Origin of the sequence: Rhizobium rosettiformans W3 (assembly GCF_004912135.1) — a bacterium.
GTDB classification, from domain to species: domain Bacteria; phylum Pseudomonadota; class Alphaproteobacteria; order Rhizobiales; family Rhizobiaceae; genus Allorhizobium; species Allorhizobium rosettiformans.
In genome coordinates this window covers 1-53,032 of sequence record NZ_STGU01000011.1, presented here as the reverse complement: position 1 = coordinate 53,032, position 53,032 = coordinate 1, and the positions used below count along the sequence as shown (strand labels likewise).

The 53,032-nt window shown below is 61.5% G+C and carries 63 protein-coding genes, 4 tRNA genes and 1 pseudogene (1 of these 68 cut by a window edge); 37 read left to right on the top strand and 31 right to left on the bottom strand.

Going from position 1 to position 53,032, the window contains the following annotated elements:
* Nucleotides 1–425 carry the 5' portion of a hypothetical protein gene (locus FAA86_RS18155; RefSeq protein WP_136542545.1) on the bottom strand. Its footprint begins 10 nt before the window's first position, so 425 of the gene's 435 nt are visible here — the first part of the coding sequence; the start codon lies at nt 423–425; its stop codon lies beyond the left edge, outside the window.
* A 57-nt stretch (nt 426–482) separates the two neighbouring features.
* Here FAA86_RS18155 and FAA86_RS18150 point away from each other — a divergent pair, with 57 nt between their 5' ends.
* From FAA86_RS18150 to FAA86_RS18135, 4 genes and pseudogenes are all read left to right on the top strand, one after another.
* Nucleotides 483–950: a GNAT family N-acetyltransferase gene (locus tag FAA86_RS18150; RefSeq protein ID WP_136542544.1), complete on the top strand. Its 468-nt coding sequence runs from the start codon at nt 483–485 to the stop codon at nt 948–950.
* A 108-nt stretch (nt 951–1,058) separates the two neighbouring features.
* Nucleotides 1,059–1,457 (top strand): NADH:ubiquinone oxidoreductase subunit NDUFA12, encoded by a 399-nt coding sequence (locus tag FAA86_RS18145; RefSeq protein ID WP_113459445.1) that lies wholly within the window; start codon nt 1,059–1,061, stop codon nt 1,455–1,457.
* Nucleotides 1,458–1,550: 93 nt separating this feature from the next.
* Nucleotides 1,551–1,985: pseudogene (locus FAA86_RS24975) on the top strand (DUF2155 domain-containing protein); the annotation flags it as partial.
* Nucleotides 1,986–2,442: 457 nt separating this feature from the next.
* Nucleotides 2,443–2,916, top strand: a complete 474-nt coding sequence (locus FAA86_RS18135; RefSeq protein WP_136542622.1) for a VOC family protein — start codon at nt 2,443–2,445, stop codon at nt 2,914–2,916.
* 9 nt (nt 2,917–2,925) lie between these two features.
* Here FAA86_RS18135 and FAA86_RS18130 read toward each other — a convergent pair whose 3' ends face one another.
* The 3 genes from FAA86_RS18130 to coxB are packed head-to-tail and all read right to left on the bottom strand — an operon-like array spanning nt 2,926 to nt 6,483.
* Nucleotides 2,926–3,261, bottom strand: coding sequence for a hypothetical protein (locus tag FAA86_RS18130; RefSeq protein WP_136542542.1), 336 nt, complete (start codon nt 3,259–3,261; stop codon nt 2,926–2,928).
* Between the two features lies 1 nt (nt 3,262).
* Nucleotides 3,263–5,788, bottom strand: a complete 2,526-nt coding sequence (gene ctaD, locus FAA86_RS18125; RefSeq protein WP_136542541.1) for a cytochrome c oxidase subunit I — start codon at nt 5,786–5,788, stop codon at nt 3,263–3,265.
* Nucleotides 5,785–6,483, bottom strand: coding sequence for a cytochrome c oxidase subunit II (gene coxB, locus FAA86_RS18120; RefSeq protein ID WP_136542540.1), 699 nt, complete (start codon nt 6,481–6,483; stop codon nt 5,785–5,787). The genes ctaD and coxB overlap by 4 nt, the downstream gene beginning before the upstream one ends.
* Nucleotides 6,484–6,525: 42 nt before the next feature.
* Between coxB and FAA86_RS18115 the strand changes: the two genes are divergently transcribed.
* Complete coding sequence (locus FAA86_RS18115) at nt 6,526–7,032, top strand: DUF2231 domain-containing protein (protein ID WP_136542539.1); 507 nt, start codon at nt 6,526–6,528, stop codon at nt 7,030–7,032.
* On the opposite strand, the gene FAA86_RS18110 is transcribed toward FAA86_RS18115, so the two are convergent.
* The 3 genes from FAA86_RS18110 to FAA86_RS18100 form a co-directional block, all read right to left on the bottom strand.
* Nucleotides 7,010–7,510, bottom strand: coding sequence for a CopD family protein (locus FAA86_RS18110; RefSeq protein WP_136542538.1), 501 nt, complete (start codon nt 7,508–7,510; stop codon nt 7,010–7,012). The two genes, FAA86_RS18115 and FAA86_RS18110, sit on opposite strands and share 23 nt — an antisense overlap.
* On the bottom strand, nt 7,510–8,253 hold the full coding sequence (locus FAA86_RS18105) for a cytochrome c oxidase assembly protein (protein ID WP_136542537.1): 744 nt from the start codon (nt 8,251–8,253) through the stop codon (nt 7,510–7,512). The genes FAA86_RS18110 and FAA86_RS18105 overlap by 1 nt, the downstream gene beginning before the upstream one ends.
* Nucleotides 8,254–8,395: 142 nt before the next feature.
* On the bottom strand, nt 8,396–10,675 hold the full coding sequence (locus FAA86_RS18100; protein WP_136542536.1) for an FdhF/YdeP family oxidoreductase: 2,280 nt from the start codon (nt 10,673–10,675) through the stop codon (nt 8,396–8,398).
* A 269-nt stretch (nt 10,676–10,944) separates the two neighbouring features.
* Here FAA86_RS18100 and FAA86_RS18095 point away from each other — a divergent pair, with 269 nt between their 5' ends.
* A complete protein-coding gene (locus FAA86_RS18095; protein ID WP_136542535.1) occupies nt 10,945–12,429 on the top strand; it encodes a phospholipase D-like domain-containing protein in 1,485 nt (494 codons plus the stop codon).
* A 9-nt stretch (nt 12,430–12,438) separates the two neighbouring features.
* On the opposite strand, the gene FAA86_RS18090 is transcribed toward FAA86_RS18095, so the two are convergent.
* The 8 genes from FAA86_RS18090 to FAA86_RS18055 form a co-directional block, all read right to left on the bottom strand.
* Nucleotides 12,439–13,521 (bottom strand): MerR family transcriptional regulator, encoded by a 1,083-nt coding sequence (locus tag FAA86_RS18090; RefSeq protein ID WP_136542534.1) that lies wholly within the window; start codon nt 13,519–13,521, stop codon nt 12,439–12,441.
* Between the two features lie 200 nt (nt 13,522–13,721).
* A complete protein-coding gene (locus tag FAA86_RS18085; protein WP_136542533.1) occupies nt 13,722–14,057 on the bottom strand; it encodes a helix-turn-helix domain-containing protein in 336 nt (111 codons plus the stop codon).
* Entirely contained in the window at nt 14,054–14,422 is a 369-nt protein-coding gene (locus tag FAA86_RS18080) for a type II toxin-antitoxin system RelE/ParE family toxin (protein WP_113459457.1), read from the bottom strand. Before FAA86_RS18080 ends, FAA86_RS18085 begins: the two co-directional genes overlap by 4 nt.
* 102 nt (nt 14,423–14,524) lie before the next feature.
* Nucleotides 14,525–15,139: a leucyl/phenylalanyl-tRNA--protein transferase gene (aat, locus tag FAA86_RS18075; RefSeq protein ID WP_136542532.1), complete on the bottom strand. Its 615-nt coding sequence runs from the start codon at nt 15,137–15,139 to the stop codon at nt 14,525–14,527.
* A gap of 5 nt (nt 15,140–15,144) precedes the next feature.
* A complete protein-coding gene (gene accC, locus FAA86_RS18070) occupies nt 15,145–16,497 on the bottom strand; it encodes an acetyl-CoA carboxylase biotin carboxylase subunit (protein WP_113459459.1) in 1,353 nt (450 codons plus the stop codon).
* 4 nt (nt 16,498–16,501) lie between these two features.
* The gene (gene accB, locus FAA86_RS18065; protein ID WP_136542531.1) at nt 16,502–16,978 is read right to left on the bottom strand and encodes an acetyl-CoA carboxylase biotin carboxyl carrier protein; all 477 of its coding nucleotides are present in this window, start codon (nt 16,976–16,978) and stop codon (nt 16,502–16,504) included.
* 22 nt (nt 16,979–17,000) lie between these two features.
* Nucleotides 17,001–17,441: a type II 3-dehydroquinate dehydratase gene (gene aroQ / locus FAA86_RS18060; protein WP_136542530.1), complete on the bottom strand. Its 441-nt coding sequence runs from the start codon at nt 17,439–17,441 to the stop codon at nt 17,001–17,003.
* A 141-nt stretch (nt 17,442–17,582) separates the two neighbouring features.
* Nucleotides 17,583–18,344 carry a DsbA family protein gene (locus FAA86_RS18055; RefSeq protein WP_136542529.1) on the bottom strand — a complete coding sequence of 254 codons (762 nt, stop codon included), beginning with the start codon at nt 18,342–18,344 and terminating at the stop codon, nt 17,583–17,585.
* A gap of 190 nt (nt 18,345–18,534) precedes the next feature.
* Here FAA86_RS18055 and FAA86_RS18050 point away from each other — a divergent pair, with 190 nt between their 5' ends.
* Complete coding sequence (locus FAA86_RS18050) at nt 18,535–19,701, top strand: aminotransferase class I/II-fold pyridoxal phosphate-dependent enzyme (protein WP_136542528.1); 1,167 nt, start codon at nt 18,535–18,537, stop codon at nt 19,699–19,701.
* A gap of 110 nt (nt 19,702–19,811) precedes the next feature.
* A complete protein-coding gene (locus FAA86_RS18045; RefSeq protein ID WP_246035123.1) occupies nt 19,812–20,372 on the top strand; it encodes a GNAT family N-acetyltransferase in 561 nt (186 codons plus the stop codon).
* A 103-nt stretch (nt 20,373–20,475) separates the two neighbouring features.
* On the opposite strand, the gene FAA86_RS18040 is transcribed toward FAA86_RS18045, so the two are convergent.
* A complete protein-coding gene (locus FAA86_RS18040) occupies nt 20,476–23,412 on the bottom strand; it encodes an Rne/Rng family ribonuclease (RefSeq protein ID WP_136542527.1) in 2,937 nt (978 codons plus the stop codon).
* A gap of 675 nt (nt 23,413–24,087) precedes the next feature.
* Between FAA86_RS18040 and FAA86_RS18035 the strand changes: the two genes are divergently transcribed.
* From FAA86_RS18035 to prfB, 3 genes are all read left to right on the top strand, one after another.
* Nucleotides 24,088–25,356, top strand: coding sequence for an N-acetylmuramoyl-L-alanine amidase (locus FAA86_RS18035; RefSeq protein WP_377343037.1), 1,269 nt, complete (start codon nt 24,088–24,090; stop codon nt 25,354–25,356).
* Between the two features lie 240 nt (nt 25,357–25,596).
* Nucleotides 25,597–28,050 (top strand): penicillin-binding protein 1A, encoded by a 2,454-nt coding sequence (locus FAA86_RS18030; protein ID WP_136542525.1) that lies wholly within the window; start codon nt 25,597–25,599, stop codon nt 28,048–28,050.
* A 105-nt stretch (nt 28,051–28,155) separates the two neighbouring features.
* A protein-coding gene (gene prfB / locus FAA86_RS18025; RefSeq protein WP_162759997.1) for a peptide chain release factor 2 occupies nt 28,156–29,284 on the top strand; the annotation gives its coding sequence in 2 pieces (ribosomal slippage) (nt 28,156–28,224 and nt 28,226–29,284; 1,128 coding nt in all).
* Nucleotides 29,285–29,365: 81 nt separating this feature from the next.
* Here prfB and FAA86_RS18020 read toward each other — a convergent pair.
* Both FAA86_RS18020 and FAA86_RS18015 read right to left on the bottom strand, forming a co-directional pair.
* Nucleotides 29,366–29,842 carry a hypothetical protein gene (locus FAA86_RS18020; RefSeq protein WP_136542524.1) on the bottom strand — a complete coding sequence of 159 codons (477 nt, stop codon included), beginning with the start codon at nt 29,840–29,842 and terminating at the stop codon, nt 29,366–29,368.
* Between the two features lie 7 nt (nt 29,843–29,849).
* Complete coding sequence (locus FAA86_RS18015; RefSeq protein ID WP_136542523.1) at nt 29,850–30,623, bottom strand: NAD kinase; 774 nt, start codon at nt 30,621–30,623, stop codon at nt 29,850–29,852.
* A 194-nt stretch (nt 30,624–30,817) separates the two neighbouring features.
* On the opposite strand from FAA86_RS18015, the gene FAA86_RS18010 reads away from it, so the two are divergent.
* Nucleotides 30,818–30,893 (top strand) — tRNA-Thr (locus FAA86_RS18010).
* 112 nt (nt 30,894–31,005) lie between these two features.
* Here FAA86_RS18010 and FAA86_RS18005 read toward each other — a convergent pair.
* From FAA86_RS18005 to FAA86_RS17975, 7 genes are all read right to left on the bottom strand, one after another.
* Complete coding sequence (locus FAA86_RS18005) at nt 31,006–31,350, bottom strand: hypothetical protein (protein WP_136542522.1); 345 nt, start codon at nt 31,348–31,350, stop codon at nt 31,006–31,008.
* A complete protein-coding gene (locus FAA86_RS18000) occupies nt 31,347–31,631 on the bottom strand; it encodes a hypothetical protein (RefSeq protein WP_136542521.1) in 285 nt (94 codons plus the stop codon). The genes FAA86_RS18005 and FAA86_RS18000 overlap by 4 nt, the downstream gene beginning before the upstream one ends.
* An 8-nt stretch (nt 31,632–31,639) precedes the next feature.
* Nucleotides 31,640–32,227 carry a hypothetical protein gene (locus FAA86_RS17995; protein ID WP_136542520.1) on the bottom strand — a complete coding sequence of 196 codons (588 nt, stop codon included), beginning with the start codon at nt 32,225–32,227 and terminating at the stop codon, nt 31,640–31,642.
* 28 nt (nt 32,228–32,255) lie between these two features.
* On the bottom strand, nt 32,256–32,564 hold the full coding sequence (locus FAA86_RS17990) for a hypothetical protein (protein ID WP_136542519.1): 309 nt from the start codon (nt 32,562–32,564) through the stop codon (nt 32,256–32,258).
* Entirely contained in the window at nt 32,561–32,866 is a 306-nt protein-coding gene (locus FAA86_RS17985) for a hypothetical protein (protein WP_136542518.1), read from the bottom strand. The genes FAA86_RS17990 and FAA86_RS17985 overlap by 4 nt, the downstream gene beginning before the upstream one ends.
* Nucleotides 32,867–32,900: 34 nt before the next feature.
* Nucleotides 32,901–33,143, bottom strand: coding sequence for a hypothetical protein (locus tag FAA86_RS17980; protein ID WP_136542517.1), 243 nt, complete (start codon nt 33,141–33,143; stop codon nt 32,901–32,903).
* A 76-nt stretch (nt 33,144–33,219) separates the two neighbouring features.
* Nucleotides 33,220–33,951 carry a helix-turn-helix domain-containing protein gene (locus FAA86_RS17975; RefSeq protein ID WP_136542516.1) on the bottom strand — a complete coding sequence of 244 codons (732 nt, stop codon included), beginning with the start codon at nt 33,949–33,951 and terminating at the stop codon, nt 33,220–33,222.
* Nucleotides 33,952–33,953: 2 nt separating this feature from the next.
* On the opposite strand from FAA86_RS17975, the gene FAA86_RS17970 reads away from it, so the two are divergent.
* From FAA86_RS17970 to FAA86_RS17875, 19 genes are all read left to right on the top strand, one after another.
* The gene (locus tag FAA86_RS17970) at nt 33,954–34,319 is read left to right on the top strand and encodes a hypothetical protein (protein ID WP_136542515.1); all 366 of its coding nucleotides are present in this window, start codon (nt 33,954–33,956) and stop codon (nt 34,317–34,319) included.
* Nucleotides 34,316–34,510 (top strand): helix-turn-helix transcriptional regulator, encoded by a 195-nt coding sequence (locus FAA86_RS17965; protein ID WP_136542514.1) that lies wholly within the window; start codon nt 34,316–34,318, stop codon nt 34,508–34,510. The genes FAA86_RS17970 and FAA86_RS17965 overlap by 4 nt, the downstream gene beginning before the upstream one ends.
* 193 nt (nt 34,511–34,703) lie before the next feature.
* Nucleotides 34,704–35,576, top strand: a complete 873-nt coding sequence (locus FAA86_RS17955; RefSeq protein WP_136542512.1) for a hypothetical protein — start codon at nt 34,704–34,706, stop codon at nt 35,574–35,576.
* Entirely contained in the window at nt 35,573–35,764 is a 192-nt protein-coding gene (locus FAA86_RS17950) for a hypothetical protein (RefSeq protein ID WP_136542511.1), read from the top strand. The genes FAA86_RS17955 and FAA86_RS17950 overlap by 4 nt, the downstream gene beginning before the upstream one ends.
* Nucleotides 35,761–36,021, top strand: a complete 261-nt coding sequence (locus FAA86_RS17945; protein WP_136542510.1) for a hypothetical protein — start codon at nt 35,761–35,763, stop codon at nt 36,019–36,021. The genes FAA86_RS17950 and FAA86_RS17945 overlap by 4 nt, the downstream gene beginning before the upstream one ends.
* 61 nt (nt 36,022–36,082) lie before the next feature.
* Nucleotides 36,083–36,403, top strand: coding sequence for a hypothetical protein (locus tag FAA86_RS17940; protein WP_136542509.1), 321 nt, complete (start codon nt 36,083–36,085; stop codon nt 36,401–36,403).
* A complete protein-coding gene (locus FAA86_RS17935; RefSeq protein WP_136542508.1) occupies nt 36,400–36,657 on the top strand; it encodes a hypothetical protein in 258 nt (85 codons plus the stop codon). Before FAA86_RS17940 ends, FAA86_RS17935 begins: the two co-directional genes overlap by 4 nt.
* A gap of 8 nt (nt 36,658–36,665) precedes the next feature.
* Entirely contained in the window at nt 36,666–37,163 is a 498-nt protein-coding gene (locus FAA86_RS17930) for a thermonuclease family protein (RefSeq protein WP_136542507.1), read from the top strand.
* Between the two features lie 652 nt (nt 37,164–37,815).
* Nucleotides 37,816–38,370 carry a hypothetical protein gene (locus tag FAA86_RS17925; protein WP_136542506.1) on the top strand — a complete coding sequence of 185 codons (555 nt, stop codon included), beginning with the start codon at nt 37,816–37,818 and terminating at the stop codon, nt 38,368–38,370.
* A gap of 241 nt (nt 38,371–38,611) precedes the next feature.
* Nucleotides 38,612–39,049: a hypothetical protein gene (locus FAA86_RS17920; protein WP_136542505.1), complete on the top strand. Its 438-nt coding sequence runs from the start codon at nt 38,612–38,614 to the stop codon at nt 39,047–39,049.
* The gene (locus tag FAA86_RS17915) at nt 39,049–39,312 is read left to right on the top strand and encodes a hypothetical protein (RefSeq protein WP_136542504.1); all 264 of its coding nucleotides are present in this window, start codon (nt 39,049–39,051) and stop codon (nt 39,310–39,312) included. Before FAA86_RS17920 ends, FAA86_RS17915 begins: the two co-directional genes overlap by 1 nt.
* The gene (locus tag FAA86_RS17910) at nt 39,309–39,533 is read left to right on the top strand and encodes a hypothetical protein (RefSeq protein WP_136542503.1); all 225 of its coding nucleotides are present in this window, start codon (nt 39,309–39,311) and stop codon (nt 39,531–39,533) included. Before FAA86_RS17915 ends, FAA86_RS17910 begins: the two co-directional genes overlap by 4 nt.
* A gap of 252 nt (nt 39,534–39,785) precedes the next feature.
* Nucleotides 39,786–40,424, top strand: coding sequence for a hypothetical protein (locus tag FAA86_RS17905; protein WP_136542502.1), 639 nt, complete (start codon nt 39,786–39,788; stop codon nt 40,422–40,424).
* A 101-nt stretch (nt 40,425–40,525) separates the two neighbouring features.
* Nucleotides 40,526–40,963, top strand: coding sequence for a hypothetical protein (locus FAA86_RS17900; protein ID WP_136542501.1), 438 nt, complete (start codon nt 40,526–40,528; stop codon nt 40,961–40,963).
* Complete coding sequence (locus FAA86_RS17895; protein WP_136542500.1) at nt 40,963–41,445, top strand: hypothetical protein; 483 nt, start codon at nt 40,963–40,965, stop codon at nt 41,443–41,445. The genes FAA86_RS17900 and FAA86_RS17895 overlap by 1 nt, the downstream gene beginning before the upstream one ends.
* Complete coding sequence (locus FAA86_RS17890) at nt 41,442–43,016, top strand: tape measure protein (protein WP_136542499.1); 1,575 nt, start codon at nt 41,442–41,444, stop codon at nt 43,014–43,016. Before FAA86_RS17895 ends, FAA86_RS17890 begins: the two co-directional genes overlap by 4 nt.
* A complete protein-coding gene (locus FAA86_RS17885; protein WP_136542498.1) occupies nt 43,016–43,480 on the top strand; it encodes a hypothetical protein in 465 nt (154 codons plus the stop codon). Before FAA86_RS17890 ends, FAA86_RS17885 begins: the two co-directional genes overlap by 1 nt.
* A 4-nt stretch (nt 43,481–43,484) precedes the next feature.
* Nucleotides 43,485–43,721, top strand: coding sequence for a hypothetical protein (locus FAA86_RS17880; RefSeq protein WP_136542497.1), 237 nt, complete (start codon nt 43,485–43,487; stop codon nt 43,719–43,721).
* Entirely contained in the window at nt 43,718–44,026 is a 309-nt protein-coding gene (locus FAA86_RS17875) for a hypothetical protein (RefSeq protein ID WP_136542496.1), read from the top strand. The genes FAA86_RS17880 and FAA86_RS17875 overlap by 4 nt, the downstream gene beginning before the upstream one ends.
* 80 nt (nt 44,027–44,106) lie before the next feature.
* Here the strand turns inward: FAA86_RS17875 and FAA86_RS17870 are convergent, their stop codons facing one another.
* Nucleotides 44,107–44,817, bottom strand: coding sequence for an SOS response-associated peptidase (locus FAA86_RS17870; protein WP_136542495.1), 711 nt, complete (start codon nt 44,815–44,817; stop codon nt 44,107–44,109).
* A gap of 362 nt (nt 44,818–45,179) precedes the next feature.
* Here FAA86_RS17870 and FAA86_RS17865 point away from each other — a divergent pair, with 362 nt between their 5' ends.
* Together FAA86_RS17865 and FAA86_RS17860 are read left to right on the top strand one after the other, a co-directional pair.
* Nucleotides 45,180–45,422 carry a hypothetical protein gene (locus tag FAA86_RS17865; protein ID WP_136542494.1) on the top strand — a complete coding sequence of 81 codons (243 nt, stop codon included), beginning with the start codon at nt 45,180–45,182 and terminating at the stop codon, nt 45,420–45,422.
* A 43-nt stretch (nt 45,423–45,465) separates the two neighbouring features.
* On the top strand, nt 45,466–45,720 hold the full coding sequence (locus FAA86_RS17860) for a DUF6894 family protein (protein WP_136542493.1): 255 nt from the start codon (nt 45,466–45,468) through the stop codon (nt 45,718–45,720).
* 322 nt (nt 45,721–46,042) lie between these two features.
* Here FAA86_RS17860 and FAA86_RS17855 read toward each other — a convergent pair whose 3' ends face one another.
* Nucleotides 46,043–46,804: a DUF4145 domain-containing protein gene (locus FAA86_RS17855; protein WP_136542492.1), complete on the bottom strand. Its 762-nt coding sequence runs from the start codon at nt 46,802–46,804 to the stop codon at nt 46,043–46,045.
* A 69-nt stretch (nt 46,805–46,873) separates the two neighbouring features.
* Complete coding sequence (locus FAA86_RS17850; protein ID WP_136542491.1) at nt 46,874–48,181, bottom strand: tyrosine-type recombinase/integrase; 1,308 nt, start codon at nt 48,179–48,181, stop codon at nt 46,874–46,876.
* A gap of 141 nt (nt 48,182–48,322) precedes the next feature.
* Here FAA86_RS17850 and FAA86_RS17845 point away from each other — a divergent pair.
* Nucleotides 48,323–48,392: transfer RNA gene (locus FAA86_RS17845), tRNA-Ser, on the top strand.
* An 85-nt stretch (nt 48,393–48,477) separates the two neighbouring features.
* A complete protein-coding gene (locus tag FAA86_RS17840; protein ID WP_136542490.1) occupies nt 48,478–49,452 on the top strand; it encodes an MliC family protein in 975 nt (324 codons plus the stop codon).
* Nucleotides 49,453–49,483: 31 nt separating this feature from the next.
* Here FAA86_RS17840 and FAA86_RS17835 read toward each other — a convergent pair whose 3' ends face one another.
* The 3 genes from FAA86_RS17835 to rlmB are packed head-to-tail and all read right to left on the bottom strand — an operon-like array spanning nt 49,484 to nt 52,411.
* Complete coding sequence (locus FAA86_RS17835) at nt 49,484–50,698, bottom strand: glycosyltransferase family protein (RefSeq protein ID WP_136542489.1); 1,215 nt, start codon at nt 50,696–50,698, stop codon at nt 49,484–49,486.
* Between the two features lie 37 nt (nt 50,699–50,735).
* On the bottom strand, nt 50,736–51,530 hold the full coding sequence (locus tag FAA86_RS17830; RefSeq protein ID WP_136542488.1) for an HAD-IIB family hydrolase: 795 nt from the start codon (nt 51,528–51,530) through the stop codon (nt 50,736–50,738).
* Nucleotides 51,530–52,411, bottom strand: a complete 882-nt coding sequence (rlmB, locus tag FAA86_RS17825) for a 23S rRNA (guanosine(2251)-2'-O)-methyltransferase RlmB (RefSeq protein WP_136542487.1) — start codon at nt 52,409–52,411, stop codon at nt 51,530–51,532. Before rlmB ends, FAA86_RS17830 begins: the two co-directional genes overlap by 1 nt.
* A gap of 219 nt (nt 52,412–52,630) precedes the next feature.
* On the opposite strand from rlmB, the gene FAA86_RS17820 reads away from it, so the two are divergent.
* Together FAA86_RS17820 and FAA86_RS17815 are read left to right on the top strand one after the other, a co-directional pair.
* Nucleotides 52,631–52,715 (top strand) — tRNA-Tyr (locus FAA86_RS17820).
* Nucleotides 52,716–52,736: 21 nt separating this feature from the next.
* Nucleotides 52,737–52,810 (top strand) — tRNA-Gly (locus FAA86_RS17815).
* Nucleotides 52,811–53,032: the final 222 nt, after the last annotated feature.

Here is a 53,032-nt window from a genome sequence, read left to right as displayed (position 1 = left end):
GGTGGCGCGAGGATCGTGCCTTCCTCGTCGATCAACTGAACGGCGCTGCATTCGATCAGGTTGTTCTCCTTGGCGTCGCTGCAGGCGAGTTCTGCCGCCTTTAGCGCCAGCTCCCTGGTCTGCCAGCCGCAGGAATACTGGTGCCAATGCGGCCCGCCATCCGCCATCATGAAGACGTCGACGCTCCAGTTGGCCGGATAGCAGGTGGCATTCACCTGACAATCCTCTGCGGTCGCTCCACTTTCCATGCATTGTTTCATGGCGCAGTCGATGGCGCCGTCCGTGTCGCTCTCGACGCAAACGCCTGCGCCCATTTCCGGCGCCTGAACGAAGGCGATCGCCTTTCGACCGCCTTCCTGCGCCTGCACGGCCGCCGCCGAAAGAGTTACGCACAGAATTGTCACCAGTCGTCGCATGCCTGTCATCAAGAAGTCCCCCGGGATCGTTATGGACCTGCAAACTAGCGCAACAGCGGGGGCAGCATGCAAGTGGAAACAGTCGTGATCCGGGAAGCAACCGAGAATGATCTGGTGTCGATCGTCGCGCTCTTCGCCGATGATCCTCTCGGCGGTCATGGCGACACCACAGAGCCCGAGGCGCTGCCGGATTATCGCGCAGCCTTCGCCCGCATTAGCGTATCCCAGAACGAGACCCTTTACGTCGCCGAACTTGGCGGCGAGGTGGTCGGCACCTTCCAGACCATGGTCACCACCACGCTGACCGGTCGCGGCTCCTCCGCCATGATCATCGAGGCCGTGCAGACCCGCGCGGATATGCGGGGCAGGGGCATCGGCGCGGCCATGATCGAGTTCGCCGTCGAGTGCGCCCGCCAGGACGGCATGCGTCTCGTGCAGCTCACGTCCAACGCCGTGCGCAAGGATGCCCACCGGTTCTACAAACGGCTCGGCTTCACGGCGTCCCATATCGGTTTCAAGTTGAAGCTGAAATGAAGGGGGTGCGGCGGGGAATCACTGGACAAGCGCAAGTCCAGGCGGCATAAGCGACGAAGGATCGACAAGGCCTTGCCACGGCCTGCGGTAATTGCCCAAGGATACACGATGAAGCAGCTTCTCTTGCAGATCTTCACCTGGTGGAACGGTCAGACCATGGGGACCCGCTTCTTCACCTGGCGTCACGGCAAGCGTGTCGGCGAAGACGAGTTCGGCAATGTCTATTACGAAGGCCCGATGACCAGCTGGGGTCAGCCGAAGCGCTGGGTCATCTATAACGGTTACGCCGAAGCCTCCAAGATTTCCGCCGGCTGGCACGGCTGGATGCATTATCGCACCGACACGCCGCCGTCGAAGGAAGACTACAAGCCGCGCGAGTGGGAAAAGGCACACCGTCCGAACCAGACGGGCACGCCTGCCGCCTATCGCCCCCAGGGTTCGATCGCCGCCACCGGCGAGCGTCCGCGCGTTACCGGCGACTACGACGCCTGGACGCCGGGCGGCTGATACCCGATTTGGCCATAATCCGGCATTAGGGCCTCTCTTGTGAGGCCCTTCTTGTATCTGGGCTTCAGAGGATCCACGAAAGCGAGCGGGATGATGAAATTGAGTGCATGGGCATGGGCCATTCCGGTTGTCGGGCTTGCTGCCACGGCAACGATCGGCCTTGCTGACAAAGCCGTTGCCGCCCGCCTCGAAAACCCCGTCGCCGAATTCGCCGGCATCGACAAGATCACCGGCCGCATCACCACCTTCGACGTCTATGTCAACGAGACCGTCCAGTTCGGCGCGCTCCAGGTGACGCCGAAGGTCTGCTACACGCGCGATGAGTCGGAAGCTCAGAAGATCGACGCTTTCATCGAGGTCGACGAGATCACGCTCGACCGCAAGATCCGCCGCATCTTCTCCGGCTGGATGTTCGCCGACAGCCCAGCGCTCAACGCCGTCGAGCACCCGATCTATGACGTCTGGCTGACCGGCTGCAAGGTCGAGTCGGAAGTCCCGCCGCCGCCGGGTGTCGAGGCGGTTGCAAAGCCGGCGCCGGAACCCGACAAGCCCGCCGATGCCGCAACGCCGGCGCCCGCCGCAGCCTCGGCTAATCCGGGTGCCGTGATCACCGATCCGACGCAGGATCCGGCCCAGGATCCGGGTTTGAACGGTGATCCCAACCAGGCCGCGGTTCCGCCGCTCGAAGCGCCCGTCGAGGTGCCGAACGAGATCATCGGCGGCACGCTGCCGGAACAGGACGGGCTGCAGCAGGACGATCTCATTCCCGAAGGCCAGCCCCTGCCGCCACAGACGCAGGTGACACCGCCCCCGGGCGTCGGTCTGTTCTGATCGGCGCTTCTGCCGGGCGCTGTCCGCCCGGCTGTCAGCTGACCGCGCCCCGGCCGAAGGCCAAATTGCTCGCATCTCACTTTCCGTCTTGACCTCAACCGCTTGCAGACGTGCAATGCGGCGACAGACGCGTCTGGGAGGAGAGACAATGGCGATTGCAAAGAACACCATCTGCATCTGGTACGACCGCGACGCCGAAGAGGCGGCGGGCTTCTACGCCTCGATCTTCCCCGACAGCCAGGTGAAGGCCGTCCATCGCGCGCCCTCCGATTATCCCTCGGGCAAGGCGGGTGATGTGCTGACCGTCGACTTTACGGTCTGCGGGATCCCCTGCCTGGGACTGAACGGCGGACCGGCCTTCAAACATTCCGAAGCCTTCTCCTTCCAGATCGCCACCGACGATCAGGAGGAGACGGACCGCTACTGGAACGCCATGGTTGGCAATGGCGGCCAGGAGAGCGCCTGCGGCTGGTGCAAGGACAAATGGGGCATCAACTGGCAGATCACGCCGCGCACCCTCACCGAAGCCTTGGCCGCCGGCGGAGACGAAGCCAGGCGCGCTTTCGAGGCGATGATGGAGATGGGCAAGATCGACGTGGCGAAAATCGACGCGGCAAGGCGGGGCTGACCGTCCCCTCTAGCACAGCGTCAGCCACATCACGCCACCATAGGTGATGACGGTGGCGACCAGTGCTGCCGCCTGCAGCATGCCGCCGATCTTGATCAGCAGTCTGGCGTTTTCGCTCTGCGGTTCGCCGAGCGACCGTGCTGCGATGACATGCAGCCCGGCAATCAGCGAAACGGTTGCCACCAGCATCACCGCCAGCAGCAGGCGCAGCGCCGAGATCGGTCCGATGTTGATCTGGTGCCAGCCCAGGTGACAGCCGGTGGCCTGAGCACCGTAGAGGCCTAGGAAGGCGCCGGACCAGATCACGAAGCCAGTCAGAAGCAGGAGGAAGGGAGAAACCTTCATCTCAGCGCCCCCCGATCCCGGTCAGGCTTTGCAGCACGAAGGGGAAGGCGAGGCCAATCAGGCCGGCTACCGCCGTGTAGTCGTGCCAGAGACGGCCAATCCGCAGATCGAGCACCCGCGACGGACCGATGAACCCGGTGTTCCAGCGCCACAGGCCGTAAATCGCAAGCACCGCACCGATGGCCGCATGGAAACCGACATAGACGGCCACGGCGAAGGCGGCGGCGGATGCGGCATGACCCGTCGGTGCCGGGATCGACATCAGGAGCACGGCGACGGCACCCACGCTTGCCAGATGTGCCACCAAGGCCACCACCAGTCCGCTGACCGTACGCCCGGGCTGGCCGTTGGCCATCCGTCCGGCAATCGCGGCCATCGTCAAACCGACCGCTGCAACGAGCGAGGGCAGTACGAAAGTGAAGTCGAGATCCGGCGGCGGCCAGTTGGGGGCCGAGAGCCAGAGGAAAAAGGCGCCGAAGACCAGTGACGTGTAGAGCGTTGCATTGGCGGCAAGCGCAAAGACCACGGCCCACCAGGAGGGAGGCTGTGCCACCTCCTGGTGATGCAGCGCCCGCTCGCCGCGCCCGATCTCCAGCGGACCAATCTCCTGTTTGAGCCCCGTCGATGGGGTCCAGAGGAAGAAGAGGATGACGACAGCAACGAAAGCCACGGGCGTCAGCCAGTAGAGCTTGGCGAGAAGGCTCGCGAAGAAAACGGCGGTTGCCATGGCTGTCCAGAGCGGCAGGAAGGTCGGGCGCGGTAGGATCACGACATGATCGAGCCGGCCGCTCACCATTTCGACGCTCAGCGTCTCCATCCAGCCATTGCGCATGAAGCCGAGATAGCCGCGACCGGCGGCGAGCTCCGGGCCGAGCTTGCGCGGTTCCAGCGCATCGCCGCGCGTGTCGAAATGCGGCAGGGAGCCGAAATTGTAGGAGGGCGGCGGGGTCGGCGTCGCCCATTCGAGCGTGCCTGCTTCCCACGGGTCCCGACGGAAAGGCCTGCCATGACGGATCAGCATGATGAGATCGAGCGCCACCAACGCAAAGCCGATCGTCATGACGAAGCCGCCGACCGAGGAGATGAAGTTCAACACCTCCCAACCGGCCTCCTGCGGATACTCGAAGACGCGTCTCGGCATGCCGCGCAGTCCGGTCAGGTGCATGATGAAGAAGGTGACGTTGAAGCCGATGAAGACCAGCCAGAAGGCCGGCTTCGACAGATGCTGTACAGGCTGTCGCCCCGTGATGTGCGGCAGCCAGTAATAGGCCGCCGCCATCATCGGGAACACGAAGCCGCCGACCAGCACGTAATGCAGATGCGCCACGACGAAATGCGTGTCATGCGCCTGCCAGTCGAAGGGCACCATGGCCAGCATCACGCCGGTCAGGCCACCCGCCACGAAGACGAAGAAGAAGCCGAATACATGCAGCATCGGGATCGAATGGCGCGGCTTTCCATGCGCCATGGTCGCAAGCCAGGCAAAGATCTGGATGCCCGTCGGGATCGCAACCAGCGCGCTCGCGGCCGAGAAGAAGGAGAGCGCCACATGCGGTATGCCCACCGTATACATGTGGTGGACCCAGAGCCCGAAGGACAAGAACGCCATGGCAACGATCGCCGCCACGATCAGGCCGTAACCCTCGAGCCGTGTGCGGCAGAGGACGGGAATGATCGTCGAGAGCGCACCCGCGGCGGGCAGGAAGATGATGTAGACTTCCGGATGGCCGAACAGCCAGAAGAGATGCTGCCAGAGCAGCGGATCGCCGCCGCGCGTCGGATCGAAGAAGGGCAGGTCGAAGGCCCGTTCCACTTCGAGCAGGATCGAACCCAGGATCAGCGGCGGAAAGCCGATCAGCATCATCGCCGCGACTACCAGCATATACCAGGCGAAGATCGGCATGCGGGTGAGCGACATGCCCGGTGACCGGAGCTTGAGGATGGTGACCATGATCTCGATCGCTGCCGAGAGCGCCGAGATTTCCACGAAGGTGATCCCGAGCAGCCAGACATCGGCGTTGATGCCGGGCGAATAGGGGCGTGACGAAAGCGGCGTATACATGAACCAGCCGCCATCGGGCGCGATGCCGAAGACCAGCGCGAGGACAAGGAAGGAGCCGCCGAAGAGGTAGCACCAGTAGCCATAGGCCGACATGCGGGGGAAGGCGAGGTCACGGGCACCCAGCATCTTCGGCAGGAGATAGATCGCCAGCCCCTCGAAAAAGGGAATGGCAAACAGGAACATCATGATGACGCCATGCATCGTGAAGACCTGGGCATATTGGGCGGCATCCAGGAAGGCGCTGTTGGTCGAGGCGAGCTGCGCCCGGATCAGCATGGCAAGCACGCCGCCGATCGCGAAGAAGACGAGCGCCGTCACCATGAACCGCTTGCCGACCACGGTGTGGTTCACCGCCGACAGTCGTTCCAGCCCGCGGCCCGATCCCCAGACCGCCTCGAGCTCATGATGCAGCCGCACCGCCGTCTTTGGTGTCGTGTACCCGGTTTCGGGTCTGGCATCGGTCATGGGGCGGGCGCTCCTGCGGACAGTGCATTCAGTCTCTGGCGATAGGTTTCGGGCGCATGCGCCTCGACGATGAAGCGCATGCCGGCATGGCCGATACCGCAATATTCGGCGCAGATGCCGCCATAGCGGCCCGGCACATCGGCCTTGATCCGCACCACCGTTTCATGGCCGGGCACCGCATCGATCTTGCCGGCCAGTCGCGGGATCCAGAAGCTGTGCACCACGTCGTCGCTGGTGACCCGCACCTCGACCACGCCGCCCGCCGGGATATGCAGCGTTCCGTCGGTGGTGAGATTGCCCGGCAGATCCGGATAGCGGAAGTCCCAGCGCCACATCGAGCTGCGCGCCTCGACCCGCGCCATGACGGGTTCGCGTTGCCAGGCCCCGATGAGATATTCGCCCTGTGCCATGCCATAGGTCATCAGCGCGACCAGGACCGGGATGGGCAGGAAGAGACCGCCGGCAATCATCCAGCCCTTGGGCGAGAGGCGTCGGCCGAAACCGGGTTTGAAGAAGACCAGAGCCAGCAGCACCAGCACCAGGCCGAGGATGAGGCCGGAGCCGATGAGCATGATCCACCAGAGATCGGCGATCGCAACGGCATAGGGACCGCCCGGCTCCAGCGTCGAAAGATCACCGCTGCAGGACGTCAGCAGCAGCGCACCGAAGGAGACCGCGGCAAGGCGATGGAACAATCGGCCGATGCCGGGCCTTTCCCCCGCAAACGGAGAACCCCCATGGCCGAAACATCTGAGACCGACACTGTTAACCCCGTCATCGAGCAGCTGGAAGAAAAGGACAAGACCTCCGCGATTGCGGTCGCCGGCCATCCGCTGCATGCCATGAGCGTGCATTTCCCGATCGCGCTGGTTTTCGGCACGCTGGCGGTCGACATCTTCTATTGGTTCAGCGCCGACCCGTTCTGGCTGCGCGTCGGGGTGTGGACCTCGGGCACGGCCTTCCTCGCAGGCGTTGCGGCCGGCATCGTCGGTACGGCCGAACTGCTGCTCGTGGCCGGTATCCGTGCCCGCGCGGCGAGCTGGGCCCATGCAATCGCTGCCATCACCCTGATCTCCGTTGCTGGCGCCAACTGGGGCCTGCGATTGATCGATCCGGATGTCGTCTTGCCCCATGGCATGCTGCTTTCGGTTCTGGCGGCCGTCTTGACGGGTGTTGCGGGCTGGCACGGTGGCAAGCTGATCTTCGATCACGGTATCGGCCTCATGGTGTCGCCCAAGGATTGAGGGGTTCAAGCAGGCGCCCAAGGCCGCCCGGCTCCGACATCACGGCCGGTAGCGCGATCTGCGGCGCCTCCTTGGCCAGCACCAGAACGAGGATCGCCAGCACCACGGCGCAGCAGCTGGCGGTCGCCACCACGAAGCGCCATGCGGGATAGACCTCTCCCTCCTTGAACAGGCGAATGACCACCAGGCCCGAAAAGACGTGGAAGATCGCAAGCAGCCCGACAAAGGCGAGCTTCCAGGAGAACCAGGGCGCAAAGACTTCCCGCGCAAAACTGAGAGCAATGCCGCTCGCGACCGCGATGAAGGCGGCCGGCGAGATCAAGACCACGAAGGCAAACCGCGTCATCCGCTGCATGCGGTAGAGGGCGTCATCGCTCTGAACGAAGGCCCGCTGGACATAAAGGCTCGGCAGGCTGATCAGACCGGCGGTCCAGATGGCGATGGCGGCGATATGCACGAACTTGAGCAAGGCGATCATCAGCGCGGCGCCTCGCTGTCGAAGCTGCGCCCGGCAAACAGGCTGCGCAGCTTCAGGAGAGCCGCGAAGAGATAGGGCAGGGCCGCCGGCACCCACATCAGAAGCCCCGAAAGCTGCTGGTCCGCCAGCGGCGACAGGCCGAAGGGATGCGTCGTGTCGAGATGCGCCGCAAACAGTGGCTCCCGCGAAAAGGTGAGGAGCGCGCCGAGCATGCCCATCTGGATCGTAGTGCCGAGCAGCAGTGCGACCGAGGGGCCAACGGTGCGCCGCGGCGACAGGATATCGTACCACAGCCAGACCGCCGAGCCGATCAGCGTCAGCTCCATCAGCCAATAGGCCGAGGGTGACGACAGGGCGAAGAGATAGGGCCCTGGCGCGTGCCAGGTCCACATCAGGATGGTGTGCACCAGGAAGGAAAGCTGCGCGGGGAGTGGCTGCCGCTCCCGCGCCTTCGGCGGGATCGACAGAATGATAAGGGGCGCGAGGAAGGTAACGAGCAGGATGTGATGCAGGACGCGCGCAGAAAACAGGGCAGATGCCAGCGCGCAAAGCGGCGAGACGAAGGCGACCAGCAAGACGACAAGCGCGGCAACCGCCGCCATCCGCTGCCGTCCAGTGCCGGCCGTGGTGATCAAGAGCACGAAGAATGCGCCGATCGCCGCCAGGAGCGGCGGATCGAAATTCCAGTCACGCCACAGCATGTCCGGTGTCGGCGCCGGACCGCAGTAGATGTCGAGGTTCATGATGCCTATCCCCGTTCGGCGTTCAACATGTCGGCTGCCACGGCAAACCGGCCTTCCGGCTGCCACCCTGCGAAGGCAACACCCGTGCTGGCATATTGTTCCATGCCGATTGTTCCATTGTTCCCGAAAGTTCGGGAACGGTTTAGCCGCCCCGTTCGATGCGCACCGGAACCGACTTGTAGGCCGGGGTTTTCGAGGCCCGATCATGATGCGACAGCGGCACGAGCGGATTAAGCTCGGGATAGTAGCCACCGACGCAGCCATCCGGCAGATCGAACGGCATGACCTCCAGCCCGCCGACCCGACGGTCGATGCCGTCACCCGCATCCGAGACAAGTGCGACCCGCTCGCCGACCGTCAGGCCATGGCGTTCGATCTCGCGCGGGCTGATCAAGAGCACGTCGCGCTTGCCCTCGATGCCGCGCAGGCGGTCGCTATAGCCGTAGACGGTGGTGTTGAACTGGTCGTTGCTGCGCATGGTGATCAGGCTCATCCGGCCTGGCGCATCCTCATAGCCCGTTGCCGACAAAGCATCCGGCGTCACGAACTCGGCCTTGCCGCTCTCCGTCTTCCAATGCCGCTCACGCGCCGAATTGCCGCGATAGAAGCCGCCGGGGGTGAAGATGCGTGCGTTGAAGTCGCGAAACTGCTCGGGATAGGTCTTCTCGATCAGATCGCGCACCATCGCGGTATCGCGCGCCCACTGTCCCCAGGGCATTTTCGGGTTTTGCGGCAGGACCGCCTCGGCGATCCGGCTCACGATTTCGATCTCAGACTTCAGGTGCTCGCTGGCCGGCGTGCGCTTGCCGACCGAACCATGCACGCAGCTCAGGCTGTCTTCCATCGTCACCACCTGCGGCTTGCCCGTCAGATGGTCCATCTCGCTGCGCCCGAGGCAGGGCAGGAGATAGGCAACCTCGCCGTTGAAAAGGTGGCCGCGATTGAGCTTGGTCGCAATCTGCACCGTCATCCGCATGCCCGGCCAAGCCTCTTCCATCGCCTTCTGCTCCGGCACGGCGCGCAGAAAATTGCCGCCGAGCCCGATGAAGGCGTCGATCTCGCCCTTCAGGATCCCCTCGCAGGCCTCGACCGTGTTCAGGCCCTTCTCGCGCGGTGGGGTGAAGTCGAACATCTCGGCGAGCCGGTCGAGCGGCACGAGCTCCGGCTTCTCGGCAATGCCGACGGTCCGCTGGCCCTGGACATTCGAGTGACCACGCACCGGCGAAATGCCGGCCCCCTGGCGGCCGATATTGCCCTTCATCAAGAGCAGGTTCACATAGGTGGAGATGTTCTCGAAGCCGTGCACATGCTGGGTAAGCCCCATGCCGTAGATGCCTATGGTCTTGTCCGCCTCGACATAGACGGCACCTGCTGCTTCGATGGCGCCGCGGGTGAGGCCGGAAACCCTTTCGATTTCCGCCCACTCGACCGCACGCACCCGCGCTTCGAACTCCTCGAAACCGACGGTGTGCTCGGCGATGAAGGCCCGGTCGATGACATGGCGGCCATCGGCCCGCGCCGCATCATCAGCGGCCAGCACATGTTTGCAGAGCCCGAGAAGCACGGCGATGTCCCCGCCCGGTTTGACCTGATGATACTGGCAGGACAGCGCGGTCTCGTGGCCGGTCACCATGGCCGTCGGCTCCTGCGGGTTGATCATGCTCTCCAGCCCCCGCTCGCGCACGGGGTTGAAGGTGACGATCCGACAGCCGCGCCTGACGGCCGCCTGCAGGACATGCAGGAAGCGCGGGCTGTTCGAGCCGGTGTTCTGGCCGAAGAAGAAGATCGCGTCGCAATGCTTGAAATCGTCCAGCACGACCGTGCCGACCGGAGAGCCGATGACCTTCTTCAGCGTCACCGACGTCGTCTCGTGACACATATTGGAGCTGTCGGGCAGATTGTTGTGGCCATAGGCACGGGCAAAAAGTGCCCAGCAATAGGATGTTTCGAGGCTCGCGCGGCCGGAGGTGTAGAAGACGGTCTTCTTCGGATCCATGCCTTTCAGCTCGCGCCCGATCTCGGCAAAGGCTTCGTCCCAGGAGCAAGGCACGTAGTGATCGCTCGCCCGGTCATAGCGCATCGGATGCGTGAGCCGCCCGAGCTGCTCGAGATCGTAGTCGCTGAAGGTCTTGAGTTCGGTTACCGTATGACGGGCAAAGACATCCGGCGTGGCCTCCCGGCTCGTCAGCTCCCAGAGCGTCGCCTTGGCACCGTTCTCGCAGAACTCGACGGGATGGTGATCGACAGGCTTGGTCCAGGCGCAGGAGACGCAGGCAAAGCCGCCCGGCTTGTTCTGCTCGAGAAGCGTCGCGAGTGCACCGGGGCTCACGCCCTCCTTGCCCGCAATGCGGGCGATGCCGCGAAGCGATCCCCACCCACCGGCCGGCCCGTCATAGCTCACCGTTGCATCACCCTTTGCCATCGTCCGCTCCCTTGGAATGTGGTGGTCCGGAAAAAGGAACGACTGGGGGAGGGATTGGTTGCGTTAAAATCAGGTCCGAAAACCTACACGAGCCGGTGATCGTCCGGGGCGTGTTCAGGAAAGTTCCGCTCGCCGTTCGAAGACAACGCGGAATCACATTTTATTGCCCTCGACCATTGTCGACCGGGGGCGAGCCCCTATTCTGCAGACTCGACCTGAAGCCATCGTTGCGATAGCCGAGTATGGCGACCGAGAGTCTGGAGTAAATGATGGTGCCTTCCACGATCTTCTCGCCCACCGAGAACTGCTGGCGGATCGAGAAAGCCGACGAGTTCTCTATCCTCATCGATGCCGATGACTATTTCTCGTCGATCCGTGCCTCGATGATGGCGGCGAAGCGGGTGATCTTCTTTGTCGGCTGGGATTTCGATGCCTCCATCACGCTCGGCAATCCCGATGTCGATGATGGCGCCCCGCGGAAGGTCGGCGAATTTTTCCTGTGGCTTGCGCGCTGCAATCCCGATCTTCAGATCAAGATCCTGCTCTGGAGCCCGGCACCGCTTGCGAGCTGGGCAAGACCCTCGAACCTGCCATATCTCCTGCGCTGGAAGTGGAACCGGCAGATCTCCGTCCATCTCGATGGCAAGCATCCGCTCGGCAGCTCGCATCACCAGAAGATGCTCGTCATTGACGATACCGTCGCCTATTGCGGCGGCATCGACGTGACGCTCGACCGCTGGGACACGCGCGAGCATCTCGACGACAACCCGCAGCGCCGCCGCCCCAACGGCAAGCCCTATGGCCCCTGGCACGATATCTCGAGCCGCTTCACTGGGCCGGCGGCACGCGCGCTCGGCGAACTCTGCCGCCACCGCTGGACCCGCGCCGGCGGCCACGACGTCGCGCCCGTCGAAGCCCTGCCGCCGCCCAAGGAGAAGGCTGAAAACGTCTCGTTCGGCGCCGTGGATCTCGCAATTGCCCGCACCAGTCCGGCCTATCGGGAGGAAAAGGCGGTCACGGAGATCGAGCACCTCTATATCGACATGATCAATGCCGCCGAGCGCGTGGTCTATGCCGAAAGCCAGTATTTCGCCTCCCGCGCGGTGGCCCAGGTGATCGCCAGACGCCTTGCCGAACCCGACGGGCCGGAATTCGTGCTGATCAATCCGGTCATCTCCGACAACTGGCTGGGCCAGGTTGCCATGGATACCGCCCGCGCGCGGCTCGCCGAATCCCTGCGCCGGCATGACGAGTTTGGCCGCTTCCGGATCTACCACCCCGTCACCGCCGGCGGGCAGGGGATCTATGTCCACGCCAAGCTGATGATCGTCGACGATCGCTATCTCCGCATCGGCTCGTCCAACTTCAACAACCGCTCCATGCGCTTCGACCAGGAATGCGACGTGGCCCTCGAGGCGGGCGGCTCGGATCAGAGGGCGGAGAAGATCATAAGCCTCCGCAACGACCTCCTGGCCGAGCATCTGGGCACGACACCTGAGACCGTCGAAGAGACCCTGCGCCAGACCGGCTCCCTGATTGCCGCCATCGAGCGCCTACGGGGCGAAAGCGAAAAAACGGGCAAGGCCAGGCTCAGGCCCTATGAGACCCCTGACATCACCGATCTCGACCGCTGGCTCGCCGATCACGAGATCCTCGACCCGGAAGGCTCGGATGCGGTGTTCGAGCCGATCGAGAAGAGGGGACTGTTTCGGGGGAGGTTGAAGCGGCCGAGGCGGCGGAAGAGGGCCGGGTAGACACGAACCTTACACTGTCCGTCGGAACAATATCCCATCAAATCTCCCGTCTGCAGCCAGCGAAAAACTCCACTCCTGGCGTCCTTTCTCGAAGTCCACGTCGTAGACGTCCCAGCCATCATCCGTCACGCCCTTGAACGTCATATGCTTTAGCGCGCCAAGCCGCTGTAACTCGCCCTGGATGATCTCGGCCTGTTCGCGCGCGATCGCGGCAAGCGGTGGCGTCATCTTGGCATAGTCGGGTTCCCCCTGCTGATGCTGGTGCACGAGCTCCTGTAAAAGAACCCGGCTGTTCTCAACGGGACGCTTCTCCCTGATCCTCGCGGCTAGTGTCGCTTCCAAGGTTGCGGCCGCGCCTATATCCATCCGCTCGGCGGTCTCTTCATGTCCGTTCTGATGCAGCGTCAGGGCCGTGACCATACCCGCTGCATTGCGGATAAAACTGATCTGCGCCGGCACCGCCTTGTAGAAGAACCGGTCGACCTCTTCGGCAAAGAGTTCGAGTTCGACCTGCCCGGTGACACGGGCAAAGAGCCTGTGATCCTCGTGGCGAATTGTGAAGACAACCGTGTCGAGCCGGTAATGCCCCGCATAGTCGGCATAGAGCCTGCCGTCGATCGCCCGCTCCGTGCGCGGTCGCATCTGTTCATAGCGTCGCCAGGCGATGGTTTCGGAGGTTGTTTCAGTCATCGATTGATCCTTTGCGAGTGCGAGCAGGTCGTCCGTAGAGAGGATCTCCCCGATAGCGATCTTCGTTTGCATGTGATCGATGAGGCTGAGACTCTGCCGAACGCGCGCCATCTGCTCCCTAAGCGCGCTAGACTGGACGGACAGGACACGCTCAAGATCCGTTGCCTGCCCGGCCAGCAGCCGGCTGATCTGCTCGAGCGTCAGACCGAGCCGCTTCAGCGTCAGGATTTCGGTAAGCCGCGCCAGATCGTGCGCCCCATAGAGCCGCCAGTTCTTCTCTGTCCGCCGCGGAGCAAGAAGGCCCGCCGCCTCGTAGATCCTGAGCGCCCGCACGGTCAGCCTGGCGCGCTTGGCACACTGCGCTGCCGTCAGCCATGTGTCCTTTGTTGACTGGCCTGCCATATCGTCTCCGTCATCGAATGAGACGGTTGTAGGCTATGACGCTGGGTCCGGCTCAAGGGGAAAAAAGAGAAACGGCAACTGACGAAGCGTCCACCCCGCGCACTTTAACCGTCAGAGCGACGTCGTGATCTACTGCGCACGGGGATACGAGTTTTTAGCTAAGTTCTCGACGAGTTGCTGCGTGTGGAGCTGGCACGCGACTACGAAATCGCCTCGATCCCTTTGCGGCGAATGATGTTCAGAAGCGCCAGGGCCGGGCCGGTTGGGCGCTTTGCTCCACGCTCAAGCTGGGAAACATAGCCTGGAGTGAGGTTGAGATAGCGCGCAAATACCGCCTGGCTGAGATGGGCTTCTTCACGGAGCTTGCGGATGTCTTCCGGAGAAATCTCCTCATGCAATGGCTCACGATCCCGGCCAAGGTGCCGGATGGTGATCTTCTCGTGCGCTTCGGAACTCAAAATCCCACTCTTGTTCATATCCGCGGCCGTTTCGAGCAAAGCCTCGGTTAGGCGGCTCACCTGCTTACGTCCCGTCATTCACCGACCTCCTGAACAGTTCCATCACGCAGCGCCTTCGCCAACATCGCATCATCCGCCGCAAGCCATGCAGCCCCGATTTCCCGCAGGGTCAGCAACTCGTCCGGCTCGATATTCTCTTGCTCACTTTTGGCGAAACTGTAGAGAAACACTGCCCGATTGCCTTCCCGGTAGGCCACTATCATGCGATAGCCGCCAGATCGTCCCTGACCGCTGCGTGCCACACGCTGCTTGATAAGACCGCCTCCGAGGTCGGCATCCACCAAGCCGCACTCGGCGCGCACGATCGCTTCACGCAGACTGGAATCCGCAATCCGCTGCTTGCGGGCGTATCGCACCATCCATTTCGTCATAAGGATCCGCATGCAGGTATCCTGATCCAATGAATTATAGTACGTGGAGCGATAGTTTGCAATTCCAGGTCTGGTTCGCGAGATGGGTGTGCTCCTTTGCTAACCCACCACCCCTCAAAACCTCAGCGTCTCACTCTCCATCGCCCGATCCAGCAACACTCCATACTCCGCTTTCGGAATATCAATCGCCCCAAACGTCACGAGATGGTCGGTGGTAAACTGTGTGTCCAAGAGCGTGAACCCCCGCTCCCGCAGCCGCTCCACCAGATAGACGAGACAGATCTTCGACGCGTTGGTGCGCCTTGAAAACATGCTCTCGCCGAAATAGGCGGAGCCGAGGGTGACGCCGTAGAGGCCGCCGACCAGTTCGTCGCCTTCCCAGGCTTCGACGCTATGGGCATGGCCGAGGCGGTGCAGGGCACCATAGAGGTCCTTGATCTGCTGGTTGATCCAGGTGCTTGGCCGGTCTTCGGCCGCTTCTGCGCATTTTTCCACCACCTGGTCGAAGGCGGTGTCGAAGCGGATGTCGAAGGGGGCTTTGCGGATCGCCTTTTGCAGGCTTTTCGAGACGTGGAAACCGTCGAGTGGGATGATCCCGCGAATATCGGGTTCGACCCAGAAGAGTTCGGGGTCGTCGGCCGATTCCGACATCGGGAACATCCCGATGGAATAGGCGCGCAGCAGGAGTTCCGGCGTAATGCTTCGGTCCCTGCTGCGTCGCCCAGCCATGGTCGTTACTTGGCCGAGGTTTCGGCCAGGTATTTTTCCAGCCAGTGGATGTCGTAGTCGCCGTTGGCGATGTCCTGATTGGCCACGAGATCCTGGAACAGCGGCAGCGTCGTCTTGATGCCGTCGACGACAAATTCGTCCAGCACGCGGCGCAGACGCATCATGCATTCGACGCGGGTGCGTCCATGCACGATCAGCTTGCCGATCAGGCTGTCATAGTAAGGCGGGATCTTGTAGCCGGCATAGGCGCCGGAATCGACGCGAACGCCAAGACCGCCTGGTGCATGGAAATGCGTGATCGTGCCGGGCGAGGGCACGAAGGTGCGCGGATCCTCGGCATTGATGCGGCATTCGATGGCGTGACCGGAGAAGACGATCTCGTCCTGGGTGACCGAGAGGCCGGCGCCAGACGCGACGCGGATCTGCTCATGCACGAGGTCGATGCCGGTGATGGCTTCGGTGATCGGATGCTCCACCTGCAGGCGGGTGTTCATTTCGATGAAATAGAACTCGCCGTTTTCGTAGAGGAATTCGATCGTGCCGGCGCCCCGGTACTTCATCTTCTTCATGGCGTCGGCGCAGATCTGGCCGATCTTCATGCGCTGCTCGACATTGAGAGCAGGGGAGTTGGCCTCCTCCCAGACCTTCTGGTGGCGGCGCTGCAGCGAGCAGTCGCGTTCACCGAGATGGATGGCGTTGCCCGCACCGTCACCGACAACCTGCACCTCGATATGGCGCGGCTTGCCGAGATATTTTTCCATGTAGACGGCGTCGTTGCCGAAGGCGGCAAGCGCTTCGGAACGGGCGGTCGACACGGCCTCTTCGAGCTCGGCTTCGGTTTTGGCGACCTTCATGCCGCGGCCACCGCCACCGGCGGTCGCCTTGATCAGAACCGGGAAGCCGATCTGCCGGGCGATTTCCATCGCGTTTTCCGGCTTCACTTCGCCATCCGAACCCGGAACGACGGGGATGCCGAGTTCGACCGCGGTCTTCTTCGCCGTGATCTTGTCGCCCATCAGGCGGATATGTTCGGCCGTCGGTCCGATGAAGGTGATGCCATGCGCGTCGAGGATATCGGCGAACTTGGCGTTCTCAGACAGGAAGCCGTAGCCCGGATGCACGGCATCCGCACCGGTGATCTCGCAGGCCGCGACGATCTGGTGGATGTTGAGATAGCTGTCACGCGACGGCGGCGGGCCGATGCACACGCTTTCGTCGGCCAGGCGCACATGCATGGCGTCGGCGTCGGCGGTGGAGTGAACCGCCACCGTCTGGATGCCGAGTTCCTTGCAGGCGCGCAGCACGCGCAGCGCGATTTCGCCTCGGTTGGCGATGAGGATCTTCGAGATACCGCTCATCGGCTTACTCGATGATGACCAGAGGCTCGCCGTATTCGACCGGGCTTGCATCGTCGATGATGATCTCGACGACCTTGCCGGACTTGGGCGAGGGGATCTGGTTCATGGTCTTCATGGCTTCGATGATGAGCAGCGTCTGGCCTTCCTTGACGGTCGAGCCGACCTCGATGAAGGGGCGTGCGCCCGGGGCCGGCGCGAGATAGACGGTGCCGACCATCGGCGCGGTCACGGCCTTGGAGAGGTCACGGCCGGCAGGGGCTGCGGGTGCGGCAGCTGCAGCAGGGGTAGCCGCCGGAGCCGGAGCGGCAGGCGCCTGATAGTTATAGGCCGGCATCTGCATGGCCACCGGGGTGCCGTTGCGCGAGACGCGGATGCGCAGGTCGTCCTGCTCCATTTCGATCTCGGTGAGATCCGTGTCGTTGAGGATGTTTGCGAGATCGCGGATCAGCGCCTGATCGATGCCCGATTTCTTGTCAGCCATGGGTGGATGTCCTGTATTCTTGTTATTGCGTGATGGTTTTCAGCGCCTGGAGCGCCAGGATGTAGCTATGAGGTCCGAAGCCGCAGATCACGCCCTTGCACGCGGGCGCTATCATCGATTTGTGGCGGAATTCCTCGCGCGCATGCACGTTGGAAATATGCACCTCGATCACCGGGATCGGAGAGATCGCCCGGATCGCATCATGAAGCGCCACCGATGTATGGGTATAGGCGCCGGCATTGATCGCCACGCCCACGGCCTTGTCGGCAGCCTCATGCAGCCAGCTCACGAGATCGCCCTCGTAATTGGACTGGCGGAAGTCGATGGTCAGGCCGAGCTCGGCACCGGCGGCCTTGCAGTCCGCCTCGATGTCGGCGAGCGTCTTGCCGCCATAGATCCCGGGCTCCCGCTTTCCCAGCATGTTGAGATTGGGGCCGTTCAGCACGAAAATGGTTTTGCTCATCTACGCTTCCGTCGACTTTCAACCGCCTCCTATAGACCGAGAGCCCCTGTAGGGAAAGCCCTTTGCCGTGATCACGCCCCGCCGTCCCCGGAAATCCGGGAAAGGGTTAAGATCGACAGTGGCGGGAGGAGGGGCCCTGTCTCAGCAGGTGGCCTTGCCGCAGGCGCGCACATTGCCGAGCTTGGCAACGAGTGCTTCCTTGCCAACGGCGCCCGGAACAGTCTCGTCTCCGATGACATAGGACGGCGTGCCGGTGATCCCCAGGCTGGTCGCCAGCTGATAAGCTTCCTGCACCTGATTGGTGTTGGGGCTTTCTTCCATCTTGGCGCGGATTGCCTCTTCCTTGATGCCGAGCTCGCCGGCAATCGCAATCGCGCTCTCTTCCGAGGCGCGGCCATCCTGGGTCATCATAGCGCGGAAGAAGGCGCCATACTGTTCGGGCGCAAGCTTGCGCACGGCATCCGACACCTTGTGCGCCGCCTCGCTGTCGGGGCCGAGGATCGGGAATTCCTTCAGCACATAGCGGACATTCTTGTCTTCTTCGAGCACGGCTTCCATGTCGGCATGGGCGCGGCGGCAATAGCCGCAATTGTAATCGAAGAATTCGACCACGGTAACGTCACCCTCAGGATTGCCGATGGCAAGGTCATAGGCCGAGTTGAAGATCGCATCCTTGTTGGTCGAGAGCGCTTCCGCCGAACGCTGCGAGCGGATCTCGTCCTGCTTCTTCTGCAGCGCGTCCTGCACTTCGAGCATCACTTCCGGATTCTCGATCAGATATTCGCGGATGAATTCGCCGAATTCCTTTTTCTGCGCCTCGTCGAGGGCGCCAGCCGGCAGCGGCATCAGGGCGGGAAGCAGCGCAACACCCGCGCTCGCGATCATCTTGAAATTCAGGGCCATGTCGTTCCTCGTCCTTGCCGTCTGCTGTCCAGTCGTACCGCGCCGTGTTGGTTGCACGCCGACATCGACCGAGCCTAAAGGCTGATTGTTTCAAGCGGAATGGCTTTTTTGCACTGCCTTGTCCAGCCTCTCCATTGTGATGCCACGCGCTTTGCGGCAAATGTCGGGCATCTGACCGAGGAGCCATCCGTTGATTTCCATTTCCAAGCGCAGTGCCGTCGAACCCTTCCACGCCATGGATATTCTGGCAGAGGCTACCCGCAGGCGGCAGGACGGGCGGCCCGTCATCTCCATGGCAGTGGGCCAGCCCGGCCATCCGGCACCGCAGGCAGCGCTCGAGGCCGCCCGAAAGGCGCTTGAAGGTGGTCGCATCGGCTATACCGACGCGCTGGGCATGACCGCGCTCCGCCAGGGTCTCGCCGAGGAGTATCGACGCCGGCATGGTGTCTTGGTCGACTGGAAGCGCATCGTCGTCACCACCGGCTCGTCTGCCGGCTTCAATCTCGCCTTCCTCTCGCTCTTTGACGTCGGCGATGCCGTCGCGATCGCGCGCCCCGGCTATCCCGCCTATCGCAGCATTCTCGCAGCGCTCGGTCTGAAGGTCATCGAGGTCGCCGTCGGCCCGGAAACCGGCTTTACGCTCACCCCGGAGAGCCTGGAGCGAGCCCAGGCCGAAGCTGGTGTGCGCCTCAATGGCGTCCTGCTGGCGAGCCCCGCCAATCCGACCGGCACGGTCACGGCCAAGGCCCAGCTGAAAGCCGTCTACGACTATTGTCAGGGGCAGGGGATCACCCTGATCTCCGACGAGATCTATCACGGCCTGACCTATGGCGCAGAAGAGGCGACCGCGCTCGAAATCGGCGATGACGCCGTCATCATCAATTCCTTTTCCAAATACTATTGCATGACCGGCTGGCGCATCGGCTGGATGGTGCTGCCGGAAGAACTGGTCCGCCCGGTCGAATGCGTCGCCCAGAGCCTCTACATCTCCGCACCCGAGCTCTCGCAGATCGCAGCGCTCGCCGCCTTGAGCGCGACCGACGAGCTGGAGCAATACAAGGCCGCCTGCCAAGCAAACCGCGATTTCCTGATGACGCGTCTGCCGGAGCTCGGCCTGCCGCTGCTCTCGCCGATGGACGGCGCCTTCTACGCCTATGTCGATGCGAAAGGCTTCACCAATGACAGCATGGCCTTCGCAAGAAGGATCCTCGCGGAGACCGATGTCGCCGTCACGCCGGGCCGCGACTTCGACCCGGTCGACGGTCACCTGGCACTCCGCCTGTCCTACGCGGGTACGATGACGGAGATGGTCGAGGCGACCGACCGCCTGGCAAAATGGCTCCCGAAGAGTGATTAGGCATTGAGCGAAATGGATTCGCGCTCAATGGCTTGCCGGGATTTCCGGATTCAATCTCGCAAGGCGTTGAATCAGATTGTGAAGGCTTGAATGGCGGCAGGGCGAGCACGATGACGGTGATGAAGCCGGAACAGAGGGTCCACCAGGCCCCGCAGATCGTCACGGCACGCACTCTGATGCGTGCCCATCGCCCTGACGATCTCGATGCCATGGTTGCGCTCTGGGCCGACGAGCGGGTCACGCGTTTGATTTCCGGGCGGCCGTCCACCCGCTCCGAGACCTGGAGCCGGCTGTTGCGCTATATCGGCCACTGGCAGGCTCTCGGGTTCGGATACTGGACCGTCGAGGATCGCGAGACCGGCCGCTATATGGGCGAGGTCGGCTTTGCCGACTTCAAGCGCGAGATCGAGCCTTCACTCGGGAGTGTTCCCAAGGCCGGCTGGGCGCTGACGCCGGAGGTCCACGGCAAGGGCATCGCGACCGAAGTCATGTCGGCAGCGCTGGATTGGACGGATTGCCATTTCGTCGAGCCGGAAACCGTCTGCATCATCGATCCCGAGCACAAGGCATCCATGCACGTGGCAAGAAAGCTCGGCTATCGATCCAGCCATGTCGCCATGTTCATGGACCGCCCGACCCAGGTCATGTCCCGACGAGGTCGAGGCTCGTAAACGCGTATCGGGCGCCACTCGGCTCTCGCTTCGAACACCCCGAAATACAAAAAGGCCCCGCGCGAGCGGGGCCTTCGCCATCTCACTGATCTCGAAGCAGATCTCAGAAGAAACCGCGCTTCTGCCACCAGCCGCCCTTCTTGGGCTTGGCTTCCGTCGCGTCTTCCGAGGCCGTCACGGATGTGACGACGGGTTCGGAGGAGGTCACGTTGGATTCGCGATTGGCGCGGACCGGCTTCGTCTCGTCGGCAACCGGGGCAGGGGCTGCTGCCGGTTCGGCGGCAACCTCTTCGGTGGCAACCGATTCCGCAACGGTCGCGGCAGCGGTTTCGACAGGGGCCGCAGCAACCGGTGCCGGTTCCGCCACAGCTTCTGGCTCGGCGCTGGCCTTGGCCTTGCGGGTGCGACGCGGCTTCGGCTTGTCGGCAGCAGGCGTCTCTTCCGCCGTTTCCACGACGTCAGGCGAGCCGGCTTCTACGGTCTCGGCAGCAACGGCATCGACCGGCGTTTCGTCGGCGTCGTCACCTTCGCCTTCGCCTTCGCCTTCGCCTTCGCCACCATTGTCGTCGGATGCTTCGATCAAGCCCTCTTCGCCCGGACGATTGCGGCGACCGCCACGCTTGCCACGGCGGCGGCGCTTGCGCTTCTGGCCGTCGTCATTGCCGTCAGATTCGCCATCGGCAGAGCGATTTTCGCCGTTGGTGTCGACGGCATCGTCCTCGCCCTCGTCGCCATCCTCGTCATCGGAATCGGCGCCATTGTCGCCGTTCTGCATTTCGGAATGCGGGCCGTTGCCATTCTGGCCGTTCTTGCCACGGCGGCGACGGCGGCGCTTGCGCTTGCGGTTGCCCTGCTCGTCGCCTTCGCCACGCGCCTGCTGCTGCGGCGCGCTCTCGGCCTTGGCGGCGACGACGACTTCTTCCTCGTCTTCTTCCTCAGGCTCCGGAACGTAGTCGTCCTCTTCCTCGATCTCGGGCAGAAGCGACATCAGGCTTTCGATCTTCACCGGATTGGCAACGGCTTCGCCGCGCTCGATGGTGAAGTGCTGCGAACCACCATGCTGCGGCGGCATGCCACCGTCGATGACGATCGACACACCGAAGCGGCCTTCGTAGTCGACGATCGTGTCGCGCTTCTGGTTGAGGAGGTAGAGCGCCGTTTCCGGCGTGGTGTGCACGATGATGTCGTGCGCGGTGCTCTTCAGCAGGAACTCCTCGATGCCGCGCAGGACATGCAGGGCGACGGAAGACTGCGAGCGGATGAGGCCGGTGCCTGCGCAATGCGGGCAGACCTGCGTGGTCGATTCCAGCACCGAGGCGCGGATGCGCTGGCGCGACATTTCCAGAAGGCCGAAATGCGAGATGCGGCCGACCTGGATGCGGGCGCGGTCGTTCTTCAGGCAGTCCTTCAGCTTCTTCTCGACAGCGCGGTTGTTGCGCTTTTCTTCCATGTCGATGAAGTCGATGACGATGAGGCCGGCAAGGTCGCGCAGGCGAAGCTGGCGCGCCACTTCTTCCGCCGCTTCCAGGTTCGTCTGGAGTGCCGTGTCCTCGATCGAGTATTCGCGGGTCGAGCGGCCGGAGTTGACGTCGATCGAAACCAGCGCTTCCGTCTGGTTGATGATGATGTAACCACCGGACTTCAGCGTCACCTGCGGCTGCAGCATCTTGTCGAGCTGGGCTTCGATGCCGGAGCGCGCGAAGATTGGATGCAGATCGCGATAGGGCTGAACCACCTTGGCATGGCTCGGCATCAGCATCTTCATGAAGTCTTTCGCTTCACGATAGCCTTCTTCGCCCGAGACGATGATCTCGGAAATGTCCTTGTTGTAGAGGTCGCGGATCGAGCGCTTGATCAGCGATCCCTCTTCATAGACGAGGCAAGGCGCGGTCGAAGCGAGCGTCAGCGTGCGGACATTCTCCCACAGGCGCATCAAATATTCGAAGTCGCGCTTGATCTCGACCTTGGTGCGGTTCGCACCGGCGGTGCGCAGGATCACGCCCATGCCCTGCGGCACTTCGAGACCGCGGGCGATTTCCTTCAGGCGCTTGCGGTCGGTCGGCTGGGTGATCTTGCGGGAAATACCGCCGCCTCGCGCCGTGTTCGGCATCAGCACAGAGTAACGACCGGCGAGCGACAGGTAGGTGGTCAGCGCCGCACCCTTATTGCCGCGCTCTTCCTTGGCGACCTGCACGAGCAGGATCTGCCGGCGCTTGATTACTTCCTGAATGCGATACTGCTTGCGCGGCTTGCGCTGTGCGCGATCCGGAACCTCTTCCATGGCGTCTTCGGCGCCAACGGATTCGATCTCTTCCTTTTCCTCGACGTGATCGTCGTCGTCGTCATCATCGCTGTCGTCGTCGTCACGACGGCCGCGGCGACCGCCGGCTTCTTCGGAAATCTCGTCCATGTCGACCATGGCCGCGATCGTGCCGCCTTCGGCATCGTCAGAGCCTTCGCTGCCTTCCTCGGCAGCGGTCTCTTCGGCGGCGGCCTTCTTGGCGCGCGGCTTGCGAACCCGCTTCGGCTTGGCCTTGGCGGCGGGCTCCTCGGCGGCAGCCTCGGTCTCCCCTTCAACGGCAGCGGCCGCCGCAACGTCCGCATCGGCCTCGGCTGCCAGTTCGGCCGCAACGTCGTCGACGATGGCGGAAGCAACAGGGGAGGCGGCGGGGATGCCGATGTCAGGCTGATCCTGAAGAGCCGGATCACTGCTCAGGATCTCGTCGCCCTCGACGTCGTTTTCCTTGCGATGCTCTTCGGCTTCGGCACGAAGCAGCGCCTGACGGTCGGCAAGCGGGATCTGGTAGTAGTCGGGGTGAATTTCGGCAAAGGCCAGGAAGCCGTGGCGGTTGCCGCCGTAATCGACGAAAGCGGCCTGCAGCGAGGGTTCGACCCTCGTTACTTTCGCCAGATAGATGTTGCCTCGGATTTGCTTCTTGTGTTGGGATTCGAAGTCGAATTCTTCAATACGGTTACCGCGAACGACGACAACGCGCGTCTCTTCCTCGTGAGACGCGTCGATAAGCATTTTGTCTGCCATTTAAGCTGTGCTCCTCGGCGCCCTCGGTCGGTGGTCCACCCGCGCGCTGAACTTTAAAGCGGCTGGAACCTAGCGGACTGTGCGCCGGATATAGATGTGGACGCACGGAAGACCGGGTTTGCAGCATACGGACGGACGCCGGGGCTCTTTCCGATCCCGGTCCGTTCCTGGTCATGTCAACCTGCTGCAAAGACATCAAATACCGTACGTCAACGACAATGATATGGACCCCTCGGGATCCGATGAATGCTCGGTAAAGAGCTGTTGGTGGAGAGCCACCGATGATTTGCCGACCGTGTCGGCGTGTTGAACCAGTTTCAGGAAAAAATGCGGAGACGGCAGATGAATGTCCGGTTGAACAGGCGCCAAATCCATTGTCTGAGGTTGGCAGCCGTAGGCGGAAACTCTATCCCGTTTGCACTTTTATCCCTCGTTTGCCTTGTATGTTTTCTACGTCACAATAGCAAGAGCAAACGGATTTATGCCATAATGGCAGTGAATTAGGGGAAGTGTCTCATTCCGCGTGATTCCGAGTGGAAAAGCGGTGGCGAACCGCAAATTTGCCAGCCATCGGGTCGTTGGAAAGAGGCATGCGGCGGACAAACGAAGAAATGGCGCAGCGCGCGGCCTGTGATGCATGTCACAGTCTTGTCGCAGCCATCACGGGGGCAGGATTTGAGAAGACTTTCGGCGCTGCCGGCGGGGCGAAAACTCGCGCTTTGGAGCCGAATCGTTTTGACGTCGGTTGCGCTTGCGCTTCCGATGCTCGCGACGACTCATCATGCCCATGCGGTGACCGCCGAACTGCGCGAAGATCTCCTGGTCGCCTATGGCGCGCGCATCGCCGGTGATGAGGCCCGCACGCGCATCGTGCTCGATTTCGACCGTGCCCCGACCATTGAGACCCGCTACATCGCCAATCCCGACCGCATCGTCGTGGATCTGCCGGCCACGGCCTTTGCCTTTGCCGAGGCGGACTTGCAGGCGACCGGCCTGTTCAAGGACATTCGCTACGGTTCGATGGACGCGACCTCGGCGCGGCTTGTGCTGACGGCGGCGCGACCCGCGCGGCTCGCCAAGGCCGAAGTGATGCCGAACGAGGGCGGCAGCGGCTATCGGCTGGTGCTGGATGCCGAGCTCGTGCCCGAGCAGGATTTCGCCGCACTCGTCTCAGGCCAGGCCTGGGCGCGGTCGGCAACGGATGTCGCGACCACGGCAACGGTTCCGGTCGCAGCGCCCGCGGCGGATGAATTCGTCATTGCGATCGACGCAGGCCATGGCGGCATCGACGCCGGCGCGACAGGCGCATCGACCAAGACGCCGGAAAAGGACATCACGCTCGCCTTCGCCAAGATCCTACACGACAAGTTGAAGGACCTTCCCGGCATACGTCCGGTGATGACCCGCGACACGGACAAGTTCCTGTCGCTCTCCGAGCGGGTGCTGATTTCCCGGCAGAAGGGGGCGGATCTTCTGATCTCGCTGCATGCCGACACGCTGCGCCAGGCCGATATCCGGGGCGCCACCGTCTACACCATCTCCGACAAGGCCTCCGACCATATGGCCGCGCAGCTCGCCGAGCGCGAAAACTTCTCCGATACGATCGGCGGCGTCGAACTGCCGACCGAAACCGAGCCCGAGGTCGGCGATATCCTTCTCGACCTGACGCGCCGGGAAACCCAGGCCTTCTCGATCTCGATGGCGCAGGCCGTTGTCGGCTCGTTCGAGGGACAGATCTCGCTGATCAACAATCCCCATCGCCACGCCGGTTTCCGCGTGCTCCAGGCGCCGGATGTGCCTTCTATCCTTCTCGAGCTCGGCTTCCTCTCCAACAAGGACGACGAGAAGCTGCTGCTCGATCCGGTCTGGCGCGAAAAGGTCGCCGATCTCCTGGTCGAGGCGATCAAGCGCTACCGCCAGCCCGAGTTCGCCAATGGCGGTTAGGTCACAGCGCCGGAGGAAGCTGTGAGCCAGCCGCGGTTACGCGGCTAACGGCCCTATTTTCCTCACATTGTACCCGTTACTCCGGTATAGGTTGCACGAGGGTCGGCGATATCGAATCGCGGTCCCTTTTGCGTAAGGTCCGCATGTCTTGCCATCCACCGCATGACGTGCAAAACGCCACAGGGTGTGCGAAGCTCTCATGCAGCGCGCGGAACCTGAAGCAGAGCCGGTAGCGGAAACATGATCAGACTCATTGGATATCTCTTCGGATTGGCGTCCGTGCTGGCGCTCGGCGTCGCAGCGGTCGTCGCCATCTATCTGAACGGGGTAACCAAGGACCTGCCCAATTACGAGGTGCTGGCGAGCTACTCGCCGCCGGTCACCACCCGCATCCATGCCGGCAACGGCGCGCTGATGGCGGAATATGCCCGCGAGCGGCGCCTCTTCCTGCCGATCCAGGCGATCCCGGACCGCGTCAAGGCAGCCTTCCTGTCGGCCGAAGACAAGAACTTCTACAATCACCCGGGCGTCGATATCTATGGCCTCGGTCGCGCCATCCTGGTGAACGTCCAGAACCTCGGCTCCGGCCGCCGTCCGGTCGGCGCCTCGACGATCACCCAGCAGGTGGCGAAGAACTTCCTCCTCTCGTCGGACCAGACCATGGACCGCAAGATCAAGGAAGCGATCCTCTCCTTCCGCATCGAGCAGACCTATTCCAAGGACAAGATTCTCGAACTCTATCTGAACGAAATCTTCTTCGGCCAGAATGCCTATGGCATCGCGGGTGCTGCACTCACCTATTTCGACAAGTCTGTCACCGAGCTGACGATCGCGGAGACGGCATATCTCGCAGCACTGCCGAAGGGTCCGAACAACTACCATCCCTTCCGCCGCACCGAAGCCGCCCTTGAGCGCCGCAACTGGGTCATCGACCGCATGGTCGAGAATGGTTTCGTCGCCCGCGAGGAGGGCGATGAAGCCAAGAAGCAGCCGCTCGGCGTGACGCTCCGCCGCTCCGGCTCGTCGCTCTTTGCCTCCGACTATTTCGCCGAGGAAGTCCGCCGCCAGATCATCGAGAAGTATGGCGACAAGTCGCTCTACGAGGGTGGCCTCTCGGTCCGCACCTCGCTTGACCCCGACATGCAGATCGCAGCCCGCAAGGCGCTCCAGTCGGCCCTCCTGACCTATGACCAGCGTCGCGGCTTCCGCGGTCCGATCAAGCAGATCCCGCTGGAAGGGGACTGGGGTGTGCCGCTTGCAGAGATCCCGACGCTCGCCGATGTGCCGGAATGGAAGGTCGCCGTCGTGCTCGACGTCGCCGCCGACGGTGTCGATATCGGTCTGCAGCCCGCCAAGGAAGCGGGCGGCAAGGTTGTCGCCGAGCGTGTTCGTGGCCGTATCGCGCCCGACAACATGGAATGGGCCTTCCGTTCCGCGACCGGCGACCGCAAGTCGAGCAAGTCCCCGGTCGGCGTCCTGAATCCCGGTGATGTCGTCTATGTCGAGGCGCTCGAAGACGGCGGCAGCGCCTATCGCCTGCGCCAGCTGCCGAAGATCCAGGGCGGTCTGGTGGCCATGGACCCGCATACGGGCCGCGTTCTCGCGCTTGCCGGCGGCTTCTCCTATGCGCAGTCCGAATTCAACCGCGCGACCCAGGCCATGCGCCAGCCAGGTTCGTCCTTCAAACCCTTCGTCTACGCCGCAGCCCTCGACACCGGCTACACACCGGCCTCGGTTATCCTCGACGCTCCGGTCGAATTCGTCTCCGGCGGTCAGGTCTGGCGCCCGCAGAACTATGGCGGCGGTTCCGCCGGTCCGCAGACGCTGCGTCTCGGTATCGAAAAGTCGCGAAACCTGATGACGGTGCGCCTCGCCAACGACATGGGCATGAACCTCGTCGCCGAATATGCCGAACGCTTCGGTGTCTACGACAAGATGAACCCGGTGCTCGCCATGTCGCTCGGCTCCGGTGAGACCACCGTGCTGCGCATGGTGTCCGCCTATGCCGTATTCGCCAATGGCGGCAAGCAGATCAAGCCGACCCTGATCGACCGTATCCAGGACCGTCACGGCAAGACCATCTTCCGTCATGAGGACCGGATCTGCGAAGGCTGCAACGCCGAGCGCTATACCGGCCAGGAAGAGCCAACCGTTGTCGACAATCGCGATCAGGTTCTCGACCCGATGACGGCCTATCAGATCACCTCCATGATGGAAGGCGTCGTCACCCGCGGCACCGCCGCCGGCAAGATCAAGCTCGACCGTCCGGTCGCCGGCAAGACCGGTACCTCGAACGACGAGAAGGACGCCTGGTTCATCGGCTACACGCCCGACCTCGTCGCAGGCGTCTATATCGGCTTCGACCAGCCGGCCCCGATGGGCCGCGGTTCGACCGGTGGTTCGCTGGCCGCGCCCGTCTTCAACGACTTCATGCAGATGGCAACGGCCAACCGGCCGGCGGGTCAGTTCTTCGTGCCGGCAGGCATGAGCTTCATCCCGGTCAACCGCACCACCGGCATGTTTGCGCTCGAAGGCGAGCCGGATACCATCATCGAAGCCTTCAAGCCCGGCACCGGCCCGGCGGACTCCCTGTCGATCATCGGCATGGATGGCTATGCGCCGCCGGAAGAAATCCTGCGTGACTCGCCGCAGGCAAATCAGGCCGTGACCTCGGGTTCCGGCGGCCTGTTCTAACCCTCATCTGACCATCAGTCGCGACCCGGCCCTTTACATCACGGCCGGGCGCAACTATGCGGAAGACCAGATTTTCACCAGTTTCAGAGGTTGAGAACCGAACGCATGCGCAATGAAATCGAGAATGTTGTCGACGAAATCAAGCAGGCCATAAGCCTGCTGAGGAGGCATCTTTGACTGGGACCAGGCGATAAGACGACTGGACTGGTTGAACAACAAGGCCGAGGATCCGAACCTCTGGAACGACGCCCAGGAAGCCCAGAAGCTGATGCGCGAGCGCCAGCAGCTGGATGACAGCATTGCTGGCGTGAAGCGTCTTGAACAGGCGATGAACGATAACATCGAGCTGATCGAGATGGGCGAGGAAGAGGGCGACGAAAGCGTCGTCAAGGATGCCGAGGACCAGCTGAAGGCCCTGAAGACGGAAGCGGCCCGCCGCCAGGTGGAAGCCATGCTTTCGGGCGAGGCTGACGGCAACGACACCTATGTCGAAGTCCATTCCGGTGCCGGTGGTACCGAGAGCCAGGACTGGGCCAACATGCTTCTGCGCATGTATACCCGCTGGGCCGAGCGCTCGGGCTTCAAGGTCGAAGTGCTGGAAGTGCATGACGGGGAAGAAGCCGGCATCAAGTCCGCGACCATCCTGGTCAAGGGCCACAATGCCTATGGCTGGATGAAGACCGAATCGGGCGTTCACCGCCTGGTGCGCATCTCGCCTTACGATTCGAATGCACGCCGTCACACGTCCTTCTCATCGATCTGGGTCTATCCGGTCGTCGACGACTCGATCAACATCGAGGTCAACGAAAGCGACTGCCGCATCGACACCTATCGCTCGTCGGGCGCCGGTGGACAGCACGTCAACACGACTGACTCGGCTGTGCGCATCACGCACATCCCGACCGGCATCGTGGTCGCCTGCCAGCAGGAACGCTCGCAGCACAAGAACCGCGCCAAGGCCTGGGACATGCTGCGCGCCCGCTTGTACGAAGCCGAACTGAAGAAGCGTGAAGAGGCAGCCAATGCCGAAGCCGCCTCGAAGACGGATATCGGCTGGGGCCACCAGATCCGCTCCTATGTTCTGCAGCCCTACCAGCTGGTCAAGGACCTGCGCACCGGCGTCGAAAGCACCGATCCGGATAGCGTTTTGAATGGTGAGCTGAACGAGTTCATGGAAGCAGCCCTTGCCCACCGCATCAGCGGCAAGGCATCCGAGGTCGCCGACATCGACTGATCCGCGTGATCGGTCCGGAAACGAAGAAGGCGGAGCGCCCCCGGCGCTCCGCCTTTTCTTTTGGTTTTCGCACGCGGTGGCTCAGTTGCTCGCCCGTTCGACCCTGATATCGCCGAGCTCGTCGATCAGCACGGTCCATTCCTCGATGCGATCGCTGTCCGGTGCGGTCCTCAGATAGACGGCGGCGAAGAAGCCGGGGGTGGCGGCAACGCCGCTCGTGCTTTCCGGACGGATGCCGGTGACGTAGGGCTTGATCGCGGCGAACTCCTCGAGCTCCACGCTTTCCACAAGCCGCAGGCCCGCTTCGCCGGAGGCCACCATCTGCAGATGGATCCGGGCTGTCCGGTCCGGCTGTCGGATGGCGATGAGCTTGTAATAGCCGCGCTCGCCGGCCTCCACGGCGGTCTCGACGCCGGGTACGCCTTCCGGCCCCGATTCCCAATAGCCGCCGCTGATCACGAAAGTGGCGGCGAGGGGGAGCTGGTCGATGTCCTCTGCCATCGAAGGCGAACTGACGAGCAGCGAAAGGGCGAATGCAGTGGCGGTGACGAGTTTCATCGAAGCCTCAATCGGAAAACTGTTCGGCGATGATCCGATCAGACCACGATCGGTCGGGATCGGAAAGAATGCGCGCCGTCGTTTCCTCCGATTGCGCAATCTCTACTCTCAGAACGGATTTGACCTCCGTATGATCCGCGACCGCATTGACGGGCCGTTTTCCCGGCTCCAGAACCTCGAGTACGACGGTGACCTTGTCCGGCAGCAAGGCGCCCCGCCAGCGGCGTGGACGGAAGGCACTGACGGGCGTGAGCGCAAGCAGCGGCGCTTCGAGCGGCAGGATCGGCCCATGCGCGGAGAGATTATAGGCGGTTGATCCCACGGGCGTGGCCACCATCAACCCGTCGCAGATCAGCTCCTCGAGCCGCACCTTGCCGTCGATCACCACCCTGAGCTTTGCCGCCTGATAGGACTGGCGCAGCACCGAGACTTCGTTGATCGCCAGCGCGAAGGATGTCGAGCCGTCGGCATTGGTGGTCGTCATCTTCAGCGGGTGGAAGGCGTTCTCCACCGCCACCGAGATGCGCTCGGGCAGATTGTCGACCGAAAAATCATTCATCAGGAAGCCGACGGAGCCGCGGTTCATCCCGTAGATGAGTTTGCCGCTGTTCATCGTGTCATGCAGCGTCTGCAGCATGAAGCCGTCACCGCCGAGCGCCACGATCACATCCGCATCCGTCGGATCGGTATGGCCATAGAGACGAATCAGTTCCTGGCGCGAAGCCTGGGCTTCGTCGGTGCTGGAAGCGATGAAGGCGAGCGACCGGAACGTGCGAGACATGGCGAGCCCTGATGAAATGTCGCCAAGTGGTACATGATAAATACCTGTAACCACAAGCCGTTTCGCCCCGGAATCGGTTCGGCCCGCCGGTTGTTGAAGCGCTGGGGACAGGCGCTGCGATTCACCATTTACGCTAACCGTCCGGCCATTTTTTGCTTTACCGCAAATCGATTTGCGCCTACACAGCGGCCATTGCCCTTGTAGCTCAGTTGGTAGAGCACCTGATTTGTAATCAGGGGGTCGCGGGTTCGAACCCTGCCGGGGGCACCATTAGATTTCAACGACTTAGGTCGATTTAAAGGCTCCTTCATCGGGGCCTTTTTCTTTTCCGGGTATCAAATAGGGTAACGGGCGCCTTATGCCTGGCGCCCGCTTCACCAAATCACTGTGGCCTGCCTAGCTCTTCCTTTCGCCGGTTCAGCCTCTCATTCAGCGCCAAGATCTCCGCGCCGATGTGCAAAACCTCGTCGGGTATCGGGTGGACCAAGACGGGAGGCTGACGGATCGTGTGATAATTCGCCTCGATCTGGTCGGCTGTCCGCTCTGCCGTGTCGCAGGCGATCGTGGTCAGAGACTGGACCCGATCAATCATGGCCTTCCTCGTGCCTTCGGACTTCGGCCCATAATCCATCTCGAAAACGTCGTCACGAATGACGGCCAAGAGCCGGGAGAGGTCGCGGACCTGGGCCGCGATGTCGTCGAGGGTAACGGTCGGGGTATTCGTCATGCTGCCTTCTCCTGATGGGTGATGGTCGGTGTCTCCGGGATCGGCCAATGTGGGTTTTGCCAGCCGAGCACCGGCTCAAACTCGTCGCCGGTGAACTCGTCGTCTGAGGTGTCGAACTCCAGATCGTAGACCGGGCCGCTCGCGCCATACATGGGAGTGCTATCGATCCACGGCTCATGATCGCCGTTGTCTTCGAGGTCGCAATCACCATCGGCCGCATCGAGAAGCGCGATCAGGCTCTCGATCATGGTCTCGATCATCTGCCGTTTGTCAGGTGTCATTGGCATCGTCAGAGCCTCACAGTGGGATTGCGGAAGGTCTGGAGAAATGCGCTCGCTTGTTCGTAGGAAACGCCGTGGCGGGCATCTAGGGCGGCAAGGTGTGCTGCCTTGAGCGTCAGAGCCTCATAGGAGGTCGCAGGAGCGGCAATCAGGGCATTGGTGAGTTCTTCCTCCAGATCATCGAGGCCTTCCACTACGGGGACCATGGCGGGGTCGTAGCGGGGATCGCAACTGTCTGCGAGGTAGCAGAGCTCATTCCAGCGGGTGAAGGTGTCCCGGTGCTTGTCGATCAGGTCGCGGATCGTTGCCAGCTCTTCGCCGTAGGGTGTGCCGAGATCGGTGAAGCAAAAGCCGACCGCATACTTCCGCTTGTCGGACGGAAAGATCATCGCATGCATCCGGCCATCGGCATATTCGTTCAAGGCTTCGGCCAATTCCCAGCCGAGGCGGTTGACCTTCTCGACGGGTGTCTCTTCTGCCGCTGCAGCCTCGACAGGAAGCGCAACAGATGCGGCGGCAGCGGGCAGGGCGCCAAGCATGGCGCGGCGGGTCATAGGCAAGCCTTCGGCGGCTGCCAGAACGGTTTCGTTCTGCATTGGGTGTCTCCAGATTGTGAGAGGTTGATCAGTCCGCGCTGGTTAGGCGCTGGGCGAAGTATGCGAAGCGAGCGAGAACCGCATCGGCTCCCTCGTCATAGGTCGTTACAGGCTCGTCTGTGGCGTCAAAGATCATTTCCGCTGTCTTGCGCGGGAGAATGGCTTGATCGCCTTCCAGAGCCTTGCTGACGGCTTCCAGAGCCGCTTTGCGGTCCTGAGGTGTGCCGCCCTCGATCTCCGCCTCGTCAGGCCACGAGACAAGCGCACGAAACGCGTCTCGCAGCCCCGAGCGATCACCGGAGGAAAGGTCGCCTCTGATGTCGGAAAGCTTGATCATGGGGTGATCTCGCCGGATGCGACAGCTTCGAAGTAGGCCGTAAGGCAGGGGATCACGTCTTCCTTCGGCGTGTGCGGGAATTTGTCGGTGATCGCGATGAACATTTGCCGACCGACCTCGATCCTGACGAAGCGTTCGGTCTGCCTCTCCGCCATATAGCGGGTTTCCTCTTCGGTGAAGTCGATCGCGCTGATGAAGCCGGCCAACTCTTCGCTCTTGAGGGTTTTGCCGCCCATGGCTTCGCGAGCGGCTTTGATCTTGGCCTCAATGGCAGCTTCGAGCTTGGGATTGAATTTGGTCATTGCTGTTCTCCGGTTTGAGAGGGTGTCAGGGGATTTAGTGCGGCCGGTTATCGTAGATCGGCTGCGGCCAGTTCGGGCCGAAGTGAAGCCGCGAAGGCTCGGCCCAGATGCGCCCGTTGTAGGAGAAGTGACCGACGACCTTGCCGTCCTGCATGATTGCCGGGAGAGGCATGGTGGACGAACCACGACCGGAAGCATCACGAGCTTCGGAGAACTGAGCCGAAGCGTCGGCAAAGTCTGCGGCGGTGTAGGTCTTGCCAAAAAGTTCGAAGGTCATTGTCGTTCTCCGTCAGGGCGATGGAAAGAACATACAATGGGATTAATCAGGCGTCAACGGGGCGAGTATGGATAAATCACACGTCCGGGAAATCTCGTGTTACCCTGATGAGGTAGCCTAGGACTGAGAAGCCGTGATCTTCAGTCGTCGCGAATAAGGTCGGCGCCCCCTGAACTGGGTCAGAGCTGGAGAGCTCAATCAGGTCTGGCTGTTGACCGAGAGGGCGCGTGAATAATTTTATCACTCCGTCGTGCAAGGCCACCTCGCGCAGGGATAGCTCTTCCAAGCCTGGCGGTACGACATATCTGACGCCGACGACGTACTTGTGCTTGTAGAGGGCAAAGTCCTTTTCATTGTAGGGCATGGCCACGGTGATTATGTCACCCTCAAGTATCCCTGCGCCCGCCATGCTGTTGTCGCCCATTTTGAACAGGGTGAGGCCATGCTCCGGCGCTATTGGATGTCCATACAGGACATTCCGTCCGTAGCTGACGAGTTCTTTGGGGGGCTTCTGGAAGATGCCGCTTCTCAGTAGTCCGACGACATCAGCTATCTGGAAATCCTGCATCTCCAGATCGCTGGATCGGAAAGCCTGGGGATGATCGGCGTCGCCAACTAAGTAGGAAACCGTGCACTGTAATGTCTCGGCGAGGCGAGCCAAAGTTGCTACGGTCGGACTTTTCGACTTGCCCACTATGATGTCGCGAACGGCAGTTTTGCCGAGTTCCGACAATACGGCAGCCTGAGTGGCGTTCATGTTTAGCGCGTCAAGACGCGCCTTAATCCTGTTTGAGAGAGTGTTTTCCATGGATGGGCAGTATCCATAATCTGCTGGGGAAAGCGAGTGTGACGTATCCGCATTCCATACTTGCTAAAAATGGATTAATCCATATTATGTGTTCTGCCATGGAAAACGAACTGCGAAAAACTCTCCTCGAGACTGCTGCCGCTTTTGCGAAAGCGAGTGATTGCGCCGTCTCCACCGTCGCACGCCGAGCGAAAAGTGATCCCAACTTTTTCGCCCGCCTAAGTGACCCCGCAAACAGCTTCACCGCACGAACCTTTGATCAGGTCATGCGGTGGTGCGCTGACAACTGGCCCACCGACAAGCAAATGCCTCTTGGCCTCATGAAGTGGATCGCTGCCACCGAATACCAGAAAGGACATGCTGGATGACTGACAGCCCCTATCTCACCGCCCCTCAGGTCATGCAGCGTTTCGGGATCTCGGAAATGAGCCTGTGGCGCTGGTCGCATGACGAAAAGCTGGGCTTTCCCCAGCCAATGCGCATCCGAAACCGGAAGTTCTACAGCGTCGAGGAAATCGAGGCCTGGGAACGCCGACAGATGGAGGCCCGCGCATCATGAGGGCAGAACTGACAGCACCCGAGCACGAGCATAGCGAAGGCGTCGTAATGGCCGCTCAGTGGCTCTGTGAGCAGCCCGACGCGCCGGCCGGGGTGATCCCCTTGCTTCGCTCCCGGTTCAACCTGACGGCCCTTGAGGCGACCGAGGCTTGTGCCATGGCTCGCCGGTTCCGCATCAATCGGAGGGCCTTTGGTTGACAGAATACGTCACCGAGCACGGTGAAATCATCGAGGCGCCGGACGCCTCCCAATTGACGCCTGTTCAGATGGCAAGACGGCAGCTTGCCGCGTTCAAGTTCGATCTTGTCGAGACGATCGCTGCCGATCCCAAACTCTCCAAGGCTCCTTGCCTGGGTGTCATGGTGGTTTATCTGAGCTTCCTCACGATCGACGAACGCACCCTGCGACCAACCACCGTCTACGCTTCCAATATCAAGCTGATGGCGCGCGCCGGCATCAAGTCCAAGACCACGGCTTCGCAGGCTCGAAAGCTTCTGGTCGAGGCTGGCTATCTTGTGCCTACCGGATCGCAGACAAAGGACGGGTGCGCGAAGTTTCGGGTCGCCAATCCGCGAGCTGAAATGATCAAGATGCACATTCGCGAGGCCGAGGAGTTCCTTGCTCAAAGGGATGCCTTGCGGAAGGAAGGCGAACGTCGAAAGAAGGCTCTTCTGACGCGAGGGGTAACAGATATTGATACCCCTTCAGAGGCTTGGGGTACCAGTAATTGGCCGGACAGGGTATCAGATATTGATACCAATTACCTTGAAGGACACCTCTCAGTCTCTTGCTCTGGAGAAGAGGGGTCACTCATAGAACATGATCAGTCTCTTGATGATCAATCCAACTCCTATGCTTCCGCACGGGGTGGAGACGATCAGAACGAGCCTTTGCCGGTGCCTCGTAACGACGAAGAAGCTGACGGCATGATTTCGATGATCTGCGAAGGTCGCACGGTTCCCCCATTCATGCGGGATCGGCTCCGATTGATATTGAACGCGGGCGTTCTGACCCCCAAAATGATCGAGGGAATGCTCAACAGGGTAAAGGGAGAAGCAGCGGCATGACACAGCTTGATCTTTTCGTTTGGGCAGAGAACCGGCCTTCGAACGTCATTGACGCGCGCTGGAGGTTTGAGGCCAAGGTGATGGCTCTCGTCGAGGGCATGCTTGACGGTAAGTTGCCGCCGCGCGTCGAGGGAAAGATCATCACCGGGCGCATCCGCCGCGATCGGCAGCCTGGAGAGGCCGCATGACGAACGTGGTCCCGTTCCCAGCCTCTTGCCGTATCGAGATCTCGTATGGGCGCCTCGTGCGAACCGTCATCATCGACGCGAACGGCTATCGGCCATCCCCTCACGACAGAGGGCAAGAGCTTTTCTTTGTCGAAGCCGTCGAACCCAATAGCCGGATCCTGATGTGGTCGGGCTCCAGCTATGACGAGGCCATGCAGCAGGCTCGAGATCTGGGGAGCGAGTTCGGGCCTATCCTTGATCTCGTCGTGGTGGCGTGATCATGACCGGTTGCCAACTCCGCACATTCCCGGCAGACTTCAACCAAAGGGGAAGGGCCTCATGAGGATGATCGCAGCAATAGCATTCGCCGCAATGGTCGCGGGGCCGGCAGCGGCCGACACGGCAGACGACATGATGATGGCGCGCGAAGTCGGGCAGATCGTCGGGACGGCTGAAATCTGCGGCTATGAACTCGACGCCGACAAGGTGGCCGCGTTCGTCTCCGATCGCCTGGCAGCCATGGAACCCATTGCCCGCTCTGCCTTCCAATCAGGATCCGGCGCCCACAAGATGCGGGTCGAAGAGATGGGCGAGCTTGAACGCAAGGTGACATGCGCCACACAGGCCAAGGTCGCCGCCAAATATGGGCTCACGCCATGATCCGGCCTCTCGTCCTCTCGATTGCCCTCACGCTCGCCAGCGGGCAAGCATGGGCGCAAATGACCTTCTGCCAAGGGGACGTATGCACCGAAGAAGTGAACGGGGTGAAGCGCACGATGACGCCGGAAGAGGTCGGCAAGCTCAAACGGCAGAACGCGCGCACCGCTCTGGGCAATGTCGAGTGCCGACACGCTTCCTCGCCCGAGACGTGCGAGACACTGATGCGGGATCTCTTCGCGCAATTCCCCTACTGAGAGCCTGCATGATCAAAAGCCTTGCTCCCTCGATCGCGCTGCTGGCGCTTGTGATCTCCGTTGCCGGATCCGATGCGACCGCCGCTGAACTGTCAGGCCGTGCCTCAGTGATCGACGGCGACACAATCGAGATCCGGGGCCAGCGCGTACGGTTTGACGGGATCGACGCCCCGGAGGCTCGCCAGCGCTGCGAGAACGCCTCAGGGAAGCCCTACCGCTGCGGAAAGGCCTCTGCCGATGCTTTGGACGCCTTCCTTGCCAAATCGCGTCCCACGACGTGCGTCATCACCGGGAAGAGCTGGGACAGGCTTGTCGGACATTGCCGGCGCGCTGATGGCGCCGATGTGAGCCGCTGGATGGTTCAGCAAGGCCACGCCATCGACTGGCCAAAATACTCCCGAGGCAAGTATGCCGGCGACCAGGCACAAGCCCGATCGGCAAAGCGGGGGCTATGGGCCGGCCGGTTCGATTGGCCTTGCGTCGTGCGCGGCGCGAAGTGTGAGTAAAGGCAGTGAGAGGCGCCGTCGAGATCGGACTCTTGGCGCTTCTGATCGTCGTTGTGCTGGCGTCTATGGGAATGCAGATCGCTCGCGCCCTTGGCGTGCTTTAACCTTGCTCGCGCAACTCTGTGGACATGCTCGCGATGATTGGTATGGTCCAGCTTTAGGTTGAGGGGGGGATGGACCATGATCATCATTCGGATTTCAATTGCTGCCGCCATTGTCGCCGCATCGTACCTGCCGGCGTTCGCTCACGGTGGTGGTTGTCGGAAAAGCTCACCGCCTGGCCAGTGCTGCCATATGGACAACAAAGCCGGCAGGGCTCACTGTCACTAGACACTTGATGGGGGATGTATGCGCACGAGACCGCTTGTATTGGCTTGCCTCATGCATTCCTTCGCGGGAGTTGGGCATACGGCAGAGCTGCAGCCGAGCGATTGCCGATTGATCAAGGAACGGCTCGAGAAATACGACGCCCTCCTCAATGATCTGGTCTTTCTGGATGTAGAGTATCTGCAGGGAAATCCTCAGATCTTCGACTGGTACCAACATTCTGTGCAGCTCGAGGTCCTTTCGGGGGAGCTGGATCGGTTGCGGGAAGCCGCGAACGTGCTGGATAGGCTATGCCCATAGTCCGATCACCACGGAGAAGCTCCAAATGTCGTCCGTAGGGCTGCCCTCGCTTAAGGAATTTGTCGACGCAATGGGCGTGGCTTGGCCGATAGCGTTCGCCGCGCTTCTTGGTTCTGCCGCTATCGTATATGGCCATCACGAAGCCCTGCCGTATCTTGCAGACCTTCCGCGCTGGCTCGTCGCCATTTTCTTGGTCGTTGCAGTCTTCGCGGCAGCGATCTGCATCACGCGCCTTGTCACATGGTCCATCCAGATCTTCGCTTCCATAGGAGAGGCCCGGAGAGCCAGTGCGGTGAGGTGGAAACGCATTCAGTGGCTATATGATCTGCCGAAGCATGAGCACGAAGTGATGTCCTATTTCTTCTCCAGACGGATGCAGGCATTCCCGGCTGAGCTAGGTCACGGGTCACTTGTGGGGCTGACGCAAAAAGGCCTAATCGTCGTCCGGACGGGAACGCATTCTGCTTTGGCCTTTCCTCACTACATTCCAGACTACATCTGGGAAGCAATGGAACTGCAGGCTGACGAATTCACTATCCCCAACGTCGAGCAAGTGAGACACCCGCTTTCAAGGTGGTGACCTGTCAAAACCTGACCTGAACGCTTCCGCTTTTTCGGCGATAATCCGGCGCTTCTGAAGCGTCCAGCCGTCCGGCGCAAAGATATTTCCCCTCCGCTCCCGTGCCGTTATGAAGAGGTAGCACCTGATACCTTATCAGGTGGTTGACTTTGCCTTTATGCCGTGAAGTCAGGGTGTTAGATTGCTTCCATGAATTCGCCGGCCCGTCATGGGTTTCGGTTGGGTAACGGAAGGCAGCAAATTGAGTTCGGAAGACGGTACGGGCGAAAACACACGGGACGCGAAAGGGCGGTTTGGACCGGGCAATCCTGGCAAGCCGAAGGGCGCCCGCTCTCGCACCACGCTGGCCGTTGAAAAGCTCCTTGGCAATGACGCCAACAAACTCACTCGCAAGGCGATCGAAACCGCTCTCGCTGGAGACACCACCGCTCTCCGCCTCTGCCTGGAACGCATCGCCCCGGTGCGGAAAGGCCGGATCGTCACCCTCGAAAGCTTTCCGACTGTGAAATGCGCCGCCGACGTCCCGGCCGCGCTCGCTTCTCTCCTCGATGCCGTTGCCAAAGGCGAGCTCACCACCGACGAGGCCGACGCCATCGCAGCGCTCTGCGGCCGGTATGTGACCGCCCTGGAAGCCGTCGAGCTTGAGGCACGCATCAAGGCGCTTGAGGAGAGGCTTTGATGACCAAGATTTCTCGCCTCGCAAGGATCGAGAGCCGATTGACGGCAAAGGAAGACGACCAATGGGCCTACAGCTTGGAGCCTGCATATCTGCGCCTGACAGATGAAGAGCGTGCAGACCTCGACGCAATCTCCGACAAAATCAACGCAGCTTATCGCGGCAATGTGCAGGAGGCCGTGAAAGTTCTCTCCGATCGCGAGCTCGATGTCTTCATGGCGTTCTGCATTGCAGCCGGTGTGAAAGCCACGGAGGAAACGCCGTGAGCCGAGCGCTGATCAATCGCCTTGAGCGCATCGAGCAAAGCAAGCCGGCTGTGTCGGGTTGGGACTATCGCAATGATGCCTATCACCGACTGAACGCCGCTGAGCGGGCCAAGGTTGACCGCCTCATAAGTGAGGTGGACGCAGGAGGACGAGACGCCTTGTCGGCAACGGATCTCGCCGCCCTCGACGAGTTCCTGATCGATTGCGGGGCGTACCTATGAGCAAAGCCCGGATCACCCGTCTCCAGGGGCTTGAGCAAAAGGTGCCGACCAGTGCGGCAGCCACGCCATCCCCTTTCCCAGCAATTGCAGCCTTCGTTGACGAGAACGGGGGCAGGCAGGCCGGCGAAAGCTACTTCGAAGCCCTGGCACGCATCCAGGGGCAGTCATGCGCCGATCTGCGGCGCGATCTCACCTCCCGAGCCGATCGGGCTTCCCAACAGACACCCAAGCTCCAGAAAGGGGTATTCCTCCATGGTTAGCATCAAGCCTGCAGAGAGCAACGTCGTCGAGCTGCCCCGTGCCGATCTCGAAAATCGGATCGCTGACGCTTTCACCTCTACGCTTTCTTCTGCGCAGATCGCAGCGCTCTTGCGAGAGGTCGATCAGGCTGATCAGGCCGCGCAAGATGCAAGCATCAGAGCCAACGAAATCGCGCTGGACCCTACCACGAGACCGGATGCCGTCGCCAAGGCTCGGAAGGAAATGGAAGACGCCGACTTCACCCGGCGCCGCATGGAGCGCGCGACAGAGCGCCTGACCGAACTTCATGATCAGGCAGTGAAGCGGGAGCGTAGCGAAGCCAATCGACAGGAATACGACGCCGCCCGCGCTGAGCGGGATCAACTCGTCGAGGATCTGAAGGAATACCCCGATCTGATTGATCGCGTGACGGCTCTGATCTTGCGTGTCCGCGACAACGACGCCCGCCTGGAGCGGGTCAACAGCCTCGCCGCTGGTGATCAAGCGTGGCTGGCATCAGCCGAATATGTCGCCTCTGGCTCGCCATCGGGCTGGAACGCTGCCGGCTCGTCGGATCGTCCGCGTCTCATGTCGTCCAAGTTGGTTGAACTGACCGACACTGGAACGCGCCCGATCAACCTGAAATCCTGACAGGCCTGGTGCATGGGGCCCAAGCCTGAAAGGCGGGGCGGCTCTCTAGGCGTCTTCAACTAGAGCGGCCGCCCCTTCAACGAGCTGAAAGGACAACAGCGATGCTGACAGCAGATGGAATGAAGATGATGTGCAATTGCTACGCGTCGGGCCTGCGCAAATGCTCATGCGGCGCGGTCAAGGACGGAGTGCTGGTCAACGGTGCCTCACTGCATATTCCCGTGTTGATGAAAGACAGCGCAACTCCACAGACCCGAAAGGAACTTACCATGATGACCGATGCCGAAATCAAGAGCATGCGCGATAGCGTTCGCGGAATGTCGGTAACGCAGGCGGCAGCCTTGCCGATCTTCGACAACGTGCGTGGCCTAAGGGCTTGTGGCATGCCCGCGCCGGAATATTACGCGATGCTCTATGGAGCGACGCCTGCCTCTCAGGCTCCTAACCGGGAGGCTGCTCAATCCAGGTCCTACCGAGATCAGATGATCGAGGATATGCGGAACGCCTATCTTGAGAAGCCGGGCAGCGAGGCCGCTTGATGCAGATCCGGCACGCCTGGGAAGAGCTCACCGCGACCGATAGCGCCCTCAAGACGGGCGAATGGGCCGGGGTGCGGGTATCCACCGCCAAGGAGCGCAAAGCCGTCCAGGCGCGTCGGCTCGACGTCTGTTATACGTTTGCCTTCCGGCACTGCGGGGCGGTTCTCCGCCTCGTGGTCGCTCAAGACAAGATCGGCCCATTCACCTCATCGATGCGAAAGCTGGATCGGGCCATTGCCGGGATGATCGCCGACAGGCGCATCACCACCCCGGAACCCTATTCCACTACCATTCTGATGATCGCCATGGCTGCCGCCCCTGAGGCGCATATCGACCTTGAGCGGATCCGCGAAACCATGCGCTGCGAGGCCTGCAACTGCATCCTGAAGAATGGCGGGCCGCTGGATAAGGGCAGCGCTCAACAGACCGCCATCACGGCCGAACTCAAGCAAAGCCAGTTCGCGAAGGAGCAACTGCCATGATCATCGAAAAGCTCGTCGCCGAACTTGGCTGGGACCTCACCGGAGAGGCCGATCTCAAGCGCTTTCAGAAGGGCATGTCCGAAGCCGAGAAGGGCATCACCGCCTTTGCCGCCAGAGCCGCAACCGTGATGGCCGCTGCAGCCGCCGCCGTTGCCGCCGGCATGGGAGCGCTGGGCAAGTCGGTCATTTCCACCTCTGCCGAGTTCGAAGGCTACCAGGCCACCCTGGAGACGATCGAGGGAAGTGCCGACAAGGCCCGGGCCTCGCTCGATTGGGTCGCCGAGTTCGCGAAAACCACCCCCTACGAGATCGGTGACGTCACGCAGGCCTTCGTTCGCCTCAAGGCTTACGGCATCGACCCGCTGGACGGCACACTGAAGGCTGCAGGCGATGCCGGCTCTGCAATGGGCGTCGGCCTCATGTCGGGCGTCGAAGCCATTGCTGACGCAATTACGGGCGAAAATGAACGCCTCAAGGCCTTCGGCATCACTGCCAGCGTCGCGGGCGATCAAGTGACGTACTCCTGGCAGGAGAACGGCAAGCAGATGTCGAAGACGTTGAAGAAGAGCAGCGTCGAGATCCAGAAGTTTCTGGTCGACAACTTCGGCCGGCGGTTCAACGATGCGATGGATAAGCAGTCTCGCACATGGGACGGCATGACCTCCAATCTCGGGGATAGCTGGACAGACTTTCAGCGCCGGATCGGCGATGCCGGGTTCTTTGATGTCGCAAAGGGCCAGCTTCAGCGCCTCATGGACTTCATCGGCAGGCTCGATGCGAACGGCAGCCTTGACCGCTGGGCAAAGGCCATCTCCGACAGCCTGTCAACCGCCGTGACCTTCGTCGGTGACTTCGCCGCGAGGATTGGCCGTCACATCGAAACCATCTCGAGCTACATCGATGCCAACTCCGAAGCGTGGAACGTCCTTAAGGCGGTCATGCTCGGGATCGCCCTCGGCATCTCCCCGATCGTCACCGGCTTCATCGTGGCCGGCCTCGTCCTCGACGACTTCCTGACCTTCCTTCGCGGCGGCAAGTCGGTGATAGGCGACGCCATCATCTGGCTAGGGGAGCTCAAGGACGCGATCCTTGAATGGCTCAACGCTTTGCCCGATCGGATCAGCGACGGGATCCGTGACGCCTTCCAGGCTGCCTTTGATGGCGCTCGCGCTGTTGTCCTCGACTTCGTTGCCTGGGCGACGGAGAAGCTTGCCGCGCTGAACCCGTTGAACTGGATTTCCACCGCTCCAGCGCCAGCCGGACGAACCGGAACCGAGGGCTCTGTTTCGCTCCGTCCAGAGCAGCGTGTGCCCGAGCTGGATAACATTCTGGCGAAGATCCAGAACGCGCAAGCCAATGTCTCCAAAATGAGCGCAGATCAGGCCGCGACCTCGCTGAATAACACGATCAACGACAGCCGCAATCAGTCGGTGACGGTGGATGTTGGCGGGGTGACGGTGACCCAAGCAACCGATGCCCCGGCAGCAGTCGGGCAAGCCGTGGGCAATGCGGCGGCGGGTGCTGCTACGCGTTCGCTGCCTCCCCCGCGCTTCGTACCCGGGGGCATCTGATGCCGATCAGGGTCAGGCGCACCAAAGTAGTGGGAAATGGTGTGGCGGGGCTCAAATCGATCCCGCCAAAGCCTGCCATCGTAGAGGTGGGCTTTCCTGCCGGCGAGACTGACAGCGACGTGCTGGAAAGGGCTGTGTTCAATAATTTCGGGACGTCTCGGATCCCCGAAAGACCTTTCATGCAGAATGCCATGCGGGCCAATCGGTCAAGCTATCGATCGGCGATGGTCGCAGGGGCGAAAGAGATCGTCCGCGCCGCTGCCGCCGGCAAGGATCCGGCCAAGGTCATGCGTCAGGTTCTCCGCAAGCTCGGGATCAAAGCGCAAGGCGACATTCAAGAGGAGATCACCTCTCTGCAGTCGCCGCCGAACGCGCCCTCGACGATCGCTCAGAAGGGGTCCAGCAACCCACTTATTGATTCCGGCGAGCTCCGCGCAAGTGTGACCTTCAAAGTCAAGGATTGACCGCATGAGACAGATCCATGTCGAAGGCGTAGGGATCATGCGCGAGTTGACCGATTGGGAGATGATGCGCCTCAACAAGCTCCGAGGGCCAAACAAAGCGATTGCTCCTATGGCCTTCGGCCTGGGCATGACCTATCGGCAATATCGGAAGCTCACCCCAGAGCAGCAGCGAGCTTGCTGGGAGGCGTCCAATGATCTTACCCGTCCAGAGGGCGACATGAAGCTTAAGCGCGCCCGGTGAGCGTCCTTCACCGAAAGAAGCCTCTTCGGGATTGGCTGATCACTGCCGACGAGGGCGCAAAGGCTCTCCACATCACCAAGCAGGGTTTCAAGGCTCTCGTGCGCGAGGGCTTTATCAGATCCGCTGATCGCGCCGGCATGTATCGCCTGGGGGCAGTGATTGACGGCCATGCAGAAGCCGTGCGCCTGGGTAGGCTGGCACCGCCTCACAAGCGCACGAATGCGCCGGCCGTCTTCTTCTGCGAAGTGCTTCCTGAAACCCCGGCGTTACCCTATAGCGCGTCGATCGATCAAGACGGCCTATGATCCGCTGCCGTTCATAGCTTCTCGTGTCCGGTAGCCGCTGATTGGTAGTCAGGTGGCCGCACTTTGGGCCAGCTTGCCGATCAAGTCTTCAGCAGAATAAGCCGATCATCGGGCAATGGCCTCTGAAGTGACTTCGCCTCTGCCCATGGTGCAGTAAGCCATGCATGCACTTCTTCATCGCTCGATAGAATGACCGGCATAGCCTTCGGGTGGATCGGCGCCACTACGGAGTTGGGCTCAGTCGTCAAAAACCCGAAGAGGTCGTCTCTGGTGAGCCCGTCCTTGACCTTGCGCACGCTCTCCCATTGCTGCACCCAGATCCCAGCGAAGAACATCAGCGGTTCTGTCTCGTCACGAGCAAACCAGGCATTCGGTGTGGTGCCGCCTTCAGGCTTCGATGCCGGATCCGGTTCGGCAAACCGAGTAAAAGGCACAACGCAGCGGTTTTCGACCCCGAGCCATCTTTTCCAATGGCTGCTGTTGGTGTTTCGAATGTTCGTGGTGCCCCGGTCCGGTTCGTGCTTCAGCAGGTGATCGAAGTCGACGGGCTTGCCCTTCTCCCTGAGCTTGTCAGCACGTTTGGAGGCCGCATCGAATAGCGCTTTCTGAGAGGATGGCATGCCCCAGCGCACCATCACGGCTTCTCGCTCACCATTGTTGTTGCGAATGATCGGGGCCATCTGATCGGGATAGACGTTGAGCGAAGGCTCAAGATTGCCGAGACGATCGATCGCCTTGGTGATTGCCTGGATAGCTTCCTGGTTCGTCGTGATGTTGTAGAGATTGCACATGAAAAAGCCTCCCGAAGGAGACCGATGGTGAAGGCATGCAGGAGTATTTGCAAGGTGCACGCTTGCCCATGCACTGAGCGCTTAATCAGAGAGACGGACGGCGCCCTTCGACCAGGGACGAGACGAAGGTGGGAGGCCTGCCGCGCCGTCCGCTGTCAATCAGAATGCTCTCATTTTAGCGACGGCGCAACTGCTCACAATGCAGCGGAGCCGCGTCGACGTATTCCCGTGCCTTTTCGGGAAGACTCGACTCACCGGTAATTGAGAGTATGCTCATTGCATCGTCAACAGATAACAGCGGGAGCTGGCGACAGTGAGACATCACTTCGCCCGCCTCATCTAATCAGCAGGAGTTGCCAGCGATGGCGTCTGAAGCCGGCTCGCGTGCGGCGGGCAGCAGCGATCTTCAAAAAATCCTTAGGAAGCGCGCTATCCACTACAACTTGCCTGCGGAGGATTTGGATAAGATCGTCAAGCGGACGATTGAGGCAGCAGTTCAAGACGAAGATGTGACCGTGGCGGACGACTTAGAAGCGGCCCTTTTCGGCCTGCTCGACCGGTTCGTGGTGGAGCGCAGCTCCAACGTCTACACCCTGGAAAACTAAATCGGGAACTGCCTCTGTACGTATATGTTTCTGAGGCATGCCCATGTTCTATTTCGATATCCGAACCGAAGTTTGCACGATCCCTGACGTCGAGGGCATCTTTATGCCCACTGCCGACCACGCTATCAGGGAGGCTCAGCTCGCGGCGCGTGATATGGTCATTGAAGCGATCATGAGAGAAACCGCGATCGATGGCACAACTATCGAAGTGCGCGACGAGGCGGGCAATATCGTTGAAGCTGTGCCACTGACCAGCGTTATCAAATTCGGACATCCGCATAGTGCATCCGGCACCTGATACCGTTTGGCGTCGGCGCGTCGTTGAGAAAACACCCGTTGCCGCGCGCTATTCGATTGAGCAAGTCTGGCATCACCACATTCCTGCCGACGCGCGCAATCATCGCGTCCCCGTCGTAACGGCGCCGGATCTCGCATTTCAGACATTCAACGTGGATCTTGCGGCCGGCGAAGTCGAATAGGGTCCGGGCTCCCTTGTAAGCTTGCATGGGCGGTCTCTCATGGGCCGCCGCATATGGCCCGGGTGTCTATGATTATCGCCGCCTGGGGGCTTCTATGGCCGATAGAGGGCCGGTGATCAAGAGGCTTTACGGCACGCTCCTCTAGGTTTTGGCTGCTGGCTTAGGTTTCGTCTTCGGTTTAGGCTTGGTGGCCTTTGCTGGCACTTTCGCCTTTATTTTCGCGATCTCATCAGCCTTTGCTTGTTCACGCTCAGGCAAAACGAAGTTGTTGAATATGAAGCCTTCTAGAATGTCCATCAGCGTATTCAGCTCGGCGATGCGCGGTTTCCAACCTCGATGAGCAGACGCACTCCCTGCGTCAACTAGGATATCGATATGGTCTTTCTCGGATGGCTTGATCGCGCCCCGGCTCAGCAAGTCTGTAATCTTTTGCTGGAAAGTGAGGCTCGGATCTACCCCGAGATTTTCCGCCGCAATGTCGAAAGATGTTCTCATGCCTATGGAGGCTAAGACATTCAGGTCATTATCGAGGGCGCCATAAAGTTCGAGCAATGACGCGTCGAGTTGCTGTGTCGATTTCTTGCTGTCGATGAGGTTGCCATCAAACCATTGTGGCCGATCCCGCTTGGCTCTAGCCGGCCACATCACGATGGTCTCTTCGTGTTCGTATTCTACCTCTCCGTTGACTGCGTAGTAAGGTACCCGAGATTCCGAATCTGTGCTGACTGACTGGGCAAATACATGTTCGCAGCCACGACAAACTAAGAGATACCAATCCCGGTACCACTGAACCAGTCCATCATCGTCGCTCTCTGCATAGTGCCCATGGATGTCGCAGTTGCGCTCGCCTTTGCAGCCAGAGCAGTATGCTTTCATCTTTTGCCCGACACGGCTCCCGCTCATGGTGTCCTCAATCTTCAACTCGACGGATGCCGTCGCCAGGCGGTTGTATGGTCTAAGCGTCACTGACGATCAAGAGCGCTTCTTCGCGGTATCGAGACGCACCACGGCGCCCGACAGCTCGCCTGTGACGATCTCCGCCACCTTGGAAGCCCAAGCCGCCAACGCGCGCCGCTTCTCCTCCAGATAGTCGTGACGGTTATAGACTGCCGCAACGCCCTTGATGGTCCCGCTCCGGTGATTGAGCACCGCCTCGACGACATGGACCGGTTGACCGAGTGCCGCCATCCCGCTCGCTGCCGTGCGCCTGAGATCGTGCAGCCGCCATTCCGGCAGATTGACCTTCTCGGGGTCTTCTCCGCGCTCTGCGGCCTCCTGTCGGGCAATGGCGAGCATCGCGGCGTCAATGCCATCCTTGGCCCTTGAGAAGCCGCTCACGGGCGATTTGCCGGTGGTTGTGAGGATGAAGCTTTCGGCGCCCTTGATGCGGGGTAGGGCCTGCAGGATCTCGACAGCCGACTTTGACAGCGGGACCGAATGCGCCTGATTGTTCTTCGCCCGCTCCTTTGGGATCACCCAGAGAGGGGCGGGGCCGTCGAGGGTGAATTCATCCCACGACGCCGAGGCGACCTCATCGCGCCGTTGACCGGTCAAGAGCAGAAGCTTGACCAGTGGGCCGAACGGCCAATCCACCTTGTCGGCAGCAAGCCAGACGAGCCGGATCTCGTCATGGGAAAGAACCCGATCGCGCGCCACCTCTGCAGCCGGGGCCTTCACGTTCGCCACGGGTGAGGCCTGGATCACATCGCGCTCAATGGCCCAATTGAAGAACTTCCGAAGCAGGGCGTGAACCCGGTTCGCGATGATGGGGGCGCCGCGGTCGGCGATCTCGTCGAGTAGGGTGATGATCTCGCGCCGGGTGATCGTCTCCATCTGCCGGCCTTTCCACTTGGGCTTGATCTCCACCTCGATCAGCCGCTTGTTCTCCTTGATCGAGCTGGGCCGGTTCTTCACCTCGACGTGCCTCGACACGAAGTCATCAAGCACCGCCTCAATGCGAGTGAGATCGTTCGCCTGGGCTGCCTTGGTGAGCTTCTTCTCATGGCCGGGATCTCGACCCTCCGAAACAGCCCTTAGAGCCTTGCCAGCGGCCTCGCGGGCTGCAGCAAGCCCGAAGACGGGATAAGGGCCGATCGTCATCTTGCGGGGCTTTCCACCGGCTCTATAGCGGATGGCCCAACTCTTCGACCCGGAAGGCTGCACCACGAGATAAAGACCGGGCAGGCCTCCATCTGGATATTCAACGCGAATGGCCTCGCCGTCTTTGTTGGTGCCATGCTTTGCGGCATCAACGGCCTTCACAGTGAGGGGTTTTGCCATGGTCTTGAGCCTTGGGGTAACGGGAGGGTGACGGGGTAACGCGATAATCCGCGATATTGGATGTTGGTAACATCGCCTAACGTTACCCCGAAAGTCAATGGAAACGAGGGGTTTTCAGGGGTGTCTTGATCCCGATCGATTGCCCGTGTTAAGGGCTGTCACCTGATTTGTAATCAGGGGGTCGCGGGTTCGAACCCTGCCGGGGGCACCACTTCTCATCAGAATTGATCGCATTTTCCATTGTCCTTGAGGGCTGTTCTTTGGCATGGTCACGGCCGAAAGCCGAGGAAGACCCGATGCGCGTACCGACACTGACCGGCCTGGCACTGGCCGCGACTGCAATCCTTGCTCTGCCAAGTCCAGGGCAGGCCGCCGACATCAAATATGTCTGCGAAAACGGCAATTCCCTCATCGTCAGCTTCAGCCAGGACATGGCCGAACTCACCCTTCAGGATGGCACGAAGCAGTCTCTCCCGCAGCAACAGGCCGCCAGCGGCTTCTGGTATTCGAATGGCCGCTACGAATTGCGCGGCAAGGGCGACGAGTTGCAGTTCGCGATCGGCCGGATGGCGCCTGTGACCTGTCGGGACGCGGGCGAGGTGACCGGCCAGTTCGACCGCGCCACCCGCGCGGAGGTCGAGCTTGCGGAAAAAGACACGGGCTTCGACATGAAGGGCAAGCTCACCTGCCTGCGCTACCCGAATTTTGCCCTGAAGGAACTGGATCTCGGCGAGAAGGGCGCGGCTGGCCTCTACATCGCGCCGTCGGAAGGTCCCTGTCAGCTCAATCCGACGCTCGATCGCAAGATCGAAGACGATACCGCCGGCTATCTCTGGGGGGCGGTCGGCCCTTACGCCTTTTTCCGCGGCGCTGATGGCTGGAATGGCGGCATGCCCTTCGTCGTCTACGATACCCGTAGCGGCACACGGCTGATGGATGACGTGGTGGCGGGCGAGTTCTCCGCCCTGACGCTGGTCGATGACGAACTGACGCTTCGCTACCGCAGGACCTATGCCGCCACCTGTTCGCTGCTGGCCCAGCCGGACAGCTGCGCAGCAAGCATCCGTAAGGAACTGGGCCTCGCCGGGGACCGACCGCTGCCGGATTGCCGGGCCGCCTATCAGCCGGCCATCGATGCCGATCCCAACGCCGCCAAGGATATCGAAGCCTGGCCGAGCGTCATCGACTATCCCATCGAGCGCAAGCTGACGGCCAATGGCACGTCCTTCGTCGCTGTCGAAGGCGAATTGACCTGCCGCCCGGCCATGTGACGGACGGCCCGTCGGCAGTGTCCGATGACGATCAGTCCTCGGCGTCGAGCCGCACGGCTTCCTGAATATCGCGCAACAGGTCGGGAAGCGCGCTCTGCACCCGGTTCCAGCTCGGCATGAAGGGGGTGGCGTTCGGATTGTCGAGATAGACCTGGCCGGCTTCAATCAGATTGGCAGCGAAGAGTTCCACGGCCTGCTCCTCGCGGTGGCGATCGGTGGTCAGCCCGTTCATCCGTGCGTCGTGGTAATAGGTCTCCACCAGATCCAGCGCCGTCCGGTAATAGGTCGCCTTCAACGTCCGGAAGGCATCCTGGCTGAACACGACACCGTCGGTCGCAAGCTTCCGGTAGAGCGCCTTGGTGATGTCGATCGACATGCGCGACAATCCCTTGGCGGCATCCTCGGGCGAAAGCGGCTGGTGCTTGTGATCATAAGCATCGGCGATGTCGACCTGGCAGATCGACTGGGTGGAGTAGTTGCGCCACATCTCCGACAAGACGCCGATCTCCAGGCCCCAGTCCGACGGGATGCGGATGTCGGAGAGGATCTGCGTCTGCATGGCAAATTCGCCGGCGAGCGGATAGCGGAAGGCCTTGAGGTAATCGATGTAGGGATGGTGCCCCATGACCTTTTCGAGGCTGAGCAGGATCGGCGTCACCAGAAGCCTCGTCACTCGACCGTTCAGCGAGCGGTCGGCGATCCGCGGATAGTAACCCTTCGAGAAAACGTAGGGAAAACGCGGATTGGCGACCGGGTAGACGAGGCGCGCCAGCATGTCGCGGGAATAGGTGACGATATCGCAGTCATGCAGGGCAACCACGCCAGCCTGACGCGCCGCCAGAACATAGCCCATGCAGAACCAGACATTGCGGCCCTTGCCCGGCTGGTCGGGCGAGAGATCCTCGGCCTTCAGCTTCTCGTCGACGGCCCGCAGCCGAGGCCCGTCATGCCAGAGGATGGTATGCTTCTGCGGCAGGCGCGAGAAATAGTGCTTGGCGCTGCGAAACTGCTCTTCGCTCGCCTGATCGAGGCCAATGACGATTTCGGAAATGTAAGGAGCCTGGGAAAGCTCGGAGACGATATGTTCGAGGGCGGGTGCCTCGAGTTCGGAATAGAGCGACGGCAGGATCAGCGTGATGGGGCGCGAAGCGGAAAAGACGGTCAGTTCTTTTTCCATCCGCTCCAGCGAGCGTTCCCTGAGATTGTGCAGGGTCGCGACCACGCCGTTCTGGTGAAAATCCGCCATATCTAATCCTTTCGTGAGGAAGTCGGTTGCGGCCGACTCAGAGAAACCCCGTGGCAACGAGTTGATGGATCATGATGTTCCAGCCTTCCGGGCCGGATCGTTCCGAGCGCAGGATAGCACCTTCTCTCTCCCGTTCCGTGACGGGCAGCGCCTTGTGCGCAGGATTGGCAATGATGATGCCGCAATCGGCCGCCTCGAGCATGGCCAGATCGTTCGGCGCATCGCCGAGCGCGACCGTCCGGACAGGCTCGACCAGACCGCGCTGGTAATGGGCGACGACCTGCGCCATGCGCTCGGCCTTCGATGTCTGCGGCATCAGGGTGAAGAAGCGTCCGCCCTGAACCGCCGTGAAACCTTCCGCCTCGAGCAGGTCGATGAAGGCGCGCTTCTCGTCCTCCGTGCCGGCAAAGCGTCCGGGCTCTGAAAAGCGGCGTTTGCGGGCACGTTCGGCGGACGCTGGGGGAAGCCCCGTCTCCTGCGCCACACGCGCAACATCCCAATCTCCAAAGCCCTCGAACTTGGCACTGAGCTCCTTAGGTAATTCCCTAAGAAGCGCCCGCAATCGCTTGTAAGGACTCGCGGTTTCTTCTTCCGTGGCAGCCGCATCCCCGCTCTCGAGGCCGGCGACCCCTGCACCATTCTCGACGATCATCGGGTGGGATATGCCGATCGCCTCGGCGATCGGCCGCATCTCCGCTTCCGTCTTGCTGCTGGCGAGGATCACCGGAATACCGCGTGCCGCCAGAAGATCGAGCGCCGGCCGCGCCGCCTCGAACGAATAGCTGTCGTGATCGAGCAGCGTTCCGTCGAGATCGGTGAAGACCAGCTTCATCAGCCCTTGCCCGCCAGATGCTGACGGGAGGCATAGAGCGCGATGGCCGCGGCATTGGAGACATTGAGCGACTTGATCGCGCCCGGCATGTCGAGGCGGGCGAGCGCCGAAACCGTCTCGCGTGTCTTCTGCCGCAATCCCTTGCCTTCGGAGCCGAGCACCAGCGCGATCCGATCGCCCGTCAGCGTCTGCTCCATCGGCGCCGGACCTTCCGAATCGAGACCGACGGAGAAGAAGCCGAGCTTGTGCAGCTCACCCAGCGCGTCCGCGAGATTGGTCACCTGGATATAGGGGATGAGTTCCAGCGCGCCGGAGGCCGATTTTGCGAGCACGCCTGATTCTGTCGGGCTGTGCCGCTGCGTTGTAATGACGGCGCCGGCATTGAAGGCCACGGCCGACCGCATGATGGCGCCGACATTGTGCGGATCGGTCACCTGGTCGAGCACCAGGATCAGCGGGCTGTCCTTCAGCGCTTCGAGCCGACGAACGGGCAGGGGGCGCGTCTCCAGCATGACGCCCTGGTGGATGGCCTCGGGGCCGAGCACCTTGTCGAGATCCTGCGGTGTCACTGTCTCGAAGGGAATGCGGAGGTTTTCCACAGAGGGGATTTCAAGCCGGACCAGCGCATTCTGCGTCGCCGAGAGCTTGATCAGCTTGCGTTCGGGATTGTCGAGCGCTGCGCGCACGGTATGCAATCCATAGAGCAGGACCTGCTCGGGCGCGAGCTTCGGCGGCGTCCAGTCGGCATTGCTCTTGCGCGGCTTTTGCGGTCCGGGAGTCGGGATTTCGCCGCGCTCACGCTTGGCATCGCGCACCTGTCGGCGCAGCGTCGCATAATGGGTGTCGCGGGCGGTTTTATCGGTTTTGGGATCTTTGACCATGCGCCCTTATAGCGGCGGGTGAAGGGCGGGCATAGACCCGGCCGGAAAATCCCCTGTGCGTCCGGGGCATGTGTCTGGCCTATGAAACTTTTCGGAATTTTTCGTCAAACTTCGTGTTGACATGAGCCGGTTGGGCCGTCATATACCCGCCGCAGATCAGGGGGCGACGCACTCTGGTCGGGACTACAAAGCTTGGTCGCCAGATCCGGACGAAAGAATGGAGAGATGCCCGAGTGGTTAAAGGGGACGGACTGTAAATCCGTTGGCTCAGCCTACGTTGGTTCAAATCCAACTCTCTCCACCATTCGTCCTCGGATCTGAAAATGCGGGTATAGCTCAATGGTAGAGCAGCAGCCTTCCAAGCTGAATACACGGGTTCGATTCCCGTTACCCGCTCCAGACCAATCGATCCCCTAAGTCACCGATATTTAACAATAATACGCTGCAACATCGCGTTACGGCAGTCTCCTCACCCTGCGTCAGCTGAGGGGCATGGAATGCGCTCGTTTCGGGCGCAGGAAGGCCAATTATTTAACGCTTGCGCATTGCGCATGAAAGCCTTAAACGGCGGGACCAAACCGGTTCGCCGGGGCAACCCCGTTTCGTTCACAGGAAGCATTC

Bases quoted from the DNA above. Each gene is read 5' to 3' on its own strand.
- FAA86_RS18130 (WP_136542542.1), bottom strand. From the start codon at position 3,261: ATGAAGGTTTCTCCCTTCCTCCTGCTTCTGACTGGCTTCGTGATCTGG.
- FAA86_RS17885 (WP_136542498.1), top strand. From the start codon at position 43,016: ATGCCGATCAGGGTCAGGCGCACCAAAGTAGTGGGAAATGGTGTGGCG.
- FAA86_RS17870 (WP_136542495.1), bottom strand. From the start codon at position 44,817: ATGTGCAATCTCTACAACATCACGACGAACCAGGAAGCTATCCAGGCA.
- FAA86_RS18105 (WP_136542537.1), bottom strand. From the start codon at position 8,253: ATGAACCTCGACATCTACTGCGGTCCGGCGCCGACACCGGACATGCTG.
- FAA86_RS18040 (WP_136542527.1), bottom strand. From the start codon at position 23,412: ATGGCAGACAAAATGCTTATCGACGCGTCTCACGAGGAAGAGACGCGC.
- FAA86_RS18055 (WP_136542529.1), bottom strand. From the start codon at position 18,344: ATGGCCCTGAATTTCAAGATGATCGCGAGCGCGGGTGTTGCGCTGCTT.
- FAA86_RS17865 (WP_136542494.1), top strand. From the start codon at position 45,180: ATGGCGTCTGAAGCCGGCTCGCGTGCGGCGGGCAGCAGCGATCTTCAA.
- FAA86_RS17880 (WP_136542497.1), top strand. From the start codon at position 43,485: ATGAGACAGATCCATGTCGAAGGCGTAGGGATCATGCGCGAGTTGACC.
- FAA86_RS17915 (WP_136542504.1), top strand. From the start codon at position 39,049: ATGACCAAGATTTCTCGCCTCGCAAGGATCGAGAGCCGATTGACGGCA.
- aroQ (WP_136542530.1), bottom strand. From the start codon at position 17,441: ATGAGCAAAACCATTTTCGTGCTGAACGGCCCCAATCTCAACATGCTG.
- FAA86_RS17940 (WP_136542509.1), top strand. From the start codon at position 36,083: ATGAGGATGATCGCAGCAATAGCATTCGCCGCAATGGTCGCGGGGCCG.
- FAA86_RS18090 (WP_136542534.1), bottom strand. From the start codon at position 13,521: ATGGCAGGCCAGTCAACAAAGGACACATGGCTGACGGCAGCGCAGTGT.
- rlmB (WP_136542487.1), bottom strand. From the start codon at position 52,411: ATGGTCAAAGATCCCAAAACCGATAAAACCGCCCGCGACACCCATTAT.
- FAA86_RS17995 (WP_136542520.1), bottom strand. From the start codon at position 32,227: ATGCAGAACGAAACCGTTCTGGCAGCCGCCGAAGGCTTGCCTATGACC.
- FAA86_RS18145 (WP_113459445.1), top strand. From the start codon at position 1,059: ATGAAGCAGCTTCTCTTGCAGATCTTCACCTGGTGGAACGGTCAGACC.
- FAA86_RS18000 (WP_136542521.1), bottom strand. From the start codon at position 31,631: ATGACACCTGACAAACGGCAGATGATCGAGACCATGATCGAGAGCCTG.
- FAA86_RS17945 (WP_136542510.1), top strand. From the start codon at position 35,761: ATGACGAACGTGGTCCCGTTCCCAGCCTCTTGCCGTATCGAGATCTCG.
- accC (WP_113459459.1), bottom strand. From the start codon at position 16,497: ATGAGCGGTATCTCGAAGATCCTCATCGCCAACCGAGGCGAAATCGCG.
- FAA86_RS17890 (WP_136542499.1), top strand. From the start codon at position 41,442: ATGATCATCGAAAAGCTCGTCGCCGAACTTGGCTGGGACCTCACCGGA.
- FAA86_RS18150 (WP_136542544.1), top strand. From the start codon at position 483: ATGCAAGTGGAAACAGTCGTGATCCGGGAAGCAACCGAGAATGATCTG.
- FAA86_RS17990 (WP_136542519.1), bottom strand. From the start codon at position 32,564: ATGATCAAGCTTTCCGACATCAGAGGCGACCTTTCCTCCGGTGATCGC.
- FAA86_RS17860 (WP_136542493.1), top strand. From the start codon at position 45,466: ATGTTCTATTTCGATATCCGAACCGAAGTTTGCACGATCCCTGACGTC.
- FAA86_RS17905 (WP_136542502.1), top strand. From the start codon at position 39,786: ATGGTTAGCATCAAGCCTGCAGAGAGCAACGTCGTCGAGCTGCCCCGT.
- FAA86_RS18100 (WP_136542536.1), bottom strand. From the start codon at position 10,675: ATGGCAAAGGGTGATGCAACGGTGAGCTATGACGGGCCGGCCGGTGGG.
- FAA86_RS17965 (WP_136542514.1), top strand. From the start codon at position 34,316: ATGACTGACAGCCCCTATCTCACCGCCCCTCAGGTCATGCAGCGTTTC.
- FAA86_RS17830 (WP_136542488.1), bottom strand. From the start codon at position 51,530: ATGAAGCTGGTCTTCACCGATCTCGACGGAACGCTGCTCGATCACGAC.
- FAA86_RS18080 (WP_113459457.1), bottom strand. From the start codon at position 14,422: ATGCGGATCCTTATGACGAAATGGATGGTGCGATACGCCCGCAAGCAG.
- FAA86_RS17850 (WP_136542491.1), bottom strand. From the start codon at position 48,181: ATGGCAAAACCCCTCACTGTGAAGGCCGTTGATGCCGCAAAGCATGGC.
- FAA86_RS18085 (WP_136542533.1), bottom strand. From the start codon at position 14,057: ATGACGGGACGTAAGCAGGTGAGCCGCCTAACCGAGGCTTTGCTCGAA.
- FAA86_RS17835 (WP_136542489.1), bottom strand. From the start codon at position 50,698: ATGGCGGATTTTCACCAGAACGGCGTGGTCGCGACCCTGCACAATCTC.
- FAA86_RS18115 (WP_136542539.1), top strand. From the start codon at position 6,526: ATGGCCGAAACATCTGAGACCGACACTGTTAACCCCGTCATCGAGCAG.
- FAA86_RS18020 (WP_136542524.1), bottom strand. From the start codon at position 29,842: ATGAAACTCGTCACCGCCACTGCATTCGCCCTTTCGCTGCTCGTCAGT.
- FAA86_RS18015 (WP_136542523.1), bottom strand. From the start codon at position 30,623: ATGTCTCGCACGTTCCGGTCGCTCGCCTTCATCGCTTCCAGCACCGAC.
- FAA86_RS18045 (WP_246035123.1), top strand. From the start codon at position 19,812: ATGACGGTGATGAAGCCGGAACAGAGGGTCCACCAGGCCCCGCAGATC.
- FAA86_RS17925 (WP_136542506.1), top strand. From the start codon at position 37,816: ATGTCGTCCGTAGGGCTGCCCTCGCTTAAGGAATTTGTCGACGCAATG.
- FAA86_RS17900 (WP_136542501.1), top strand. From the start codon at position 40,526: ATGCTGACAGCAGATGGAATGAAGATGATGTGCAATTGCTACGCGTCG.
- FAA86_RS18030 (WP_136542525.1), top strand. From the start codon at position 25,597: ATGATCAGACTCATTGGATATCTCTTCGGATTGGCGTCCGTGCTGGCG.
- FAA86_RS17975 (WP_136542516.1), bottom strand. From the start codon at position 33,951: ATGGAAAACACTCTCTCAAACAGGATTAAGGCGCGTCTTGACGCGCTA.
- FAA86_RS17930 (WP_136542507.1), top strand. From the start codon at position 36,666: ATGATCAAAAGCCTTGCTCCCTCGATCGCGCTGCTGGCGCTTGTGATC.
- FAA86_RS17980 (WP_136542517.1), bottom strand. From the start codon at position 33,143: ATGACCTTCGAACTTTTTGGCAAGACCTACACCGCCGCAGACTTTGCC.
- FAA86_RS17950 (WP_136542511.1), top strand. From the start codon at position 35,573: ATGACACAGCTTGATCTTTTCGTTTGGGCAGAGAACCGGCCTTCGAAC.
- FAA86_RS17985 (WP_136542518.1), bottom strand. From the start codon at position 32,866: ATGACCAAATTCAATCCCAAGCTCGAAGCTGCCATTGAGGCCAAGATC.
- FAA86_RS17895 (WP_136542500.1), top strand. From the start codon at position 40,963: ATGCAGATCCGGCACGCCTGGGAAGAGCTCACCGCGACCGATAGCGCC.
- FAA86_RS17935 (WP_136542508.1), top strand. From the start codon at position 36,400: ATGATCCGGCCTCTCGTCCTCTCGATTGCCCTCACGCTCGCCAGCGGG.
- aat (WP_136542532.1), bottom strand. From the start codon at position 15,139: ATGGCTGGGCGACGCAGCAGGGACCGAAGCATTACGCCGGAACTCCTG.
- ctaD (WP_136542541.1), bottom strand. From the start codon at position 5,788: ATGACCGATGCCAGACCCGAAACCGGGTACACGACACCAAAGACGGCG.
- FAA86_RS18110 (WP_136542538.1), bottom strand. From the start codon at position 7,510: ATGATCGCCTTGCTCAAGTTCGTGCATATCGCCGCCATCGCCATCTGG.
- accB (WP_136542531.1), bottom strand. From the start codon at position 16,978: ATGGCTGACAAGAAATCGGGCATCGATCAGGCGCTGATCCGCGATCTC.
- FAA86_RS17855 (WP_136542492.1), bottom strand. From the start codon at position 46,804: ATGAGCGGGAGCCGTGTCGGGCAAAAGATGAAAGCATACTGCTCTGGC.
- FAA86_RS18005 (WP_136542522.1), bottom strand. From the start codon at position 31,350: ATGACGAATACCCCGACCGTTACCCTCGACGACATCGCGGCCCAGGTC.
- FAA86_RS17970 (WP_136542515.1), top strand. From the start codon at position 33,954: ATGGGCAGTATCCATAATCTGCTGGGGAAAGCGAGTGTGACGTATCCG.
- FAA86_RS17840 (WP_136542490.1), top strand. From the start codon at position 48,478: ATGCGCGTACCGACACTGACCGGCCTGGCACTGGCCGCGACTGCAATC.
- FAA86_RS18095 (WP_136542535.1), top strand. From the start codon at position 10,945: ATGGTGCCTTCCACGATCTTCTCGCCCACCGAGAACTGCTGGCGGATC.